This window comes from Mycobacterium gordonae (assembly GCF_017086405.1).
Lineage (GTDB): Bacteria > Actinomycetota > Actinomycetes > Mycobacteriales > Mycobacteriaceae > Mycobacterium > Mycobacterium gordonae_D.
Genome location: NZ_CP070973.1, coordinates 3684577 through 3742247, shown reverse-complemented (window position 1 = coordinate 3742247; position 57671 = coordinate 3684577). Strand labels below are relative to the sequence as shown.

General features: G+C 67.1%; 51 protein-coding genes, 1 pseudogene and 2 riboswitches (2 of these 54 only partly in view). Of the genes and pseudogenes, 28 read left to right on the top strand and 24 right to left on the bottom strand.

From position 1 onward, the window contains the following. From lon to JX552_RS15785, 8 genes are all read left to right on the top strand, one after another. Window positions 1–336 carry the final stretch of an endopeptidase La gene (gene lon / locus JX552_RS15820; RefSeq protein WP_205873015.1) on the top strand. Its footprint begins 2019 nt before the window's first position, so only the last 336 of its 2355 coding nucleotides appear in the window; its start codon lies off the left edge, out of view; the stop codon is at window positions 334–336. A 185-nt stretch (window positions 337–521) separates the two neighbouring features. Then, complete coding sequence (locus JX552_RS32380; protein ID WP_241010576.1) at window positions 522–971, top strand: hypothetical protein; 450 nt, start codon at window positions 522–524, stop codon at window positions 969–971. 103 nt (window positions 972–1074) lie between these two features. Continuing rightward, window positions 1075–1566: a hypothetical protein gene (locus JX552_RS15810; RefSeq protein WP_205873014.1), complete on the top strand. Its 492-nt coding sequence runs from the start codon at window positions 1075–1077 to the stop codon at window positions 1564–1566. Further along, on the top strand, window positions 1563–1940 hold the full coding sequence (locus tag JX552_RS15805; protein WP_431195862.1) for a nitroreductase family deazaflavin-dependent oxidoreductase: 378 nt from the start codon (window positions 1563–1565) through the stop codon (window positions 1938–1940). The genes JX552_RS15810 and JX552_RS15805 overlap by 4 nt, the downstream gene beginning before the upstream one ends. Window positions 1941–1945: 5 nt before the next feature. Then, the gene (locus JX552_RS15800; protein ID WP_205873012.1) at window positions 1946–2275 is read left to right on the top strand and encodes a TfoX/Sxy family protein; all 330 of its coding nucleotides are present in this window, start codon (window positions 1946–1948) and stop codon (window positions 2273–2275) included. A gap of 42 nt (window positions 2276–2317) precedes the next feature. Continuing rightward, window positions 2318–2953, top strand: coding sequence for an HhH-GDP family DNA glycosylase (locus tag JX552_RS15795; protein ID WP_205873011.1), 636 nt, complete (start codon window positions 2318–2320; stop codon window positions 2951–2953). A gap of 7 nt (window positions 2954–2960) precedes the next feature. After that, entirely contained in the window at window positions 2961–3695 is a 735-nt protein-coding gene (locus tag JX552_RS15790) for a DUF72 domain-containing protein (RefSeq protein WP_205873010.1), read from the top strand. Between the two features lie 9 nt (window positions 3696–3704). Continuing rightward, window positions 3705–4925: an NAD(P)/FAD-dependent oxidoreductase gene (locus tag JX552_RS15785; RefSeq protein WP_205878474.1), complete on the top strand. Its 1221-nt coding sequence runs from the start codon at window positions 3705–3707 to the stop codon at window positions 4923–4925. Window positions 4926–4928: 3 nt separating this feature from the next. On the opposite strand, the gene JX552_RS15780 is transcribed toward JX552_RS15785, so the two are convergent. The 5 genes and pseudogenes from JX552_RS15780 to JX552_RS15760 form a co-directional block, all read right to left on the bottom strand. Next, window positions 4929–7022 carry a Rossmann-fold NAD(P)-binding domain-containing protein gene (locus JX552_RS15780; RefSeq protein ID WP_205873009.1) on the bottom strand — a complete coding sequence of 698 codons (2094 nt, stop codon included), beginning with the start codon at window positions 7020–7022 and terminating at the stop codon, window positions 4929–4931. A gap of 90 nt (window positions 7023–7112) precedes the next feature. After that, a complete protein-coding gene (locus JX552_RS15775; RefSeq protein WP_205873008.1) occupies window positions 7113–8600 on the bottom strand; it encodes an acetyl-CoA acetyltransferase in 1488 nt (495 codons plus the stop codon). A gap of 23 nt (window positions 8601–8623) precedes the next feature. Further along, window positions 8624–10057: an aldehyde dehydrogenase gene (locus tag JX552_RS15770; protein ID WP_205873007.1), complete on the bottom strand. Its 1434-nt coding sequence runs from the start codon at window positions 10055–10057 to the stop codon at window positions 8624–8626. Then, a pseudogene (locus JX552_RS15765) lies at window positions 10054–12466 on the bottom strand (CaiB/BaiF CoA transferase family protein). Before JX552_RS15765 ends, JX552_RS15770 begins: the two are co-directional and overlap by 4 nt. Before the next feature lie 4 nt (window positions 12467–12470). Beyond that, a complete protein-coding gene (locus JX552_RS15760) occupies window positions 12471–12989 on the bottom strand; it encodes a GNAT family N-acetyltransferase (RefSeq protein WP_205873006.1) in 519 nt (172 codons plus the stop codon). A 33-nt stretch (window positions 12990–13022) separates the two neighbouring features. Between JX552_RS15760 and JX552_RS15755 the strand changes: the two genes are divergently transcribed. The 7 genes from JX552_RS15755 (at window position 13023) to JX552_RS15725 (ending at window position 23042) form a co-directional block, all read left to right on the top strand. Continuing rightward, the gene (locus JX552_RS15755; RefSeq protein ID WP_205873005.1) at window positions 13023–13883 is read left to right on the top strand and encodes an SDR family oxidoreductase; all 861 of its coding nucleotides are present in this window, start codon (window positions 13023–13025) and stop codon (window positions 13881–13883) included. A 43-nt stretch (window positions 13884–13926) separates the two neighbouring features. Continuing rightward, window positions 13927–16281, top strand: coding sequence for a phosphoketolase family protein (locus tag JX552_RS15750; RefSeq protein WP_205873004.1), 2355 nt, complete (start codon window positions 13927–13929; stop codon window positions 16279–16281). Window positions 16282–16440: 159 nt separating this feature from the next. Beyond that, window positions 16441–19419 (top strand): MMPL/RND family transporter, encoded by a 2979-nt coding sequence (locus tag JX552_RS15745; RefSeq protein WP_205878473.1) that lies wholly within the window; start codon window positions 16441–16443, stop codon window positions 19417–19419. Then, window positions 19416–20780: a hypothetical protein gene (locus JX552_RS15740; protein WP_205873003.1), complete on the top strand. Its 1365-nt coding sequence runs from the start codon at window positions 19416–19418 to the stop codon at window positions 20778–20780. Before JX552_RS15745 ends, JX552_RS15740 begins: the two co-directional genes overlap by 4 nt. A gap of 384 nt (window positions 20781–21164) precedes the next feature. After that, window positions 21165–21311 carry a hypothetical protein gene (locus tag JX552_RS15735; RefSeq protein ID WP_241010574.1) on the top strand — a complete coding sequence of 49 codons (147 nt, stop codon included), beginning with the start codon at window positions 21165–21167 and terminating at the stop codon, window positions 21309–21311. Between the two features lie 341 nt (window positions 21312–21652). Then, window positions 21653–22306: an MOSC domain-containing protein gene (locus JX552_RS15730; protein ID WP_205873002.1), complete on the top strand. Its 654-nt coding sequence runs from the start codon at window positions 21653–21655 to the stop codon at window positions 22304–22306. 10 nt (window positions 22307–22316) lie between these two features. Next, window positions 22317–23042, top strand: a complete 726-nt coding sequence (locus JX552_RS15725) for a CPBP family intramembrane glutamic endopeptidase (protein ID WP_205873001.1) — start codon at window positions 22317–22319, stop codon at window positions 23040–23042. Window positions 23043–23049: 7 nt separating this feature from the next. Here the strand turns inward: JX552_RS15725 and JX552_RS15720 are convergent, their stop codons facing one another. From JX552_RS15720 to modA, 7 genes are all read right to left on the bottom strand, one after another. After that, the gene (locus tag JX552_RS15720) at window positions 23050–24078 is read right to left on the bottom strand and encodes a zinc-binding alcohol dehydrogenase family protein (protein ID WP_205873000.1); all 1029 of its coding nucleotides are present in this window, start codon (window positions 24076–24078) and stop codon (window positions 23050–23052) included. Between the two features lie 30 nt (window positions 24079–24108). Continuing rightward, window positions 24109–24387: a GlsB/YeaQ/YmgE family stress response membrane protein gene (locus JX552_RS15715; RefSeq protein WP_205872999.1), complete on the bottom strand. Its 279-nt coding sequence runs from the start codon at window positions 24385–24387 to the stop codon at window positions 24109–24111. Window positions 24388–24476: 89 nt separating this feature from the next. After that, entirely contained in the window at window positions 24477–24776 is a 300-nt protein-coding gene (locus tag JX552_RS15710; RefSeq protein WP_205872998.1) for a GlsB/YeaQ/YmgE family stress response membrane protein, read from the bottom strand. A gap of 125 nt (window positions 24777–24901) precedes the next feature. After that, window positions 24902–25921 carry an alanine and proline-rich secreted protein Apa gene (locus tag JX552_RS15705; protein ID WP_205872997.1) on the bottom strand — a complete coding sequence of 340 codons (1020 nt, stop codon included), beginning with the start codon at window positions 25919–25921 and terminating at the stop codon, window positions 24902–24904. Between the two features lie 75 nt (window positions 25922–25996). Then, entirely contained in the window at window positions 25997–27097 is a 1101-nt protein-coding gene (locus JX552_RS15700; RefSeq protein WP_205872996.1) for a sulfate/molybdate ABC transporter ATP-binding protein, read from the bottom strand. Then, entirely contained in the window at window positions 27094–27888 is a 795-nt protein-coding gene (locus JX552_RS15695; protein WP_205872995.1) for an ABC transporter permease, read from the bottom strand. The genes JX552_RS15700 and JX552_RS15695 overlap by 4 nt, the downstream gene beginning before the upstream one ends. Before the next feature lie 5 nt (window positions 27889–27893). Then, window positions 27894–28661, bottom strand: coding sequence for a molybdate ABC transporter substrate-binding protein (gene modA, locus JX552_RS15690; RefSeq protein WP_205872994.1), 768 nt, complete (start codon window positions 28659–28661; stop codon window positions 27894–27896). A gap of 135 nt (window positions 28662–28796) precedes the next feature. On the opposite strand from modA, the gene JX552_RS15685 reads away from it, so the two are divergent. The 4 genes from JX552_RS15685 to JX552_RS15670 all read left to right on the top strand — a co-directional run bounded on the left by JX552_RS15685 (window position 28797) and on the right by JX552_RS15670 (window position 33515). Then, on the top strand, window positions 28797–29474 hold the full coding sequence (locus tag JX552_RS15685) for an SDR family oxidoreductase (protein ID WP_205872993.1): 678 nt from the start codon (window positions 28797–28799) through the stop codon (window positions 29472–29474). Window positions 29475–29507: 33 nt separating this feature from the next. Next, complete coding sequence (locus JX552_RS15680) at window positions 29508–30428, top strand: LLM class F420-dependent oxidoreductase (RefSeq protein ID WP_205872992.1); 921 nt, start codon at window positions 29508–29510, stop codon at window positions 30426–30428. A gap of 147 nt (window positions 30429–30575) precedes the next feature. Beyond that, window positions 30576–31967 (top strand): NAD(P)/FAD-dependent oxidoreductase, encoded by a 1392-nt coding sequence (locus JX552_RS15675; RefSeq protein WP_205872991.1) that lies wholly within the window; start codon window positions 30576–30578, stop codon window positions 31965–31967. A gap of 423 nt (window positions 31968–32390) precedes the next feature. Continuing rightward, window positions 32391–33515, top strand: a complete 1125-nt coding sequence (locus tag JX552_RS15670) for an IS110 family transposase (protein WP_431195861.1) — start codon at window positions 32391–32393, stop codon at window positions 33513–33515. 7 nt (window positions 33516–33522) lie between these two features. Here JX552_RS15670 and JX552_RS15665 read toward each other — a convergent pair whose 3' ends face one another. Beyond that, window positions 33523–33924: a PaaI family thioesterase gene (locus JX552_RS15665; protein WP_205872990.1), complete on the bottom strand. Its 402-nt coding sequence runs from the start codon at window positions 33922–33924 to the stop codon at window positions 33523–33525. A 269-nt stretch (window positions 33925–34193) separates the two neighbouring features. Between JX552_RS15665 and JX552_RS15660 the strand changes: the two genes are divergently transcribed. The 9 genes from JX552_RS15660 (at window position 34194) to JX552_RS15620 (ending at window position 46475) form a co-directional block, all read left to right on the top strand. Then, window positions 34194–34610: a BlaI/MecI/CopY family transcriptional regulator gene (locus JX552_RS15660; protein WP_065133185.1), complete on the top strand. Its 417-nt coding sequence runs from the start codon at window positions 34194–34196 to the stop codon at window positions 34608–34610. 14 nt (window positions 34611–34624) lie between these two features. Then, on the top strand, window positions 34625–35575 hold the full coding sequence (locus JX552_RS15655) for a M56 family metallopeptidase (protein ID WP_205872989.1): 951 nt from the start codon (window positions 34625–34627) through the stop codon (window positions 35573–35575). Between the two features lie 122 nt (window positions 35576–35697). Beyond that, window positions 35698–37155: an NADP-dependent phosphogluconate dehydrogenase gene (gene gndA, locus JX552_RS15650; RefSeq protein WP_205872988.1), complete on the top strand. Its 1458-nt coding sequence runs from the start codon at window positions 35698–35700 to the stop codon at window positions 37153–37155. A 9-nt stretch (window positions 37156–37164) separates the two neighbouring features. Next, on the top strand, window positions 37165–38601 hold the full coding sequence (locus JX552_RS15645; RefSeq protein ID WP_205872987.1) for a GuaB1 family IMP dehydrogenase-related protein: 1437 nt from the start codon (window positions 37165–37167) through the stop codon (window positions 38599–38601). 7 nt (window positions 38602–38608) lie between these two features. Continuing rightward, window positions 38609–39964 (top strand): hemolysin family protein, encoded by a 1356-nt coding sequence (locus tag JX552_RS15640; RefSeq protein WP_205872986.1) that lies wholly within the window; start codon window positions 38609–38611, stop codon window positions 39962–39964. Next, window positions 39961–41013, top strand: a complete 1053-nt coding sequence (locus JX552_RS15635; RefSeq protein WP_205872985.1) for a hemolysin family protein — start codon at window positions 39961–39963, stop codon at window positions 41011–41013. Before JX552_RS15640 ends, JX552_RS15635 begins: the two co-directional genes overlap by 4 nt. Window positions 41014–41286: 273 nt before the next feature. Continuing rightward, a complete protein-coding gene (locus JX552_RS15630; RefSeq protein WP_205872984.1) occupies window positions 41287–43473 on the top strand; it encodes a malate synthase G in 2187 nt (728 codons plus the stop codon). Window positions 43474–43532: 59 nt separating this feature from the next. Continuing rightward, on the top strand, window positions 43533–45599 hold the full coding sequence (locus JX552_RS15625) for a substrate-binding domain-containing protein (RefSeq protein ID WP_205872983.1): 2067 nt from the start codon (window positions 43533–43535) through the stop codon (window positions 45597–45599). 15 nt (window positions 45600–45614) lie between these two features. Continuing rightward, on the top strand, window positions 45615–46475 hold the full coding sequence (locus JX552_RS15620) for a haloalkane dehalogenase (RefSeq protein WP_205872982.1): 861 nt from the start codon (window positions 45615–45617) through the stop codon (window positions 46473–46475). Window position 46476: 1 nt separating this feature from the next. Here JX552_RS15620 and gcvP read toward each other — a convergent pair whose 3' ends face one another. The 11 genes from gcvP to secA2 form a co-directional block, all read right to left on the bottom strand. Further along, entirely contained in the window at window positions 46477–49317 is a 2841-nt protein-coding gene (gcvP, locus tag JX552_RS15615; protein ID WP_205872981.1) for an aminomethyl-transferring glycine dehydrogenase, read from the bottom strand. A 40-nt stretch (window positions 49318–49357) separates the two neighbouring features. Then, a riboswitch (glycine riboswitch) is annotated at window positions 49358–49481 on the bottom strand. Further along, window positions 49482–49579, bottom strand: a riboswitch (glycine riboswitch). Window positions 49580–49609: 30 nt separating this feature from the next. Next, a complete protein-coding gene (locus tag JX552_RS15610; protein ID WP_205872980.1) occupies window positions 49610–50233 on the bottom strand; it encodes a MerR family transcriptional regulator in 624 nt (207 codons plus the stop codon). Between the two features lie 252 nt (window positions 50234–50485). After that, window positions 50486–50980: a bifunctional nuclease family protein gene (locus JX552_RS15605; protein ID WP_205872979.1), complete on the bottom strand. Its 495-nt coding sequence runs from the start codon at window positions 50978–50980 to the stop codon at window positions 50486–50488. A gap of 72 nt (window positions 50981–51052) precedes the next feature. Continuing rightward, the gene (gene ftsR, locus JX552_RS15600; protein WP_205872978.1) at window positions 51053–51799 is read right to left on the bottom strand and encodes a transcriptional regulator FtsR; all 747 of its coding nucleotides are present in this window, start codon (window positions 51797–51799) and stop codon (window positions 51053–51055) included. After that, on the bottom strand, window positions 51796–52257 hold the full coding sequence (gene garA, locus JX552_RS15595; protein WP_205878472.1) for a glycogen accumulation regulator GarA: 462 nt from the start codon (window positions 52255–52257) through the stop codon (window positions 51796–51798). Before garA ends, ftsR begins: the two co-directional genes overlap by 4 nt. A gap of 267 nt (window positions 52258–52524) precedes the next feature. Then, the gene (gene gcvH, locus JX552_RS15590) at window positions 52525–52929 is read right to left on the bottom strand and encodes a glycine cleavage system protein GcvH (RefSeq protein ID WP_205872977.1); all 405 of its coding nucleotides are present in this window, start codon (window positions 52927–52929) and stop codon (window positions 52525–52527) included. A gap of 25 nt (window positions 52930–52954) precedes the next feature. Beyond that, complete coding sequence (locus JX552_RS15585; RefSeq protein ID WP_205872976.1) at window positions 52955–53770, bottom strand: DUF881 domain-containing protein; 816 nt, start codon at window positions 53768–53770, stop codon at window positions 52955–52957. Window positions 53771–53775: 5 nt separating this feature from the next. Further along, on the bottom strand, window positions 53776–54108 hold the full coding sequence (locus JX552_RS15580) for a small basic family protein (protein ID WP_055579108.1): 333 nt from the start codon (window positions 54106–54108) through the stop codon (window positions 53776–53778). Further along, entirely contained in the window at window positions 54105–55028 is a 924-nt protein-coding gene (locus tag JX552_RS15575; RefSeq protein WP_205872975.1) for a DUF881 domain-containing protein, read from the bottom strand. The genes JX552_RS15580 and JX552_RS15575 overlap by 4 nt, the downstream gene beginning before the upstream one ends. Next, window positions 55021–55611 carry a CDP-alcohol phosphatidyltransferase family protein gene (locus JX552_RS15570; RefSeq protein ID WP_205872974.1) on the bottom strand — a complete coding sequence of 197 codons (591 nt, stop codon included), beginning with the start codon at window positions 55609–55611 and terminating at the stop codon, window positions 55021–55023. Before JX552_RS15570 ends, JX552_RS15575 begins: the two co-directional genes overlap by 8 nt. Before the next feature lie 52 nt (window positions 55612–55663). After that, a protein-coding gene (secA2, locus tag JX552_RS15565) for an accessory Sec system translocase SecA2 (RefSeq protein WP_205872973.1) crosses the window boundary here: on the bottom strand, window positions 55664–57671 show its 3' portion. 329 nt of this gene lie beyond the right edge of the window; only the last 2008 of its 2337 coding nucleotides appear in the window; the start codon falls outside the window, past its right edge — the gene reads right to left on this strand; the stop codon is at window positions 55664–55666.

The following is a 57671-nucleotide window of genomic DNA, read 5'->3' as shown; positions in this document are numbered from 1 at the left end:
GCGGTGCCCAAGGACGGCCCGTCGGCCGGCGTGACCATGGTGACCGCGCTGGTCTCGATGGCCACCGGACGGCAGGTCCGCTCGGATGTCGGCATGACCGGTGAGGTCACGCTGAACGGCCGGGTGCTGCCTATCGGTGGTGTCAAGCAGAAGCTGCTTGCCGCCCAACGTGCCGGGCTGTCAACGGTTTTCATTCCGGCACGCAACGAGCCCGATCTCGATGACGTGCCCGCCGAAGTCCTCGGGGCGCTCGACGTGAGGCCGATGACGGATGTCGCCGACATCGTTGCCCAGGCCCTGGAACCCGTGGGGCAGGTGGCGACGGTTGCGGCCTGAAGCTGTCAGGTAGCTGAAAGCTAGCTGGAAAAACATGTTTCCGTGACTTCGCGGTGGGTAACTCACGTTCAGGGGGCGATCCCCTCCCGGCGTCCCGATTCTCGGGGCCGGGCAACAACAGAACAACGCGTCACTGCTGTTGCGCTGCCCGCGTGGCAGGCTCACCCGCTCGACAAGGAGTTCACATGAAGCTCAGCAAGATTGCCGCTACCGCCGTGATGACCGGCGCACTCGGATCGGCCGCCCTCGGAATCGGAGCCGGCTTCGCGCAGGCAGACCCGTCCGGCCCGGGTGGTCCCGGCCCGAACGTGCCCGGCCCGAACGTGCCCGGCCCGAACGGACCTGGCCGGAACGGGCCTGGGCCGGATGCGCCGGGCCAGGGTCCCTACATTCCGGGGCAGCCGATCTGCACCGGCGGACCGGGTGTCAACTGCAACGGGCCGGGCACTCCGCTTCCGCCGGGACAGAACGGCTTCCCGCCGCCGGGGCAGTACAACGACCCAGGTCGATACGGCCTCCCCGCCGTATGGTCACCGGACCTCAACGGGCCCCAGTATCCGGTGGTGTTCAACCCGGCCGTCAACCAATGGGGCGTCTTCGTCAACGGTCAGTTCGTCGTCTACGCCGGGACCTGACACCCGCCAACGAGACAGCCGCCTCCCCGGAGGCGGCTGTTTTCGCATCACGCCCCTGAAACAGGTGCGAAATATCTTCCGTGCGCAGCCTTAAGGTCCACCCATGGCAGTGTTCATCCGCAAATTGCTCGGAATCGGCAAGCTGCCCGCGGACCTGCGGGCCGAGATCGAGACCGAGAACCTGGTCCACCTGGTCGAGTTCGTTCCCGTCACCTTCCGATTCACCGGCTCGGTGCCCGGCAAGGCATCCCAGGGCAACATCCGCAGCTACGTCGGGGCGCTGGCGATCACCTCCCAGCGAGTGGTGGGCACCTTGTCAACGGTGCCTGGCCGCGCAGGGCGCGCAATCGATCTGCGCTGGGATACGGCTGTCGAGGGTCCGGTCCATGCCGAACTCTCCGCGGATGGCCTGCGGTTGGACGCCGACATCAGCCAGATCGATCCCACATTCTCCGGCAGCTTGACACTCACCTATAAGACCGCCGTTCCGGAAGCGGTGTTGACCACCATCCCGCGGCGGACGCTGTCGTTCGAAGTACCCCGCGAATGGGTGCTGCGCGCATTGGGGGTCCCGGTGGCAAAATCACCGGCGTGAGCCTCAAACGCCAATTCGTGCACCGGGTACAACGGCTGGTCGTCAATCCGCTGGGCCGCAAGCTACCGGTCACCATGCTGGAGACGACCGGACGTAAGTCGGGTCAGCCGCGGCTCACCGCGGTGGGCGGCGCTGTAGTCGACAATCAGTTCTGGATGGTCTCCGAACACGGCGAGCATTCGGACTACGTCCACAACATCAAGGCCGATCCCAGGGTCCGGGTCCGTATCGGGGGTCAATGGCGCACCGGTACCGCGCATCTGCTACCCGATGACGATCCGCGGCAGCGGCTGCGGAAACTGCCGCGGCTCAACGGGGTCGGCGTCCGAACCATGGGCACCGAGTTGCTGACCATTCGAGTGGACCTGGACTGAGGGCCATGGCCTTCGACGCCGACCTCGCCAACCGGGTCCGTGAGCTGTTGGCCAACGAGCCGACCGACGAGATGCAGATGTTTGGTGGACTGGCGTTCTTGATCGGCGGAAATATGGCGGTGGCGGTCAGCAGCCAGGGGGGGCTGCTGGTCCGGGTCCCTCGGGAAGACACCGACAAACTGGTCGGGCAAGCGCACGTCAGCCCCATGGTGATGGCCGGGCGGGAAACCCGCGGCTGGATCCGAGTTGCCGCCGAAGGCGTGAAAACCAAGCGCCAGCTTGACCGTTGGGTGACCCGCGGCGCCGATCATGCGCGCAGCCTGCCACCCAAGTGAGGGCACGCGTTTGCGCCGTGATCACGCGGGTACGCCGCCGGGATGGACGCTTCCGAGCGGCGGGTGGGACGGCTGCTCAAGCTGGCCGGCACCACCTTCGCGGAGCAGGCCGGCATCCGGCTGACCGACAAGCCGATGCCGCTGTTTGAGCTGCTGGTGCTGAGCATGCTGGCCAGCAAACCGATCGACGCCGAAATCGCAACGCGCGCCGCAGAAGAGCTCTTCAGGGCGGGCCTGCGCACTCCGACCGCCGTGCTGTCCGCCGACCGGCACACCGTGACCAAGGCTTTCGGCCGCGCCCACTACGTGCGATTCGACGAAAGCTCGGCGACCCGGCTCACCGACATCGCCCGCCAGGTGCGCGACGACTTCGGCGGTGACCTCCGCGACATCGCTCGCTGCAGTGACCACAATCCGCAACAGGCGGCCCGCATCCTCAAGGAATTCACGGGTATCGGCGACACCGGCGCAGACATTTTCCTGCGCGAGGTGCAGGACACGTGGACCTGGGTGCGCCCCTACTTCGACGACCGGGCCACCGCCGCCGCCAAAGCGCTCCGGCTCCCTACCGAACCGGCCAAGCTCGCGGCGTTTGCGCCGCGCACCAACGCGCGACTGGCGGCGGCATTGGTACGTGCATCGCTGGATCACGAGGTGCGCCTGCAGGTCACCGGTTGACGGGTCGATGACCGTGCGGATCGGAACCTCCGGGTGGTCCTACGACCACTGGGCGGACGTGCTCTATCCGGCGGGCCTGCCGTCCACGCGCCGACTGGCGCGCTACGCGGAGGTCTTCGACACGGTGGAATTGAACGCCAGCTTCTACCGCTGGCCCAAAGATTCGACATTCGCCGGCTGGGGTGATCAGCTGCCGGCCGGGTTCACCATGTCGGTGAAGGCACACCGGGGCCTCACCCACTACCGTCGGCTCGGATCGCCGGAAGCGTGGATCGAGCGGTTTGAGCGTTGCTGGCAGTTGCTGAGCGACCGGCACGGGGTGCTGCTGGTGCAATTGCACCCGGCCCAGCAGCGCGACGACGCCCGGCTCGACTCGTTCCTGAGCGCTGTGCCGCCGTCCATCCGCACCGCGGTCGAGTTGCGGCACCCGTCGTGGAACGACCCGGCGGTGTTCGCATTGCTGGAGCGGCGCCGCGCCGCATACGTCGTGATGAGCGGAGCCGGGCTGGCGTGCATCCCCCGCGCCGCCACCGACCTGGTGTACATCCGGATGCACGGCCCCGGGCCGGATGCCCTGTACACCGGCTCCTACCCAGACGACGAATTGCGTTGCTGGGCAGATCGAATCGCCGAATGGACCGGCGAAGGTCACGACGTGTGGATGTACTTCAACAATGACCTGGGCGGACATGCGGTGCGAAACGCGTTGTCACTGCGGGAGACACTGACCCGAACGAGGTGAGGAGCGATCATAACCAGCTCGACAATATTCGTCGTCGTCGGCGGTGGGCTGGCAGCGGCCAAGGCGGTGGAAGCCCTGCGTGACAGCGGTTTTGACGGCCAGGTCGTGTTATTCGCGGACGAGGAGTATTTGCCGTATGAGCGGCCGCCACTGTCGAAAGACTTTCTGGCAGGCTCGAAGACGCTGGCCGATTTCACCGTGCAGACCTCGGACTGGTACCGGGATCGTCACGTCGATCTGAGGCTGAACACCCGGGTCACCGCGCTGGATCTATCCGCACACACTGTCGCCCTGGCCGACGGTGCGATCATGCCCTACGACAAGCTGCTGCTGGCAACCGGATCGGCGCCGCGGCGACCCCCGATACCGGGATGCGATGCGAACGGGTTGTACTACCTGCGCAACTACCGGGAGGCGGTCGCGCTGAATGCCGTTCTTGCCGAAGGGTCTTCGCTCACCGTGGTGGGCGCCGGCTGGATCGGGCTGGAGGTGGCGGCCGGCGCTCGGCGGCGGGGAGTGGACGTCACCGTCGTCGAATCCGCGAAACAACCACTGCTGAGCGCACTCGGTGAGCAAGTCGGCGCGTTGTTCGCCGACCTGCACCGCGAACACGGGGTGCAGCTGCGGCTGGAAACCCAGGTGCAACGGATCACCGTCGAAGGTGGGCGCGCCACCGGCTTGGCACTGGCCGACGGGACCACCGTCAACGCCGACGCGGTGCTGGTCGCGGTGGGCGCCCAGCCCCACGTCGAACTGGCCGAGCAGGCCGGGCTGGAGATGGCCGACGGTGGCGTGCGGGTGGACGCCTCGCTGCGCACCAGCGATCCGGATGTCTTCGCTGTCGGCGACATCGCCGCCGCGTGGCATCCCCTCTTCGGGGTGCGGATCCGCACCGAGCACTGGGCCAACGCACTCAAGCAACCTGCGGTGGCGGTGGCCGGAATGCTGGGTCAAACAGCGCAATACGACGAACTGCCGTACTTCTTCACCGACCAGTACGACCTGGGGATGGAGTACGCCGGCCATTCGTCCGGCTCAAAACGAGTGGTGTTCCGCGGGGATGTCGCCGGCCGCGCATTCGTCGCGTTCTGGCTCGATGACGACAACCGGGTGCTGGCCGGTATGAACGTCAACGTGTGGGATGTGCTGGATGACGTCAAGGGGCTGATCCGGTCCAAGAATCCGGTCGATGTCGACCGCCTGACCGATGCCAATGCGCCGTTGCGCTGAAGCTCAGGGATTCCAGGTGTGGTCGATGATGTCCGGTGGATGCTGGGCCTGCAAGCGTTCCCGCTCGGCTCGCCGGCGCTTGATCCGAAGCCGGGCGTCGACGGGCATGACGACCAGCTCGTCGCACAGCAGGTAGTGCATATCGTCGACGCTGTCGACAAGGTCCGCCGCCACTCGGCGAGCGCCCAACTCCCGCAACGTCATTCGCAACTCGTGGGTAAACCGGAGGGTGGTGTCGTGGGCCAGCTCCCGGGAGTTGCGGGCAGAGTCGGCCAACCGCTGTGCCAGTGAGCCCGGGGGCGGCGGCGCCTCGGGTTCCGCAGCGGCCTCGGCGGCCACCGCCAGCAGCAGGCCGGGGTCGTCGCCGAACGTCGGATTCGCCAGCTCGGCCTCGCCTCGTCCCCGGTGCCGGAGGGCGGTGACGGCAGCGTCCAGCGCGGCCGCAGCGGCCGGGGATAAGGCGCGGATGCTGCCGACGTTCCCGTCGGCGGCCAGGGCGCACAACGTCGGGTCGGCCCGCAGCATCGCCGCCAGCTCGCGGGTCTCGGAGGCGATTCGGTCGCTTTCCATGATTACGCCGACACCCGAGATTCTCGATACCGCGCGGCTCCGTTCCAGTGTCGCGGCCGTGATCCCGGAGTCGATCACCCACAGGCCGGTCAGTATCCAACCCTGGTGAATGCGGTCGCGCAACAGCCGAATTCGGACTTCCAGGGCCGCGTCGGGCAAGGCGGCCAGGGCCTCGGTATCGAGATGCTCCTGCGTCGCTGCGGTGACGTAGGACTGTGTGTCGGTGCGCAAGTGACGCAGCAATGCCAGCGACCGCGCTGTGACGACCGCCTTGGCGACCGATCCTCGTGGGCCGCCGGCAGCTTCCGGCCGCCCGAACGGCAGCAAGTCCGTGGCCGGCGGCTCGGCGCCTAGGGTGCGCCGCGCCACTGCGTGTTCGTCCCACCCAGGCAGCTGGGCGGCCGCAACGATGTTCGCCGACACCCCGACATAGGGGCGGTGACCGAATACCGCGATGGCCCGGCTTGCCCACTCCTGCGCCACCACCTCGCCCAGCGCCAGCACTCGTCCCATCGCCTGCCCGGCAGCCCGCAAGCCGCTGCACTGGACATCCAGGGTGATCGGAGTCAGCGGCCCCGGCAACGCGCTAGTGAGGCTGGCGGTGCTGAAGACCGGAAATCGAGGGTCGACGCGATCGTCGAACTCCCCTTCCAACCCCTCGGGAGCCACGCTGCGTAGCGGCGTGTCGTCGGCCGGGGCCAGCCGCGGCAAGGGTTCCACCGGTAGGGGGAATTGGCCCGACCCGGTCGTCGCGCCTCTGGGACCAAGCTTGCGGCCGACCAGCCCCCGGCCGGTGTCCACCACCGCATCCAGTGCCAGCCATCCGTACTGAAACTTCCAATCTTCTTGTGCGGCACTGATATTAAGGTCAGGGACGAGGTTCTCCCAGCCCCGGACCCCGTGCAGGCGCAATCTGGGGTCGACGGATCGCAGCACCCGCCAGGCGGTGATCAGGTTGGTGGTGTCCGGAGTGGCCAGGTCGACGGCACCGCAGCGGTCGGTGCTCAGTGCTCCGACGAGGAAGCGGACCAGGTCCTCAATGTGCAGCACCCGGATGGGGCGCGCGGAGACCTTGGCGCGCATCAGCGTGGCCACCGTGCGACAGGTCATCCAGTCGAGCTGGCGGCCGAGCAGTGGTGCGATGCGAACGACCAGGCTCGGCGCCCACCCGGTGGATACCAGCGTCTCGGCGGGGCGGTAGAGCTCGGCACGCCCGGCAGCCTGCGAGACGAACACCAGCCGGGCACCCGCCCGCGCCGCCGCGTTCGCCACGTGCGCGACGCCGGTGATGCCCGCCCCGCCGGGGGCGCTGGTATCCACCGGCGCCAGATGGATGACGGCGTCGGCGTCCGCGGCCAACTGAGTCAACACGGGGTCGTCGAGCGGGGCGCAAACGAAATCGACCTGGGGGTCGAGGTGGTCGTGGTGGTAGGGGCCGATGCCGCTGACCGTGTGACCGGCCGCGATCAGCTGGCGCGCGACCAACCGTCCGACGGTGCCTGCGGCGTCGGTCAGCAGTACGTGCACGTAGCGTCACCTCCCCGGGGGTATGCACACGACAATAAGCACGCCGCCCCGACTTACGCACCTTTGAGTCTGTACCGTGACCAGGCCGGTTTACTGCAGTTTCGCGGTGCCGTCCGCTGCGACGGCAACCTTGGCCCCGGCGAGGTCGTCGCGCACCGTGTCCGCCGCGGCGGCGGGATCGGTGATCACCGCAAGGACGCGGGCGTCGTCGGGGGTGCGGACCGCCAGGAACGCCTTCTCCGGCTGTCCGTCTCGATCGAACGGCGTCGTCCACGATTCGACGGTGCCGGTGCCTTCCCACTCCACCAGACCGACGGTGGTGGGTTCCCGATCGACCGCGGATTGAACGTCCTCCCAGCGAAACTCGCGGGTGCCGGGTGCGGTGCCGTAGACGCCGAAGCTGTGCTTGGTCAGGTAGCCGCCGTTGGCGGTGATCAGGCCGCGCCGTCCCGGGTTGGCGGTGAGCAGCTCGGCCATCGTGGCGATGGAGTGCGTGACGTAGTTGCTCCACGGCCCGCCGGCGAAGGTCAGGCCCCCGGTGACGGTGAGCGGGCGGGCCGGATCGTCGGTGGCCAGGCCAAGTTCGGCGGCCGCGACCTGGACGGCTGAGGGAAAGCACGAATACAGGTCCACATAGTCGACGTCGTCGATACCCAGGCCGGCCAGTTCCAGTGCCATATGACCACCGATCCGGATGGCCGGCGACCGGTGTAGTTCGCCCCGCTCGGCGATCGCCGATGTGTCGTGGGCATCGGTGCCGGCGTGCGGGTACACCCAGCGTTCCTCGGGGACCTGCAGCCGCCGGGCTTGCTCGACCGACGTCAGGACGAGCGAAGCGCCCTGGTCGACCATGTTGTTGGAGTTCATCAGCTTGGTGTACGGCCAGCTGATCATCCGGTTCTGCGGGCCCGGTTGCCGGATTTCCTCCGCGGAGTGCGACCGGCGGATCCAGGCGTGCGGATTGTCGACTGCGACAGCGCTGAACCGAGCCCACAGTTCGCTGACGCGCTTGGCGTGCGCTGCCACGGACTCGCCGGCGGCGATGCGCAGCGACTGCTCGAACATCGGATACACGAAGGCGGGCCGGTCCAGCTTAATCCGTATCTCGGCGTCACCGGCCATGGGCACGTCGTTGCCGGCCACCACGGGCATCGGTACGGAACTGTCCTGCTCGGTCCATACCAGCCGGCGGCCCTGCTTCTTCAGTGCGTTGCGGGTGCGCCACGTTTCGGCCGCCGAGATCAGCACGACTCCGGCGCGGCCCTGCTGGATGTCTAGGCAGGCCTGGTTGACCAGGGACTGCGGAGTGTTGCCGCCGACGCTGCTATAGCCCGCGGTAAACGCGGCCAGGCCCAGACGTTCGCCCAGCAGCAGTCCCGGGTTGCGGTAGTGCGCCGACAGCATGTGGACCACACGGATGGAGTCGACGGATTCGATGACCGCGGCGTCGGCAGCGTCCCGGGTCGCGGTGACCATCAGGTCCACCGGCTCGATGGACGGTCCGTCGGGGTCGGGGTCGTCGCGGTGGTTGACCTGGCCGTAGCCGATCAGCACCGGAGTCCTGGGATCCACGGGCATGGGTCGAACCTATCGCGACGGGGTCACGCGGGCCCGGTCCGGTAGATCGATTTCAGCGTCCGGTAGGCATCCAGGCCCTCGGGGCCAAGTTCGCGGCCCATCCCGCTGGCCTTGACTCCGCCGAACGGGGCGCGCACGTCCAGGGCATAGTCGTTGACCCCGATGGTGCCGGTCTGCACGGCGCGCGCGACGGTGGTCGCCCGGTCGACGTCGGTCGACCACACGGTGCCGGCCAGGCCGAACTCGGTGTCGTTGGCCAGCGCGATCGCCTCGTCGTCGCTGTGGTAGGCGCTGATGGTCAGCACCGGGCCGAATACCTCCTCGCGGGCCAGCCGGTCGGAGTTGTCGACATCGGCGAACACCGTCGGTGCCACGAACCAGCCCCGCGGTTGATCGTCGGGAACTGAGCCGCCGGCGACCAGTCGGGCGGCGCTGTTCTTGCCGACGTCGATGTAGCCGAGCACCCGGTCGCGCTGCCGCGAGCTGACCATGGGGCCGATCTCGGTGCCCGGATCCAGCGGATCGCCGACCGCCATGCTCTCGGCCAGCGCCGCCACGGCGTCGACGATCTCGTCGTAGCGGGATTTCGGGGCCAGGATGCGCGAGCTGAGGTGGCAGGTTTGGCCGTTGTTGACGAAGGAGGCGTTGCGCAGTCCGCGCATCGTCGCGTCCAGGTCGGCGTCGTCGAGGATGATCGCGGCGGACTTTCCGCCCAATTCCAGGGTGACCGGCCGCATCAGTCGCCCGCAGGTCTCCGCGACCAATCGGCCGGTCGCCGTCGAACCGGTGAACGCCACCTTGTCGACGCCGGGATGCGACACCAGCCGGGCCCCGACGGCCGGGCCGCCCGACACCACGTTCAGTACCCCGGGCGGCAGCCCAGCCGCCATCGCGGCTTCTGCGAAAACCAGTGCATCCAAAGCGGTTTCGGGTGAAGCCTTGAGGACCATGGTGCAACCCGCGGCCAGCGCAGGCGCCACTTTCATCGCGGCCAGCGCCTGCGGGTAGTTCCACGGCACGATGGCTCCGACGACCCCGACGGCCTCGCGCCGCACGATGGTGTGGCCGGTGACGCTGGGGCGGATCTCCTCGACCGGTACCTCCGTAACCAGTTGCGCGTAGTAGCGCAGCAGCAGCGCCGGGAATGCGCCGTTCGCGCCGCGCGACAGCCTGATGGGCATGCCGTTCTCCCGCGTCACCAGCTCACTGGTTTCCCGGGCGCGCGCTTTGAGCGCGTCTGCCATCGCGTTCAGGATTCCGGCGCGGTGCTCGGGCGAGCTGGCCCGCCAGTCCGGCAGGGCCCCGCGAGCGGCGGCGACGGCAGCGTCGATGTCGGATTCGCTGACGACGGCGCCGTCGCCGAGCGGCTCGCCGGTCGCCGCTTCCACCACCGGTTCGGCGGCCTCCGCGGTGCGGAACCGGCCATCCACGAAAAACTGTGCGGGCGACGATGTCACGGGCGTGCCTCCTGAGCCTTCGGTGCCTCCGGTGCCTCCGGTGCCTGCGGTGCCTGCGGTGCCTCCGTTGCGAACAGTACGCCCCGGTCGATCAGCGCCTCGACGTCGTCAGCGCTCATGCCCAGCAGCTGCTCGCAGATCGCCCGGGTGTCTTGGCCGGGTTGTGGCGCCGGACGTTGGGGCGCGGGTGGAATATGCCGAAACGGGGCGGGGCCGGTTTCGGCGGGCAGCGCGCGCGCGATCAGCGGATGTGTCATGTCGCTGAACAGGTTTCGCTCGGCCAGCTGAGGATCCTCGAGGATGTCGGGCGGCCGGTTCATCGGCCCCGCCGCCACCCCGGCCTGCTGCAGCGACTGGGCCGCCTGCACCGGTGCGCGGGCGGTGGTCCACCGCTTGAGCTCGGCCACCAGCGCCTCTCGATCGGCGGTCCCAACACCCAAAAGTGATGCGAGGCAATCCCATTCGGTGTCGGTACCGATCGAGACGACGCACCATTCGTCGTCGCCGGCGCACGGGCAGACCGCGTGCACGCTGGCGTCGGTGCGGACTTCCGCGACGCCCGCGGCCAGGGCGGCCTCGGTGACGAACAACGTGTCGAGTTGGTTGACGACGACCTCGGCCTGCGAGATGTGCACGTGGGCGCCTTGGCCCTCGCGGTCGCGGCGGATCAGCGCGGCCAGGGCCAGGGTGGCGGCGATACGGCCCACTACGTGGTCGGGGTAGATCGTCGTGGCGTCGTAGAACGCGTGCCGGGCGCCCTGGGCGGGGCCGTCGTCGGCGGGGGTGTGGGAGGTCCATGCCCGGGTGGCGCCTGTCGTGGCGCGCACCAACGGTCCGTAACCCAGCCGGGTGCTCCACGGACCCGTGTTGCCGAACGCGCTGCTGCCTGCGAGCACGATCCGCGGGTTGAGTGCAGCGAGGGTGTCGTAGTCGAACCCGAGGGCTGCCAGGGTTCCCGGCTTGAAGTTCGCGAACACCGCGTCGGCTTCGGCGACCAACCGGGCGAAGATCTCCTTGCCCTGCGCGCTGCGCAGATCGATGCCCAGCGCGCGGTGATTGCGGTGGGTCCAGGCGAACGACTCGCTCATCGCGTCGCCGGCGCGGGCCTGCCGCAGACCGTCCGGGTATTCGGCGGATTCCACCTTGATGACGTCGGCGCCCAGGTCGCCGAACAGCCGGCCGAGTTCGCCGCCGGCAACGATGATGCCGAGGTCCAGGATCTTCAGGTTTCGAAGGGGGTAATCCCCGACCTCGCCCGAGGGCGGCGGTACCGGCGCGGGATCGGCCGGCCAGCGCGGTTCGTCGTGGCCGACGGCAGGCGCGGGTGTGCGGAAGCCGCAGTGCTCACCGTCGACGACGAAATAGCCGGTGGGAACCTGGGCGTGCACGCCCGGCGCCAATTCGGCTTCGGTGATCGCCCCCACCTCGTGAAAATGCTCCGACGCCAGGATTCTGGCGGGGGTGAGCACCGCGGCGATGGGCACCCCGTGCGCCTGCCCGGCGGCCACCAGCTCCTTCATCGTCCTTCCGGCGAACAACGCCTGCACCAGCACGCTGATCTGCGGCCACGCCGCGAACCGCGCGCCGATCGCCTCGTACCTGGGGTCCTGGAAGTCCTCCGGCTCCCCCAGCCAGCGGCGCAGTCCGCGCCACTGGCGCGGTGCCATCACACACAGCCGGACGTAGCCGTCCTGACACGGATAGATCGGGTAGGCGTCCTGGTTCTTGGGACGACCCCGCCACCGGCTGCCGCTGCGGACACCCGCGGCGGCCTGCCCGTGCGCGCCGAATGCTGGATCGAGCGCCATGACCACCGCGTCGAATCGGGAGAAGTCGATGTAATCGCCCGCGCCACAGCGCAGTCGGTTGTAGTAAGCGGCCAGTGCCGCCCAGGCGGCCTGCGCCGCCGCGGTCGCCGAGGCGATCCCGGTCGGCGGTAACACCGGGGTACCGACGGTAGGACCGGTGCGCGACAGCGCTCCCGACATCGCATACAGCACCGCGTCGGTGGCCCGCCAGGACGAGCGGGGGCCGGTCGCGCCGAAGTCGCTGATCGACAGCACCACCAGATGCGGATAGCGGTCGGCCAGTTCGGCCCCGGACGTGCCGTAGCCGACGGCCTGCCCGGTGTCGACCAGGATGTCGGCCGAGCCGGCCAAGTCGTGCAATCGCCGACGTCCGTCCGCGTCGTGCGGATCCAGCACCGTGCCGCGTTTGTTGGCGTTGTGCACCGCGAACGGGATGCCGGTACCCGCCAGCGTCGGCAAGGTCGTGCGCGCCGGGCTGCCGCCGGGAGGCTCCACCTTGAGAACATCCGCCCCCAGATCGGCCAGCAGGCGGGTGACCGCGTCGGCGTCACCCTACCGCCAAGTCCACGACACGGACTCCGTCGAGGAGCTTCTCCGGCATGGCATCACCGTAGCCAACCCAGCCTGCGGCGATACCGCACCTCCTGCACCGGCCTGCCGCCGTAGACGCGGGTGCGTCGTGTCCCGTCCAGGAGCCAACCGTCACGCTCGTAGAACCGGCGCGCCCGGTCGTTGCCTCGCAACGCCCACAGGGCTGCGTCGGCGAAGCCGCGGGCAGCCAACCGCTCCCGGGCGGCACCGATCAGCAAACATCCGGTACCGGTGTTCAAATAGGTCGGGTCGACATAGATCGCCATCAGCTCGCCGTGATCCGCCAGATCGTCGTCCCGGCACAACCCCAGGCTGGCAAATCCACGCACGGTTTCGCCGGCGACGGCGACCAGGGTGGTGGGCACCCGCAGGCCCACCCGTCCGAAGTCGTAGTTATGCGCCCACAACTCGGGCGTCAGGCTGTCCAGATAGTCCTGGGCAATCAGGCCCCGGTAGGCCGACCGCCACGATCGCACGTGTACCCCGGCCACCTGGAGAGCGTCGGCCGGCACGGCGTCGCGCACCTCCGTCATGGTTGCAGTATCCAGCCGCCTAACGTGTCTGGCATGACAGATTCGAGATCGGTCGGGTTGGTGCGTGCGGCAAAGGTTCGCGGCAAAGTCATTGTGATCACCGGCGGAGCGCGGGGCATCGGATTGGCGACGGCGACCGCGCTGCACAAGTTGGGCGCCAAAGTCGCCATCGGTGACATCGACGAAGCGACGGTCAAAGAATCGGGTGCCGACCTCGGTCTCGAGGTGTACGGCAAACTCGATGTGACGGATGCGAATTCGTTCTCCGATTTCCTGGATCAGGTCGAACGTCAGCTCGGACCCATCGACGTGCTGGTCAACAATGCCGGCATCATGCCGGTGGGGCGGATCATCGATGAGCCCGACGCAGTGACCCGGCGCATCCTCGACATCAACGTCTACGGCGTCATTCTGGGCAGCAAGCTGGCGGCTCAGCGCATGGTTCCGCGCGGCCAGGGTCACGTCATCAACATCGCCTCGCTGGCCGGGGAGATGCACATCGTCGGGCTGGCCACCTACGTTGCCAGCAAGCACGCGGTGCTCGGGTTCACCGACTCGGCGCGGCTGGAGTACCGCTCGGCCGGCGTGCATTTCTCGTCGGTGCTGCCGACCTTCGTCAATACCGAGCTCGTGGCGGGCACCCCCGGGATGAAGGGCTTCCGCAACGCGGAGCCGGCCGAGATCGCCGATGCGATCGTCTCGTTGGTGGCCCAGCCCAAGCCGCGGGTGCGGATCACGAGAATCGCCGGTGCCATGGTGACGTCGCAGAAGTTCTGGCCACGCCGCGCCGCAGAAGCGCTGAACCGCTTGATCGGCGGCGACCACGTCTTCACCGACCAGATCGACGTCGAGAAGCGGCGCGCCTACGAGGCCCGCGCCCGCGGCGAGGAGTGAGCTCGTAAGGCGCAGTTCATTTGAGGGCTCGACAATCGGGTAGATGAGCCCTATGAGTCTTTCCGACGGCGAGTTCGCCCTCATCGATGCCTACTGGCGAGCCGCGAACTACCTGTCGGTCGGTCAGATCTATCTGCTGGACAATCCCCTGCTCGCCGAGTCCCTGGCCGCTGAGCACGTCAAGCCCCGGCTGCTCGGCCATTGGGGAACCACGCCGGGGCTCAATCTCATCTACGCCCATCTGAACCGCATCATCCGCAACCGTGACGCCAACGTCATCTACATCACCGGGCCCGGTCATGGCGGGCCCGGACTGGTGGCCAACGCCTACCTCGAAGGCACCTACAGCGAGGTGTACACCGGCATCGAGGAAGACACCGACGGGTTGCGCAAGCTGTTCCGTCAGTTCTCGTTCCCCGGCGGCATTCCCAGCCACGTCGCTGCCCAGACTCCCGGATCCATCCACGAGGGCGGCGAACTCGGATATGCGCTGGTGCACGCGTACGGCGCGGCGTTCGACAACCCCGATCTGGTGGTTGCCTGCGTGGTCGGGGACGGTGAAGCGGAGACCGGGCCGCTGGCCACGAGTTGGCATTCCAACAAATTCTTGAACCCCACCGTCGACGGCGCGGTGCTGCCGATCCTGCACCTCAACGGCTACAAGATCGCCAACCCGACGGTGTTGGCGCGCATCCCGGAGGCCGAACTCGAGTCGCTGATGCGCGGCTACGGCTACCGGCCGATCACGGTGGCCGGGGAAGACCCGGAGAGTGTGCACCGGCAGCTGGCCGCCGCCCTGGACGACGCGTTCGACGACATTGCGGCGATCCAGCGTGCCGCGCGCTCGGGCGGTTCGGCCGAGCGGCCGGTATGGCCGATGATCGTGCTGCGCACCCCCAAAGGCTGGACCGGTCCCAAGGTGGTCGACGGCCGGCCGGTGGAGGGCACCTGGCGTTCGCATCAGGTCCCGCTGGCCGCCACGCATGACAACCCCGAGTATCGCGCGCAGCTGGAAGAGTGGCTGCGCAGTTACCACCCCGAGGAGCTGTTCGACGCCGGCGGCAGGTTGCGGCCTGAGCTGAAAGCCATTGCGCCGCAGGGTGATCGGCGGATGAGTGCGAATCCGCACGCCAACGGCGGGCTGCTGCTGCATGATCTGGACCTGCCGGACTTCCGCGACTACGCGGTGGCGGTGGAGCGGCCGGCGGCCGCGACGCACGAGGCCACCCGGGTGTTGGGGGTGTTTCTGCGTGACGTGATCAAGCGGAACCCGGATCGGTTCCGGCTGATGGGGCCCGACGAGACCGCCTCCAACCGCCTGGATGCGGTGTTCGGGGCCACCGACCGGGTGTGGGTCTCGCGCACCGAGCCTGATGACGATCATCTCGCGCCCGACGGCCGGGTGATGGAGGTGCTGTCTGAGCATCTGTGCCAGGGCTGGCTGGAGGGTTACCTGTTGACCGGCCGGCATGGGCTGTTCAACTGCTACGAGGCATTCGTGCACATCGTCGACTCGATGCTCAATCAGCATGCGAAATGGTTGGCGACCACGCTCGACCTACCGTGGCGTCGGCCGATCGCCTCATTGAATTACCTGCTCAGTTCCCATGTGTGGCGGCAGGACCACAACGGCGCGTCTCACCAAGACCCCGGCTTCATCGACCTGGTCGCCAACAAGCGGGCCGAGCTGACCCGGGTGTACCTGCCGCCGGACGGCAACACGCTGCTGTCGGTGACCGATCACTGCCTGCGCAGTCGCAACTACATCAACGTCATCGTGGCGGGCAAGCAGCCGGCGCTGTCTTATCTGTCCATGGACGAGGCGGTGCTGCACTGCACCCGGGGCCTGGGGATCTGGCCGTGGGCCAGTACCGCCGACGGTGAGCCCGATGTGGTGTTGGCCTGCGCCGGTGACATACCGACGCTGGAGACGCTGGCGGCGGCGGACATCCTGCGCCGCGAGGTGCCCGACCTGGCCGTGCGAGTGGTGAACGTGGTGGACCTGATGCGTCTGCAGCCCGACACCGAACACCCACATGGCCTGCCGGACAAGGAATTCGACGCGTTGTTCACGACGGATAGGCCGGTGATCTTCGCTTATCACGGCTACCCCTGGTTGATCCACCGGCTGACCTATCGCCGCGCTGGCCACCACCACCTGCATGTGCGTGGGTTCAAGGAGCGCGGCACCACCACGACACCTTTCGACATGGTGATGCTCAATGACCTGGACCGCTTCCATTTGGTGATGGATGTGATCGACCGGGTGGACGGTCTGGCCAGCAGCGCGGCCGGCCTGCGCCAGCGGATGGTCGACGCGCGCCTGTCGGCGCGCCAGTACACCCGTCAGCACGGTGCGGACGACCCGCAGATCTCGGGGTGGACCTGGTCCGATTAGGCGATGGTGGCCATCAACCTCTCACTCGAGGATCAGCTGCCGTTGGTGTGATAAAGCATACTAATTCACTATGCAACTATTGCTATAGGCTAATCCTTGGGTGGTCGACCATGGCTCCCACGGCCATTCGTGCCCGACCTAATTGAGAAGAGCTTCTCCATGCGCCAGCAATCCACCGGACGGACCTGGGCGCGCATCGACGTGTTCTCGGTCTTGGGTCGATTTGTCGTGCGCGCGCCGTGGCTGATGATCGCCACCTGGTTGGCCGCAGTTGCTGTGCTGGCCGTGGCCTTCCCCCCGTTGGCCAAAGTGGTGGAGTGCAAACCGCTTCAACCGCTCCCGCCCCAAGCCATGGCGGCGGCCGAGCAGATGGCCAAGGATTTCGGCGAATCGGCCCAGAACGCGCTGGTCGTGGTTCTCACCGATAACCGGGGTCTGCAACCCGGCGATGAGGCGGTCTACCGCAAGCTGGCCGACGCGTTACGCCGCGAGACCCACGATGTAGCCGGCGTGCAGGACTTCGCGACCACACCCGCACTACGGCCACTGATGGTTAGCTCCGACAACAAAGCCGTCTATATGGTGGTGATGCTGCGTCCCGCCGTCGGCTCGCAGGAGTCCACCGCGGCCTACCAACGGATCAGCGAAATCGCCAAACGTGTCACGGCGGGCTCTTCGCTCACAGCCGGGGTGACCGGGCAGGCCGCCATGGTCGCAGACCTGTCGATCGTCATCAAGCACGACATGCACCTGATCGAGATTGCTACCGCCCTGTTGGTGCTGATCATCCTGGCGGTGATCTACCGGCGGCCGGTGACCATGGTGGTGCCGTTGATCACCATCGGGGCATCGGTGGTGGCGGCGCAGGGCACCGTGTCCGCGCTGGCCCAGGCCGGGTTAGGGGTATCCGCGCTGACGGTGGTGTTGATGACGGCGATGGTCGTCGGCGCCGGCACAGACTATGCAGTCTTCCTGATCAGCCGCTACCACGAATCGCTGCGGGCGGGCATCGATTCCGACCGGGCGGTGCGCGAGGCATTGAGCTCGATCGGCAAGGTCATCGCGGGCTCGGCTGCCACCGTTGTCATCACCTTCCTGTGCATGATGTTCACCCGGCTGCCCGCGTTCACGACTGTTGGTCCCGCGCTTGCGATTTCGATCACGATTGCGTTTCTTGCGGCCATCACGCTGCTGCCTGCCATCCTGGTGCTCGCCGGGCGGCGTGGATGGGTGAGCCCACGACAGGGCTCCGCTGGCCGGATATGGCGGCGGTCCGCGGTCAATATCGTCCGTCGGCCCAAGTCCCATCTGATGATCAGTCTGGCCCTGCTGATCGCGCTGGCCGGCTGCGCGGCCTTCCTGCACCCCTCTTATAACGATCGCCTGCAATTGCCGTCGTCGGCGGCAAGTAACGTCGGCTTCACCACGATGGCTGCTCACTTTGCTACGAGTGCGCTTTTGCCGCAGTACATTTACCTGCGCTCACCCCACGATCTACGGACTCCGCAAGCCTTGAGCGACTTGGACCAGATGGCGCAACGCGTTTCCCAGTTGCCCAATATCGTTGCGGTCCGAGGCATTACGCGGCCGAACGGCCAACCGCTCGACCAAACCAAGCTCAGCTCCCAGGCCGGAGCGGTCGGCGGAAAGCTTTCAGACGCCTCGACGCAGATCGGCGCAAGAACCAACGACCTCGACACGCTGGCCAACGGGGCCGACCAACTGGCTGCCGCCCTTGCCCAGGTTCGCGACCAAATCCACGATGCCAGTGGGCCGATGGCTCAGCTCACCGCGACCATGAGGCAGGTGCGGCAAAAACTTGCCGGAGCCGCCGATCAATTGGACAACCTCCGTGCACTTGCGGATGGTCCTGCTTCGGAGTTCGCCAATGGCATAGCGGCATCAGAGAACTCGATGCTCGATGCGTTGAGCAAGAATCCGGCGTGCATCTCGGATCCCGCGTGCCAGTCCCGGGTTGCGCAGCTGGTCGCGGCGCGAAGCAACGGGACGTTGAGTGCTACCCCGGGGCTACAAGACCTGCAGGCGGTCGTAAAGAGTTTGACCGCATTGTTGGCGACGGTGGGCAATGGTCTACGGGCAGCGGCCCCCGACAACGCCGGCGCGTTGCTGAAGATCGCGGATCTGCAGCGGGTTGCCGACCAACTGGCCGACGGTAGCCGGCGGCTGGCGCAGGGCGTGCGCGCACTCGTCGATCAGACCAAGCAGATGGGTCTGGGCCTGACCCAGGCGGCCGACGTTCTGCTGTCGATGAAGCGGGACGCCTCGTCAAACTCCATGGGAGGCATGTACATCCCGCTCCAGGTGCTCAACTCGGACGATTTCAGGAACGCCGCGAAGCTGTTCATCTCACCCGACGGGCACTCGGTCCGCTACGTCGTTGAAACGAAGTTCGATCCGTTCAGCACGGCTGCGATGGACCAGGTGTCGTCGATTCTCGAAACGGCGCGCGGCGCCCAACCAAATACCTCGCTGTCGGATGCATCGATATCGGTGCTGGGCACCACCGCGATCTACAGCGCGGTGCGCAGCTATTACAACCAGGATCTTCGACTGATCGTCATCATCACCCTGCTGGTGGTCCTGGTGATTCTCATCCTTCTGCTCCGGGCGATCGTGGCTCCGCTGTATCTCATTGCCTCCGTCGCGATCTCGTACCTGTCGGCTTTGGGCGTGGGAGTGCTCTTCTTCCAGTTGATACTGCACCAAGCCATCTCGTTCAACGTGCCGGCGACGGCATTCATCGTGTTGGTGGCAGTTGGAGCCGACTACAATCTGTTGCTGGTTACGCGAATTCGCGAAGAGTCAACCTCCGGTATCCGCACCGGCATCGTCCGTGCGGTAGGTCTGACCGGCGGGGTGATCACCTCGGCCGGTGTCATCTTCGCCGCCTCGATGTTCGGCCTGTTGTTCGGCAGTGTCTCAACCATGATCCAAACCGGGTTCATCATCGGCATGGGCCTGCTCATAGACACCTTCGTGGTGCGCACCATCACCGTGCCGGCGCTGGCGGCACTGATCGGGCGGGCGAATTGGTGGCCTTCCAAAGATGTTCGGACAGAAGCGAACTCGCGGCCAAGCGGCACGACTTTCGACAATGAGGGAGCCATAGCAAGATGAACAACCTACTCGATCTGGTCGACCAGTCCATGTTCCTTGGCGAACGGGCGACCGGAGCCAACGGGCTGCTGCAGTATGTGTGGGTCTACGACCGCGCAGTCGACATCGAGGGTCTGCGTCGGTTTAACCACCATCTTCAGCGGGGATGGCTGTCCCGCCGCATCGAGCGATCTCCATTGCCGTTCGGCCGGGCGCACTGGGTGACATCCGGCGGCGCGGCCGACTTCGAGATCGCCCGGCCTCGATCGCGCGCGGAGTTCCAGCCCTGGCTGAACGAACAGACCCATGCTCCGGTGAATTCAGAGCACGGGCCGGGTTTGCACCTTGCGGTGCTGCCGTTCACCGACGGCGGCACTGGGGTAAGCCTGCTCACCTCGCACGCCCTCGTCGACGGCCTCGGGTTGTGCGAGGCGGTGGCCAACGCGGTCGCCGGGCGCGACGATGCGATCGCTTGGCCCGCCGCCGGGTCACTTCGGCGGCGCCGGGCGCTGCGCGAAGACGCCCGCCAGACCGCACGTGACATCAGGGGTCTCGGCGCCGCCATCGCCGCCGGAGCGCGTCTAGCCGGCGGAGGCGGCGCCGGTGCCGGCTCGGGCGTCCCGCCGGCGACCAAGCTGCCCAAAGAGCTCGCTGCAGCGGCAGCCGAACGCGTCTTATTGCCGACCGCGACGATCTTCGTCGACGCCCAAGAGTGGGAGGCCCGCGCACAGGCACTTGGGGGGACCAGCAACGCGCTGTTCTCGGGATTGGCGGTCCACCTGGCCGAACGGATGGGGCGGGTTGCCGCGGACGGCACGCTCACCTTGGCGATGCAAATCAATGAGCGGGTCTCCGGCGACACCCGCGCCAACGCGGTGTCAAGTATCGACATCACGATCGACCCCAAACCCGTGACCAGCGACCTGCGTGGAATCCGGTCCGCGATCAAGCAGGCGCTGATCCGCCACCAGGAGGCGCCCGACGATCGGTGGAAGCTACTGGCGCTCGTTCCCTTCGTGCCGCGACGGATACTGCGGCGGTTGGTCAGTGTGGCCGCTGGCGGCCCGACCACCGTCATCGCGTCCAACCTCGGAGCAGTGGATCCGGCCGTCACAAGGATAGACGGCAGCGATGCCGCCTACTTCTCGGCAATATCTACCTTCCCGGGTGTGACGAAGGAGATCGCCTACCGCGCCGGCGGACGACTGGCATTGGGTGCGGGCACGGCACTGGGAAAGGTCTTCGTCACGGTCGTCGCCTATCAGCCCGATGGCGAGAATTCGAATGAAGTCTTGGCGCAGGAACTTTTGCGCGCGCTGAGCGACTTCCACCTTACCGCCACGAGGGGCTGGGGCCACTCCGAGTTGGTGGTCGGGGCCTGATGGGATTCATCGGCGTCGCGGCGAAACCTAAAAGCGGTCCAGGAGGTCTTACCGACATCGAAAGTGGCGTCACTGGCTGACCGCGCCGAAGACTGCACGTCGCCCGATCAGGGGTGCGCCCCAGCAGCTGGTCGACGCGCGCCTGTCAGCCCGCTAGGACACCCGTGAGCACGGAGAGGACGAGCCGCAGATTTCGGGGTGGAGCTGGCGGGCTGAATAGGTGCGAGCCGTGGGGCGACTTACCTACCCAGAACACATGAAAGGGAACCCACACCACAGCCGCTCAAGTGCCTCCGGCGGCGGTGTATCCGGGCCCGCCGAAGTGCGCCCAAGGACCTGCCCGCCGGCACCAGCGTCAGGACGCTGACCACCGCCGGAACTTTCATGCTCGCCGGGGTCCGGTACAAGGATGATGGACGACGCGGCTTTGACCAGGTCCTGGCCGTCACCAATGGCGACAAGATCATCGTCGCCGATCTGGACGGCGAAGTCCTCATCGAGCACACAAGACCCGCATCCGCGGTGACCTAAGTCGGCAACGCACGACCCCGCGGCCCACGCCCAAAAGCGACGAAACGTCACCGAAGTGCTGACACGCCAACTGTCACCGATGTCCTGACACGCACTCTGGTCGACCCGATCGCCGAGCTGAAGTCGTAAACCGCATGAAGTTCGCAAGCGGCCGTCTTTACGATCAAGCCCACCAAACGGAAGGACCCGTTCGCGCGCATTTCCGACGTACGCGACGTGTCGGCCCAGCGGGTATCATCGAATATATGTTCGATAGATTGCCGTTCGCGCGGGATGGGTCGTGTGATGTCTCAAGACATCGGTGACAGTTGGCGTCATCAACTCCGCGTTACCCTGACCAAATGTCGATGGTGCTCTCGGTCAACGTCGCTCAGGCGCGACCGAACCCCGATCCTCGCGCGCTGTCCGCAACGACCGGCATCTACAAGGTCCCCACCGGCGAAGCCGTGATGGTTCAGACCCCGGGCAATACGGGCAGCGGCCTGGCCGGTGACGCCATCGGCAACCCCAAGTTTCACGGCGGCGACGACCAGGCCGTCTACGTCTACGCGCGAGAAGACCTTGACGACTGGGAAGCCCAGCTGAACCGCACCCTCACTGGCGGCATCTTCGGCGAGAACCTGACCACCAAGGGCATCGACGTCACGGGGGCGCTGATCGGTGAACGATGGAGCATCGGGGCCGACGGCCTGCTGCTCGAGGTTTCCGCGTGCCGGACGCCGTGCCGCACGTTCTCGGCAATGCTCCAAGAACGCGGCTGGATCAAGACGTTCACCAAGGCCGGCAATCCCGGCGCGTACCTGCGGGTGCTCTCCCCCGGAACCGTCCGTGCCGGCGACGCCATCACCGTCGAGCATCGGCCCGACCATGACGTGACGGTCGGACTGGTCTTCCGGGCCCGCATGACCGAACCGGAGCTGTTGCCCCGGCTGGCGGTGGCGGCTGCGCTGTCAGCGGAAATCAAAGCTGAGGTTGCGCAACGGGCCCGCAGGTAGACTCGCGGAAATGCGCGACCAAACCTCCGCCGTGGACCGGGTCCGCGTGCATCTCGACATCGCTGTGGTCGTCGCGGTCCTGGTGCTGACCAATCTGGTTGCGCACTTCACCACGGCGTGGGCGAGCATCGCGACGGTCCCGCTGGCCGCGGTCGGCCTCGTGGTGCTGGTCCGGTGGCGCGGTCTGGACTGGGCCGAACTCGGACTCGGCCGCGAGCACTGGCGATCCGGCATGGGCTACGCGTTGGCCGCCGTGGCGCTGGTCGTGTCGGTGATCGCGGTCGGCGTGGCGCTGCCCGTCACGCGCCCGATGTTTCTGAACAACCACTACGCCACCATTTCCGGGGCGCTGATCGCGTCGATGGTGATCATCCCGCTGCAGACCGTCATTCCCGAGGAACTTGTTTTCCGCGGCGTGCTGCACGGCGCCCTGCACCGGGCCTGGGGTTTCCGGGGAGTCGCTCTGGCCGGGTCACTGCTGTTCGGACTGTGGCACATCGCGACATCACTGGGCCTGACCAGCAACAACGTCGGCTTCACCCACCTGTTCGGCGGCGGCGTCTTCGGCATGCTGGCCGGTGTGACGATGGCCGTGCTCGCTACCGGTGCGGCCGGGTTCGTGTTCAGTTGGCTGCGCCGACGCAGCGGTAGCCTGATCGCGCCGATAGCGCTGCACTGGTCGCTGAACGGCGTCGGCGCCTTGGCGGCCGCCGTGGTCTGGCATCTGTCGACCTAGCCCACAGCTAGACCAGGAGCACGGCGGCGCCCGCGATTTCGCCCGAACTTAGGGCGGTCAACGCGCGATCGGCCTCGGCCAAAGAGTATTCCGGCGTAGTCACCTCGATGTGGTGGCGGCCGGCGAACTCCAGGAATGCACGGGCGTCGGCCCGAGTGTTGGAGGTGACCGACCGGACCTGGCGCTCCTGGAATAGGTGCCGCTGATAGTTCAGCGGCGGAATGTCGCTCAGGTGAATCCCCGCCACTGCCAGCGTGCCGCCCCGGTCGAGGCCCGCCAACGCGGGCAGGACCAGGTCACCGACCGGAGCGAACAGGATCGCCGCGTCCAGCGGCACTGGAGGCGGATCCGCGGCTCCCTGCGCAGACGCCGCCCCCAACTCGAGCGCCAGCTCACGAGCCCGGGCGCCGCGGGTCATCACGTGGACCTCCGCGCCCTGGGCCAACGCGACCTGCGCGGTGATGTGGGCGCTGCCGCCGAATCCGTACAGACCCAACCGACCGCCGGCGGGTAGCTCAGCGCGTAACAGCGACCGGTAGCCGATGATTCCGGCGCACAGCAGCGGCGCCAGTTCGCTGTCGCTGTAGCCGCTCGGCAGGGGATGCGCGAAGGCGGCCGGCACCGTTGCGAATTCGGCGTAACCGCCGTCGGCATCCCACCCGGTGTAGCGGGACTGCGGACACAGGTTCTCGTCGCCCCGGCGGCAGTACTTGCATACCCCGCAGGTGCGGCGCAGCCAAGCGATGCCCACCCGGTCCCCGACGCGGAATTCGCCACCGGCATCGGCTCCGACCTCGACAACCTCCCCGACCACCTCGTGTCCGGGAGTGACCCGGTCCCGGTGGACAGGCAGGTCGCCTTCGGTGACGTGCAAGTCGGTGCGGCAGACCCCGCAGGCCGACACTGCGACCAGCAGGTCCGCCGGCCCTGGCCGCGGGACTGCGGTAGTGACGCATTCCAGCGGCCCGGTGTGCATCGGCCCAGGCTGACGCACCTGCCACGCGGTCATGGTGGTGCTGGTCGGTCGGGCGGCCATCAACCCATCATGCCGCGAAGGGTCGGCCGACTACAGAGTCCGGGTGCGCGACGTGGCGAACTTGTAGATCAGCAGCAGCAGCACCGCACCGACCAGCGCCCCGAGGAACGAATGGTTGATGGGCGGAGTGATGGTGAACTGGTGTGGGGGGAAGACGACGCTGCCCAGGGTGCCGCCGACGTAGGCGCCCACGATGCCGAGCAACGCGGTGGCAATCCAGCCCATCGGCTGCCTGCCCGGCACGATGAGTCGCGCAATCAGCCCGACAATCAGGCCAAGAACGATCATTCCGATGATGTGCAGGACCATGACCAGCTCCTTCGGGTATTAACTTGTCGAGAGGACCTTCGAGTAATACCCGGTGCGGGTTGCGTCAACCGCTCAAAACAGGCGAACAACTAACGACGACGCACCAAACCCACAACCCACAACAGGATTACTGCCCCCAGCAGCGAGACGAAGAATGTGAACCACTTGCGCCCGTGTTCGACGTCAACATGCAACCAGCTCAACAACATCCCGCCGATGAAACCGCCGACGACGCCAATGACGATGTTCAGCAGGATGCCGGCGCCGCCGCCTTTCACGATCTTGCCCGCAATCCAACCGGCAAAGCCGCCGATGATGATGTACGCGAGCCAACTCACCGCCGTCGGTGGCGCGAAGGCCAAGAATCGGGCAGCTGCACTGACATTCATCGAGGGCCTCCCTAGCGCCTGTCAACCACTTCGTTTAATGGACTGTGGTATCGGTATACGCCATCTGGCCGGTCACGCAATAGCTGTGAGACGACTTTGAAACAACGCCTTTGTGGCAGCGCCGGTCAGGCCGGCTGGCTGCTGCGCGGCTGTGTCGATGACGGAGTCCCAGCCGCCGGCGCCTGGGCGGGCGCGGGAGCCGGAGCGCCGGGTTCGGCAGGAGCCGGGGCGGGAGCCGGAGCACCAGGCACAGCTTCCGAAGGCGGAGCGGCTGGAGCACTCCAAGGCCGGATCGACTCGGCCAGCGCCTTGGCCGCATTCTTGTCCACCGGGTTGTTCGACGTGCCCAACCACACCACGAACCAGCGCTGCGGAGGCCCGGCAGTGGGCGTCGCCCCCGCTGGGGTGCCGACCACGCCGGTCCAGATCTGGCCGTTGGGCTTGCTGGTGTCGCTGAACTTCACTTCGTAGTAGGACGCGCTGCCCGAAACGCCGTTGGCGTTGAGCGGGACGGTCTCCTGGTTGACCCTGGTGCCCGGGTAGGGCATGAAGAACTCGCCCATGTCCGACCCCAGCCGGACCGCGGCCTTGGGGTTGGTGGCCTCGGCGCTGGCGTAGAGCTTCTGATCCAGCCGGCCCAGCACGATGCGCGTGTCGTTGGCAACCGGCTGCGGCTGTCCGGGCATCGGAGCCTCACCGGCGGCCTTGCTCAGCAGCGCCGAACCGTAGTCCAGGTGGGATGCGTCGGACTCGACCCAGCCGGGCGGCACGATGAAGCTGAATCCGCCGACGGCATTGGTCACCCGTCCGGCTTCCACTGCATTCGGGTCCGGCGGCGGCGCGTTGGGGTCGGCCGGCGGCGGTACGGCGTTGGGGTCGGCAGGCTGAGCCGCAGGCGTCGGGCTGGCTCCCGGCGACGGGGTGGCCGTCGGGCTGGGGGTGGCCGCAGGAGCGCCCGCAGCCGGCGCTGGGGACGCCGTAGTGGGCGATGCAGGCGGTGCGACCGTAGGAGTCGGAGAGGGCGCCGGCTCGGGGTCGGCGCTGGAAGTTGCCGGCAACGCAATGGTGACGACGGTCGCCGCCGCAATGGCCAGCGACGCCAATAATCCCTTGCGGCGTGACGGGTTCGGGTCCACCTGGTACATGGCGACGAACCTACCGTGTCAGCGCCGCGAAGCAAGGAAGGCCCGGCTTTCGAGAAGGCATGTCTGGAAAGAAGGTCAGGGCTGCGGGGTCCGGCCAGGCACGGGATGCAACGAAACTTCGGCGGCTTTGACGCTGAAGAAAACCCGCACGCCCGGCGCCAGCTCCAGCTCCGCCGCTGCGTCCGGGGTGATGCTGGCGGCCAGCCCGGGTGCTCCGTCGGCTTGCTCCGCCCCGCGCACGAGTACCCCCGGGCCGCGAACATCCAGCTCGGCCACCGTCACCTCGACGGTGTTGCGTGGACTGCCGTGCGGTGGCTCCGGGTAGACGGCCACACTGGCCGGCGCGAACACCGCAACAGCTTGCTGGCCTACCGCGAACTCCGCACCGGCGGTGCCGTGCCAGTGCAGCCCGGACCGGCTGTGCAGCGCCCCGTCGGCTCCGATGGTGCCGCTGACCAGGTTCACGCCCGCGATTCGGGCTCCGAAATGACTCGTCGGTGCGGCCAGTATCTCGGCCACCCGCCCGATCTCGGCAATATTCCCGGATTCGAGGACCATCACCCGATCGGCCAGGGCGAACACATCCAGCAGGTCATGCGTGATCAGGACGACCGCGCAACCCGTGCGCCCGACCACGTCGCGCAACACCGCTCGTATCGACGCCGCCGCTGCCACATCGAGCCCGGTCAGCGGTTCGTCGAGCAGCAACAGCTCGGGTTCGGCGGCCAGAGCCCGGGCGATGGCGACGCGCTGGGCCTGCCCGCCGGAGAGCTGGCGTGGCCTGCGGTCGGCCAGGTCCTCGGCGCCGACTTCCCGCAGCCAGCGCAGTGCGGCCTCCCGCGCCGGGCGGGCGGAGAACGTGCGACGGCTGCGCGGCCCGAAAGCCACGTTGGCGACCACCGGCAGGTGCGGGAACAGCAACGGGTCCTGCAGCAGCAGACCCACCCGCCGGTCATGAGTGGGCACCTGTACCCCGGCCGCGGTGTCGGTCAGCACGCGATCACCCAGCCGCACCACGCCAGCGTCGGGACGCACCAGTCCGGCGATGACGTGCAGTGTCGTCGACTTGCCGGCGCCATTGGGGCCGAGCAGGGCCAACACCTCCCCGGCGGCCATCGAGAACTCCAGGTCCAGGCCCCGATCGGCCACGACCGCGCTCAGGTGCAGTTCGCTCATCGTGTGTCGGTCCCGGTCAGCCGGCGCGCGCCCAGGCCGAGCACCACCACTGCGGCCACCGCCACCAGGACCAGCGACAGCGCCACAGCCGCGTCCGGATCAGCAACCCGCTGCAGATAGATCTCCAGCGGCAGGGTGCGGGTCACGCCCTGCAGCGAGCCGGCGAACGTCAGAGTCGCGCCGAACTCCCCCAGCGACCGCGCGAAAGCCAGTACTGCGCCGGAGGCCAGACCCGGCAACAGCAGTGGCAGGGTGACCCGCCACCAGATCGTGGTCGGGCGCGCCCCGAGCGTCGCTGCCACCACCTCGTAATCACCGCCGGCGCTGCGGGCCGCACCTTCCAGCGAGATCACCAGAAACGGCAGCGAGACGAACGTTTGCGCCAGCACCACGGCGGTGGTGGTGAACGCGATGCTGATGCCGGCGCCCTCCAGATAGCGCCCGATCAGGCCGAGCCGGCCGAACGCATAGAGCAGCGCGATGCCGCCGACCACCGGGGGTAACACCAGGGGCAGCAGAATCACCGGTCGCAGCGCCCGGACCAGCCGCAACCCGCTCCGGGCCAGCACCAGCGCCATCGGCACCCCCAGTAGCACGCACAGCAGCGTGCTGGCCGCCGCCGTTCTCAGGCTCAGCAGCAGCGCAGTGGTCGAGGAAGCGCTGGTGATCAGCGTCCAAAAGCGCGGCCAATCGACCTTGAGCCCGACCGCCAGCAGCGGGATGCCCACAAAGAGCGTCCCTATCGCCGCCGGCAGATAGACCCAGCGAGGGAGATGGGAGGGCGTGCGCATCGGGGTCAGGGCCTTGCGAAGCCGGCCCGGTCCAGGATCTCCCGTCCGGCTGGACCGGTCACGACCGCCTGGAACTTCTCGGCGAGCGCGGCCTGCGGCGCATTCTTGAGCACCGCGATCGGGTAGACGTTCACCGCCTGAACGGCCTCCGGGAACGTCACCGCCGCCACCTTGCTTCCGGCGCTCGTCGCGTCGGTGACGTAGACCAGCGCCGCGTCGGCCTGCCCCGTCGTCACCTTGTTCAGCGCATCGCTGACGCTAGGTTCCTCGCTGACCGGATGTAGTTGGACCGCGGTGGCATCCTCGATGCGGTGGGTCGCCGAACCGCAGGGCACCGGTCGCTGGCACACCACCACGCTCAGGCCGGGCCGGGTGAGGTCCGCAAAGGAGCCGATGTGCTTGGGGTTGCCCGGCGCGGTGACGATGACCAGTGTGTTGGCGGCGAAGTTGGTCGCGACACCGGCCAGCATGCCCGCCTGCGTCACCCGGTCCAGCTGTGCGGTATCCGCTGAGGCGAAGACGTCGGCGGTGGCGCCCTGAGTCAGCTGCGTCGCCAACTCTGCCGAACCCGCGAAATTGAACGTCACCGCTGAACCCGGGTTGTCCGCGCTGAACCGCTCGCCGATTGAGGTGAAGACCTGTTTCAGCGAGGCCGCCGCGAACACCACGACCGACCGCGGCCCGCGGCCCGCCCGGCCACCTGCAGTACATGCGGTCAAGATGACGACCAGCGATATCGCCACGACACCGGCGAGCACCCGACTGCGACGCATCGGTCAAACCTAGCCCCGCCGCAACTCGGTCGAATAGTTACGCAATTGATCAGCGCGTCGCCGCGGCGCGTGGTTTCGTCGAATAGCTACTGTCCAGTAACATGGACCGTGCTGACGCCATAGCACGAGGAGGTCGTGGCAGTGGAGGTTGTGGTCACCGGTGCAGACACCGATCTGGGACGTGCAGTAGCCGAGAGTTTTCGTGACGACGGGCACAAGGTCACTCTGGTGGGTGTCCGCGCCGGCGACTTGGAGGTGGTCGCCAAGGAACTCGATGTCGATGCGATCGTCTGCGACACCACCGACCCGGCCAGCCTGCAAGAGGCGCGGGCGCTGTTCCCCCACCACCTCGACACCATCGTCAACATCCCCGCTCCCACCTGGGATGCCGGCGATCCGCGTACCTACTCGCTGTCCGACACAGCCACCGCATGGCGTCGGTCGCTGGATGCGACCCTGCTGTCCGCTGTTTTGACGGTGCAATGCGTCGGTGACCACCTGCGCTCCGGCGGCCACATCATCACCGTGCTGACCGAGAACCCGCCGGTCGGCAGCGTCGACGCGTCGATCAAGGCCGCCGTATCGAGTTGGGTCAGCGGGCAGGCCGAGGTCTACGGCACCCGCGGCATCACGGTCAACGCCGTCGCAACCGGTCGCAGCGTGCAGGCCGGGTACGAAGGACTCTCGCGCACGCCGGCACCCGTCGCGGCGGAAATCGCGCGGTTGTCGCTGTTCCTGACCACGCCGGCGGCCCGGCACATCACCGGGCAGACGTTGCACGTCAGCCACGGCGCGCTCGCCCAGTTCGCCTGAACCGGCCCCCAAGCCGGAGGCTACGGTAGAACCGTGGCTATACGGCTTGGATTCCAGATCCCCAATTTCTCCTACGGCACCGGCGTAGAGAACCTGTTCCCCACTGTCATCGCCCAAGCCCGGGAAGCCGAAGCTGCCGGCTACGACTCGCTTTTCGTGATGGACCACTTCTACCAACTGCCAATGATCGGCTCCCCGGATCAGCCGATGCTCGAGGCGTACACGGCGCTGGGTGCGTTGGCGACCGCCACCGAGCGGCTGCAACTCGGCACGCTGGTGACCGGCAACACCTACCGCAACCCGACCCTGCTGGCCAAGGTGATCACCACGCTGGACGTGGTCAGCGGCGGCCGCGCGGTGCTGGGCATCGGCGCCGGCTGGTTCGAACTCGAACACCGGCAACTGGGCTTCGAGTTCGGCACCTTCACCGACCGGTTCAACCGACTCGAAGAGGCCATGCAGATCATCGATCCGATGATCAAGGGCGAGCATCCGACGTTCAACGGTCAGTGGTACACCACCGAGTCCGCGATGGCCGAACCCCGTTACCGCGAACGCATTCCGGTGCTCGTCGGCGGCGGCGGGGAGAAGAAGACGTTCGGCATCGCCGCCCGCTACGCCGACCATCTCAACATCGTCGCCGCGTTCGAGGAGCTGCCGCGCAAGATGGAAGCCGTCAGGGCTCGCTGCGCGGAAGTGGGTCGGGACCCGGCCACGCTGGAGACCAGCATGATGCTCACGGTGCTGGTCGACGAGAACGCCAAACCCGAACAACTTCCCGAGAGTGTGGCGGCGCGCATGGCGGTCGGGAGCCCCGCACAGATTGCTGAACAGTTTCAGGCCAAAGTGCTGGACGCCGGCCTGGACGGCGCGGTCATCAACATCCCCGGCGGACATATCCCGGGGGTCATCACCAGCGTCGCCGAGGCGCTGCGCCCACTGCTTGGCGCGTAGCGAAAGTCCGGCCCCCGAACGCAATTCGCTGAGTGTGGTTAATTACACAGGCTCGTGGTTGGGTTTGTGCGGGTGGGTTGACTAGGCTTTGGGTATTAGCTAACTGCAGTCGCCCGCCCAAGGAGACCCCGTCAGGAGCAGCAGGACATGAGCCCCCAACACGAACCCACAGCTGAACCGCGTCAACGGCATCGCGTCGTGATCATCGGTTCGGGTTTCGGCGGACTCACGGCGGCAAAGAAGCTCAAGCACGCGGACGTCGACATCAAGCTGATTGCCCGTACCACGCACCACCTTTTCCAGCCTTTGCTGTATCAGGTTGCGACCGGGATCATCTCGGAGGGCGAGATCGCGCCGACGACCCGCGTCATCCTGCGTAAGCAGCGCAACGTGCAGGTGCTGCTGGGCAACGTCACGCACATCGACCTGGCTCGCAAGGTCGTCGTCTCTGAATTGCTCGGCCACACCTACGAAAACCCTTACGACAGCTTGATCGTCGCGGCCGGCGCCGGCCAGTCCTACTTCGGCAACGACCAGTTCGCCGAGTTCGCCCCCGGCATGAAGACCATCGACGACGCCCTGGAGTTGCGGGGCCGCATTCTGAGCGCTTTCGAGCAGGCCGAGCGGTCGAGTGACCCGGAGCGCCGCGCCAAGCTGCTCACCTTCACCGTTGTCGGGGCGGGTCCGACCGGTGTGGAGATGGCCGGGCAGATCGCCGAATTGGCCGAGCACACCCTGAAAGGCGCCTTCCGGCATATCGATTCGACCAGGGCGCGGGTGATCCTGCTCGACGCCGCGCCCGCGGTGCTCCCGCCGTTCGGCGAGAAGCTGGGCGAGCGGGCCGCCGCGCGGTTGGAGAAGCTGGGCGTGGAGATCCAGTTGGGTGCGATGGTCACCGACGTGGACCGCAACGGCATCACGGTCAAGGATGCCGACGGCACCGAGCGCCGCATCGAGTCCGCCTGCAAGGTGTGGTCGGCCGGGGTGTCCGCCAGCCGGCTGGGCCGCGACCTCGCCGAGCAGTCCGACGTCGAACTCGACCGGGCCGGCCGGGTGCAGGTGCTGCCCGACCTGTCCATCCCCGGGCATCCCAACGTCTTCGTCGTCGGTGACATGGCGGCCGTCGAGGGTGTTCCCGGCGTGGCGCAGGGTGCGATCCAGGGTGGCAAGTACGTCGCCAACAACATCAAAGCTGAGCTCAGGGGTGCTGACCCGGCCGAGCGGGAGCCGTTCCAGTACTTCGACAAAGGCTCGATGGCGACGGTGTCGCGGTTCTCCGCGGTCGCCAAGATCGGTCCGCTCGAGTTCAGCGGGTTCATCGCCTGGCTGATGTGGCTGGTGTTGCACTTGGTCTACTTGGTCGGGTTCAAGACCAAGGTCGCCACGCTGCTGTCGTGGATGGTCACGTTCCTGAGCACCCGGCGTGGTCAGCTGACCATCACCGACCAGCAGGCCTTCGCGCGAACGCGCCTGGAACAATTGGCGGAGGCGGCGGCCGAGGCGCAGAGTTCCGCCGCCGTCACCCGAAAAGCCAGTTAGCCGACCAATCCATCGGTCGGCCCGGCGGTCAGCACTGCGACGTCGGCCTCGGCGAATGCCACCGACCCTACCGAAGCTGGATTACGATCGAAATCGTTTGCGGGACAGCATAATTCGCTGATCAGCTGACGCGGTGCGGTCGACTCCGGGCCCCTAATGGGAGTCGATCAGCGTGTCCTTGACGGGATCTTGTTTTCTTAGCGGGAGGCTGGTTACCGAGCCGCCGACCGGTGAGCACTGTTCGGCCCCTGGCGTGATAGTTGATGCCTAGAGCTAGATCGTGCCCCGGCTGGTTGGTGAGGTCATCTGTAGCGCTCATGGGATGTCGTGCCGCTTTCGAGCACTGATCCATTAGGTCGCTGCCGGGTGTCCTTCGGCTCGAACAGGATTCCTTGGCACTGATCTCCAAAGGAGGCCCTATTGATGCTGTTCGTCGGGGACGACTGGGCAGAAGATCATCACGACGTATACGTGATGAATGATGCCGGCGACAGGCTGGTGAGCCGGCGGATGCCCGAGGGCTTGGCTGGTATACGGGCGTTTCATGAGCTGGTCGCCGCCCACGGCGAGGATCCTGCCCAGGTCGTGATCGGTATAGAAACTATCGGGGCCTGTGGGTGGGTGCACTGGCTGGGGCCGGATACCGAGGCGATCAAGGTGCTGGCCCGGGCACATCAGAGTCTGATCTGGACCCGCAACCGGCACACCAACACACTGCGCTCGGCGCTACGTGAGTACTACCCCGCCGCGCTTGAGGCGTTCGACGATCTCCATGACCGGGATGCTCTGGCGACCTTGGGTCGTGCCCCTAGTCCCGTGCAGGCGGCCACCCCGAGTCTGTCGAAGATCCGTTCTGCACTCAAAACCGCCGGGCGACAACGCAACCTCGACACCCGCGCCCAAGACATTCAGACCGCATTGCGCACCGAGCAACTCGCCGCCCCCGCGGCCGTCACCGCTGCGTTCGCCGCGACCACCCGCGCCACAGTCGGCGTCATCGCCGAACTCAACCGCCAGATCGATGACCTCGAGGTCGAAGTGGCGACACATTTTGAGACACACCCGGACGCCGACATCTACCGCTCCCTACCAGGACTTGGTGTCATCCTCGGCGCCCGGGTGCTCGGTGAATTCGGGGACGACCCGAACCGCTACACCACCGCTAAGTGTCGCAAGAACTACGCCGGAACATCACCCTTAACTATCGCGTCGGGCAAGAAACGCGCCGTGCTCGCCCGCCACGTCCGCAACCGGCGACTCTACGATGCCGTCGACCAATGGGCCTTCTGCGCCCTGCAGCAAAGCCCCGGCGCCCGGATGTTCTACGACCAACGCCGCGACGCCGGCGACCTGCACCACCAAGCCCTACGCGCTTTGGGCAACCGCCTCGTCGGCATCCTGCACGGTTGCCTACGCCACCGAAGTCGCTACGACGAACACAAAGCCTGGGCACCGCCAAGCCGCCACGGCCGCTTGACAACTTACGCACCTGGGATGTCTAGCGCAGGCCGACGGACTTCACCGACCGCGGAACCTCGGCGTGTGTGAATGCCGGTCAGGCATCGAGGTTCTGCAGGCGCACCTGACCCCGCGCCACCACCCGCTCGTCGTCGTCGGTGATGGTGACCAGCCACAGCTGCTGACGACGGCCGCGATGTATGGGCTCCGCCTTGCCGTACACCGTGCCCGACTTGATGGCCCGCAGAAAATCGGTGTTGTTGTTGACTCCCACCACGTTGCCGCCACCTTTGGAGGCCAGCCAGGTGTAGGCGGCCACGCTGGCCATGCTCTCAATGATCGAGCAGTAGACGCCCCCGTGGACCAAGCCCATCGGCTGCAACAATTTGGGCTTGACCTCGAGTTGAGCGCGGGCGCCGTCGGGGGTCAGCTCGGTGAACTGCAGACCCAGCTCACTGTCGAACGGTGCAACGAATTCTTGCTCAGGCGCTGACGACACGTCTTGTGTTTACACCATGCGCGACGCGGACTCTGGAGACAGGCGAGCCCCGTGCGCCAGGCACGGGGCTCGCCGATCGAGGAGGCGCGGGATCGCTGCAGCCCTCAGGACCCTCCACTGCCGTCATCGCTCGACCGACCTAGCATAGGCAAGGCTGCCCTAATTTTGCAAGGACTGTTTGCGTAGTGTGGTGGAAATGTTCGTTCCGCGGGTACGACACTCGGTAGTAAGCCGGAGTAAGCTGCTTTCAACGCTCAGGGAGATGAACTATGGCCAAGCTGACGCGGCTGGGGGATCTGGAACGCGCCGTCATGGACCACTTGTGGTCGATGCCGGAACCTCAGACTGTTCGTCAGGTCCACGAAGCGTTGTCAGCGCGACGCGATCTTGCCTACACGACCGTCATGACTGTGCTGCAACGGCTGGCGAAAAAGAATCTGGTGTCCCAACTCAGGGACGACAGGGCGCACCGCTACGCGCCGGTGCATGGCCGCGACGAGCTGGTGGCCGGGCTGATGGTCGACGCGCTGGCCCAAGCCGAAGACTCCGGCGGCCGTCAAGCCGCGCTCGTGCACTTCGTCGAGCGGGTCGGCGCGGATGAAGCCGACGCACTGCGCCGCGCGCTCGCCGAATTAGAAGCAAACCAACGCAATTCGCTATCCGCTGGACCTCCGGCCGACGACTGAGGGAGACTGACAGCGTGTCCGCGCTGGCCTTCACCATCCTTGCGGTGCTGCTGGCTGGCCCGACACCGGCAGTCCTGGCACGCGCCCGGTGGCCGCTGCGCGCTCCCCGGGCCGCGATGGTGCTCTGGCAGGCAATCGCGCTGGCCGCGGTCCTGTCCACCTTCAGCGCGGGTCTCGCCATTGCCAGCCGGCTCTTGATGCCCGGCCCGGACGGTCGGCCCACCGCCGGCATCCTCGACGCCGAGAGCCGCCTCGGCTGGCCGCTATGGGTGGCCTACCTCACCGTCTTCGCACTGACCGTCTTGGTCGGGATACGTCTGATGGTGGCCGTGGTGCGGGTGGCCATCGCGAACCGGCGGCGCCGGGCGCATCACCGCATGGTCGTCGACCTGGTCGGGGTGGGACACGGTGCTGCGTTAAGTCCGCCGTGTACCCGCACCCGTGACCTGCGGGTGCTGGACGTCGAGCAACCCCTCGCCTACTGCCTGCCCGGAGTGCGTAGCCGGGTGGTGGTCAGTGAAGGGGCACTCAGCACGCTTGCCGATGCCGAAGTCGCGGCCATCCTGTCCCACGAGCGCGCTCACCTACGCGCCCGCCACGATCTCGTCCTGGAGGCGTTCACGGCCGTCCACGCCGCATTCCCCCGGCTGGTGCGCAGCGCCAACGCCCTGGGTGCGGTGCAGTTGCTGGTGGAACTGCTGGCCGATGATGCCGCGGTTCGTACCGCGGGACGCACTCCCCTGGCCCGCGCCCTGGTGGCGTGTGCGTCCGGTCGCGCCCCGTCAGGCGCTTTGGCCGCCGGAGGACCCAGCACCGTGGTGCGGGTCCGGCGTCTCTCGGGGCTTGGCAACAGCCCGCTGCTGTCGGCGGCGGCCTATCTGACCGCGGCGGCAGTGCTGGTGGTACCCACCATCGCGCTGGCCGTACCGTGGCTGACGGAGCTGCACCGGCTGGTCACCGCGTAGGCACCGAGCCCAGCGCCTTGGAATGCCGCCGAATGCCGGCGCGGCCGTTGTGCGACAGTATTTCCCAGGTTTCCTAGGTTTCCCGGTTCTCCCCACTGCTGGGCCCGACTGAGAGGCAGGATATGAGTTCGTCGGATTCGAAGACCGCGACCGCGCAGATCGGGGTGACCGGGCTGGCCGTGATGGGGTCGAACCTGGCCCGCAACTTCGCCCGGCACGGCTACACGGTGGCGCTACACAACCGGTCGGTGGCCAAGACCGACGCGCTGCTGGACGAGCACGGTTCCGAGGGCAACTTCGTGCGCAGCGAGACGATCCCGGAATTCCTTGCCGCGCTCGAGAAGCCGCGCCGGGTCATCATCATGGTCAAGGCCGGCGACCCCACCGATGCCGTCATCAACGAGCTCGCCGACGCCATGGAAGAGGGCGACATCATCATCGACGGCGGCAATGCGCTCTACACCGACACCATCCGCCGGGAGAAGGCGATCCGCGAGCGCGGCCTGCACTTCGTCGGCGCCGGCATCTCCGGTGGTGAGGAGGGCGCGCTGAACGGGCCGTCGATCATGCCCGGCGGGCCCGCCGAATCCTACGAGTCGCTCGGACCCCTGCTCGAGGAGATCTCCGCGCACGTCGACGGTGTGCCGTGCTGCACGCACATCGGGCCCGACGGTGCCGGACACTTTGTCAAGATGGTGCACAACGGCATCGAATACTCCGACATGCAGCTGATCGGCGAGGCCTACCAGCTGCTGCGCGACGGGCTGGGCAAGTCGGCGGGTGAGATCGCCGAGGTGTTCGACGAATGGAACTCCGGTGACCTGGACAGCTTCCTGGTCGAGATCACGGCGCAGGTGCTGCGCCAGACCGACGCCAAGACCGGCAAGCCGCTGGTCGATGTCATCGTCGACGAGGCCGAACAGAAGGGCACCGGCCGGTGGACGGTGAAGTCGGCGCTGGATCTGGGCGTACCGGTCACCGGCATCGCCGAGGCCGTGTTCGCGCGCGCGTTGTCAGGGTCGGTGGCTCAGCGCAGGGCGACGACGGGATTGGCGTCCGGTGAGCTCGGTGACAAACCGGCCGACGCATCGCAATTCACCGAAGATGTTCGGCAGGCGCTCTACGCGTCCAAGATCATCGCCTACGCCCAGGGCTTCAACCAGATCCAGGCCGGCAGCGCCGAGTACGACTGGGACATCACCCCGGGCGACTTGGCGACCATCTGGCGCGGTGGTTGCATCATCCGGGCCAAGTTCCTCAACCGGATCAAAGAGGCGTTCGACGAGGATCCCGAGCTGCCCACGCTGATCGTCGCCCCCTACTTCCGCAGCGCGATCGAAGCGGCCATCGACAGCTGGCGGCGGGTAGTGGTGACTGCCACGCAGTTGGGTATACCGATTCCAGGGTTCTCCTCGGCGTTGTCGTACTACGACGGGTTGCGCACCGAACGGCTTCCAGCCGCGCTGACCCAGGGCCTGCGCGACTTCTTCGGCGCACACACCTACGGGCGCACGGACGAGGAGCCCGGCAAGAAGTTCCACACCTTGTGGAGCGGAGACCGCAGCGAAGTTCCTGCTTAGCGAGAGACGATGAAGTTCCTGGACGGGCACCGCCCCGGGTTCGACCTGACCTACAACGACGTGTTCATCGTGCCCAACCAGTCCGATGTCGCGTCGCGGTTCGACGTCGACCTGTCCACCGTCGACGGCTCCGGGACCACCATTCCGGTCGTCGTCGCCAACATGACGGCAGTAGCGGGAAAGCGGATGGCCGAGACGGTGGCCCGCCGCGGGGGGATCGTGATCATCCCGCAGGATGTGCCGATCCCGGCCGTCAAGCAGACGGTGGAGTTCGTCAAGAGCCGCGACCTGGTGCTCGACACCCCGGTGACACTGGCGCCCGACGACTCGGTGTCGGATGCGATCGCGCTGATCCACAAACGCGCCCACGGCGTGGCGGTGGTGGTCTTCGAGGGCCGCCCGATCGGATTGGTGCGGGAATCGGCCTGTGTGGGTGTGGACCGGTTCACCCGGGTCCGCGACATCGCCGCCACGGATATCGTGACGGCACCGGCGGGCACCGAGCCGCGCAAGATCTTCGACCTGCTCGAACATGCGCCGATCGACGTGGCGGTGCTGACCCACCCCGATGGCACCCTGGCCGGGGTGCTGACTCGCACCGCCGCCGTCCGCACCGGGATCTACAGCCCTGCGGTCGACCGTGCGAACCGGCTGCGGATCGGTGCGGCCGTAGGCATCAACGGCGACGTCGCGTCCAAGGCCCAGGCGCTTGCCGAGGCCGGCGTCGACGTGCTGGTCATCGACACCGCACACGGGCATCAGGTCAAGACACTGGACGCCATCAAGATGGTCGCCGCACTGGATCTGGGCCTGCCACTGGTTGCCGGAAACGTCGTGTCTGCACAGGGAACTCGCGATTTGATCGAGGCCGGTGCGGGCATCGTCAAGGTAGGCGTGGGCCCAGGCGCGATGTGCACCACCCGGATGATGACCGGCGTGGGCCGCCCGCAATTCTCCGCGGTGATCGAATGTGCTTCCGCCGCAAGAGAATTGGGCGGTCACGTGTGGGCGGACGGCGGCATCCGGCACCCGCGCGACGTGGCGCTGGCGTTGACCGCGGGAGCCTCGAACGTGATGATCGGATCGTGGTTCGCCGGCACTTACGAGTCGCCCGGCGACCTGATGCGCGATCGTGACAATCAGCCGTACAAAGAGAGCTACGGTATGGCATCCAAGCGGGCGGTGGTCGCCCGCTCGGGTGCGGAGAGCCTGTTCGAGCGGGCCCGCAAAGCCCTGTTCGAGGAGGGCATCTCGACGTCGCGGATGGGGCTGGACCCCGATCGCGGCGGCGTCGAGGACCTGATCGATCACATCACCTCCGGCGTGCGCAGCACCTGCACCTATGTGGGCGCCGCAAACCTCGAAGAGCTGCACGAGCGGGCGGTGGTGGGTGTGCAGTCCGCCGCCGGCTTCGCCGAAGGGCATCCGTTGCCCACTGGCTGGTGAAGCCCTCATGAACCACTCCGGCACCGTGCTCAGCGTGCTGGCCATCCTGGCGCTGACGTTGAGCACCGGAGTCTTCGTCGCATCCGAGTTCTCCCTGACCGCCCTGGACCGCAGCACCGTGGAAGCCAACGCGCGCACCGGAAGGGGCCGGGACCGGTTGATCCGCCGGGCCCACCGCAGGCTGTCGTTCCAGCTCTCGGGTGCGCAGCTGGGCATCTCGATCACCACGCTGGCCACCGGTTACCTGACCGAACCGTTGGTGGCGGCGCTGCCGCATCCGTGGCTGGATGCGCTGGGTATCTCCGACAAGGTGGCCGACACCATCACCACGGTGCTGGCGTTGGTCGTCGTGACGTCGGTATCGATGGTCTTCGGTGAGCTGGTGCCCAAATACCTTGGTGTCGCCCGGCCCCTGCGGACCGCACGTGCGGTGGTGCTGCCGCAGTGGCTGTTCTCGGTGCTGTTCACACCTGCGATCCGGATGACCAACGGGGCGGCGAACTGGATCGTGCGGCGCCTCGGCATCGAACCGGCCGAGGAACTGCGGTCGGCACGCACACCCCAGGAACTGGTCTCCCTGGTGCGCACCTCGGCCCGCCGCGGTTCGCTGGACGACGTCACCGCGTCGTTGATGCACCGTTCACTGCAATTCGGCACACGAACCGCCGAGGAGCTGATGACGCCGCGGTCCAAGATCGTCGCCCTGCAGACCGACGACACCGTCACCGATCTGGTGGCCGCGGTCGCCGCCACCGGCTTCTCGCGGTTTCCGGTCGTGCAGGGCGATCTGGACGAGACCGTCGGCATCGTGCACGTCAAACAGGCCTTCCAGGTACCGGCGGCGCAGCGGGCGCACACTTTGCTCCGCACGGTGGTCAAGCCGGTCGCGGTGGTGCCGTCGACGCTAGACGGCGATGCCGTGATGGCTCAGATCCGCGCCAACTCACTGCAGACGGCCATGGTGGTCGATGAATACGGCGGCACCGCCGGCATGGTGACCGTCGAGGACTTGATCGAGGAGATCGTCGGCGACGTCCGCGACGAGCACGACGACGCCACGCCGGATGTAGTGGCCCACGGCAGCGGCTGGCGGATATCGGGTCTGTTGCGCATCGACGAAGTGGAGACGGCGATCGGTTACCGGGCGCCGGAAGGTCCCTACGAGACGATCGGCGGCCTGGTACTGCGCGAGCTCGGTCACATCCCGGTGGCCGGCGAGACCGTCGAGCTGCCCGCCCTGAACCGGGACGGTCTGCCCGACGAGACGATGCGCTGGGAGGCCAAGGTCGTGCAGTTGGACGGGCGCCGGCTGGACCTGCTCGAGCTCAAGGAACTGCCCCGAGTGGACCGGGGTGACCGGTGAACCCCGTCGTCGCAATTCTGTTAGCGATCCTGCTGATCGCGCTGAACGCCTTCTTCGTCGGCGCGGAGTTCGCCATGATCTCCGCGCGCCGCGACCGCCTGGAGGCCCTTGCCGAGCAGGGCAGGGCCAGCGCGGTCACCGTCATCCGCGCCGGCGAACAACTGCCGGCGATGCTGGCCGGGGCCCAACTGGGCGTCACGGTGGCATCACTACTGCTGGGCCGGATCGCCGAGCCGGCCGTCGCATCGCTGTTGGAGTCATCGTTCGAGCTGACCGGCATGCATGCCGCGGTACTGCACACGCTGGCCTTCATCCTGGCGTTGGCGCTGGTGGTGACGCTGCACGTATTACTCGGTGAAATGGTGCCCAAGAACATCGCACTGGCCGGGCCGGAACGCACCGCGATGCTTTTGGTTCCTGCCTATCTTCCCTATGTGCGCGCCGCGCGCCCGGTCATCGGCTTCTACAACAGGTGTGCGAACGGGATACTGCGCCTGATTGGGGTGCAACCCAAGGACGAACTCGACATCACGGTGTCCACCGCAGAGTTGTCGGAACTAATCGCCGAATCGCTGTCGGAGGGCCTGCTCGACCAGGAGGAGCACGTGCGGCTGACCCGCGCATTGCGGGTGCGGACTCGCGTGGTCGGAGACGTCGCGGTCCCGCTTGCGAAGGTGCACGCGGTCTCGGTCGCCTCGGTGGGTTCCGGCCCAACCATCGGTGCGGTCGAGCAGGCCCTGGCGCAGACCGGCTATTCCCGTTTCCCGGTGGTGGACCGCGACGGCAACTACGTCGGCTATCTGCACATCAAGGATGTGCTCGCCCTCGGTGATAATCCGCACACGGTGATCGGTCGGGCGCTGGTCCGTCCGCTGCCGACGATTCCGCAGGCGCTGGGGTTGCCCGACGCGCTGTCGCGGATGCGCCGCAGCAACAGCCATCTGGCGCTGGTGACAGCCGATGACGGCGCGGTAGTCGCGCTGGTGGCGTTGGAGGATCTGGTGGAGGACCTGGTCGGCAGCATGCGCGACCGGGCACCCCGGGAGTGATCGACAAGCCCGTATGATCTGAGCGGCCGCGGGTACCAGACAAGTGCTGGCGGGAAGGAAATCCCATGTGTCCGCGTTGCCAGAAAGCGATTCACCGGGCCCGCTGCGGTGCTGCGGGCGAAGCTGTCAGCGCGCCGTGACCTGGCACTGCGGGTCGGCCGGGCTAGGCTCGTCGAGCTACCCATCGGTAGTCTGACGGTAGCTAGTCGGCGGGTCTGGCGATGGTTCGGCGACGCTGGTGAGGGGCCGGTAAGGCCATTACGGAGGAGAACGATGACTGATCGGGTGACCGAAGGCAACCTGCGCGTGGCTCGCGTGCTCTATGACTTCGTGAACAACGAGGCACTGCCCGGCACCGGTATCGACCCGGACAGCTTCTGGGCGGGCGTCGACAAAGTCGTCACCGACCTCACCCCCCGCAACCAGGACCTGCTGGCGACGCGCGACGAGCTGCAGGCCCAGATCGACAAGTGGCACAAGCAGCGGGTGATCGCACCGGTCGACCAGGACGCCTACCGGGAATTCCTGACCGAGATCGGCTACCTGCGACCCGAACCCGAAGACTTCACCATCACCACCTCGGGCGTTGACGACGAGATCACCACCACCGCAGGCCCGCAGCTGGTGGTGCCGGTGCTCAACGCGCGGTTCGCGCTCAACGCCGCTAACGCGCGGTGGGGCTCGCTGTATGACGCGCTGTACGGCACCGACGTCATCGCCGAAGACGACGGGGCCGAGAAGGGCTCGGGTTACAACAAGGTGCGCGGCGACAAGGTCATCGCCTACGCCCGCAAGTTCCTGGACGGCGCCGTGCCGCTGGCGTCCGGCTCCTGGGCACAGGCCACCGGCGTCAGCATCGAGGACGGCCGACTGCAGGTTGCCCTCGGCTCCGACTCGACCGGTCTGGCCAGTCCGGAGAAGTTCGTCGGCTACTCCGGCGAGCTGGGCTCCCCCAGCTGGTCGGTGCTGCTGGTCAACAACGGTCTGCACCTGGAAATCCTGATCGACCCGCAATCGCCCATCGGCAAGACCGACGCGGCGGGCATCAAGGACGTGATCCTGGAGTCCGCGATCACCACGATCATGGACTTCGAAGACTCGGTGACCGCCGTCGACGCCGACGACAAGGTGCTCGGTTACCGCAACTGGCTCGGCCTGAACCGGGGCGACCTGGCCGAAGAGGTCAGCAAGGACGGCAAGTCGTTCACCCGCGTGCTCAACCCGGACCGCACCTACGCCACTCCGGACGGCGGCGAACTGACGCTGCCCGGCCGCAGCCTGCTGTTCGTGCGCAATGTCGGCCACCTGATGACCAACGACGCCATTGTCGACTCCGACGGCAACGAGGTGCCCGAAGGCATCCAGGACGCGCTGTTCACCGGGCTGATCGCCATCCACGGCCTGCGCACCGGTGACCAGAACGGCCCGCTGCAGAACAGCCGTACCGGTTCGGTGTACATCGTGAAGCCCAAGATGCACGGGCCGGATGAGGTCGCGTTCACCTGCGAGTTGTTCAGCCGCGTGGAGGACGTGCTCGGGCTGCCGCAGGCCACCCTCAAGGTGGGCATCATGGACGAGGAGCGGCGCACCACCGTCAACCTCAAGGCCTGCATCAAGGCCGCGGCAGACCGGGTGGTGTTCATCAACACCGGCTTCCTCGACCGCACCGGCGACGAGATCCACACCTCGATGGAAGCGGGCCCCATGATCCGCAAAGGCGCGATGAAGAACAGCACCTGGATCAAGGCATACGAGGACGCCAACGTCGACACCGGCCTGGCCGCCGGCTTCAAGGGCAGGGCGCAGATCGGCAAGGGCATGTGGGCGATGACCGAGTTGATGGCCGACATGGTCGAGCAGAAGATCGGCCAGCCCAAGGCCGGCGCCACCACCGCGTGGGTGCCTTCGCCGACGGCCGCGACCCTGCATGCGATGCACTACCACCAGGTGGACGTGGCGGTCGTCCAGGACGAACTGGCCGGCAAGAAGCGGACCACCCTCGACGAGTTGTTGACGATTCCACTGGCCAAGGAACTGGCTTGGGCGCCGGAGGAGATCCGCGAAGAGGTGGACAACAACTGTCAGTCGATCCTCGGTTACGTGGTGCGCTGGGTGGAGCAGGGCGTCGGGTGTTCGAAGGTGCCCGACATCCACAACGTCGCGCTGATGGAGGACCGCGCTACCTTGCGCATCTCCAGCCAGCTGCTGGCCAACTGGCTGCGCCACGGCGTCATCACCAGCGAGGACGTCCGGGCCAGCCTGGAGCGGATGGCGCCGCTGGTGGACAAGCAGAACGAGGGCGACCCGGCCTACCGGCCCATGGCGCCTGACTTCGACGACAGCATCGCCTTCCTGGCCGCCCAGGAGCTGATTCTGTCCGGTGGCCAGCAGCCCAACGGCTACACCGAGCCGATCCTGCACCGCCGCCGTCGGGAGTTCAAAGCACGCGCGCGTGGCTGATCTGCATCGAACGGGCGGCAACCCGCAGATGATTCAAGGGAGAGGACGCAGACACCGGCATGGGTAGGCACAGCAAGCCCGACCCCGGGGATTCCCTGCCCGGGGGCGAACCCGCGCCGTACGACGAGGAGCCTTTCGGCGAGCCCGATGACGAGGCTTTCGGTGCACCGCACCAGCCGGAGCCGGAGCCGGAGCCTGGGCCGCTTGCCGACACCTGGGGTCAGGGTCGGTTCGGCGGGGAGTACGCGCAGCCGGTGGCCGATGACTACCCCGACTTCGGGTTCCGTCCGTCCGCCCCGGAGCCTGCGGCCGACGTCGAGCCGCCGGAGGCAGAGCCGTCGGCTGCGACTCCCCCGCCGTCACCGTTTCGGGCGAGTCACCGCGGGCTTCGCGACTGGCAGGGTGGCCACCGCAGCGCCGGTGGCCGGCGCGGGGTCAGCATCGGGGTGATAGTGGCGCTGGTCACCGTCGTCGTCGTGGTCGCCGGGGTGATCTTGTGGCAGTTCTTCGGTGACGCGTTGTCGCACCGTTCGCACACGGCCGCCGCTAATTGCGTGGGGGGCAAGGACTCCGTCGCCGTGCTGGCCGACCCTTCGATCGCTGACCAGGTGAAGCAGCTTGCCGAGGGCTACAACAAACAGGCGGGCCCCATCGGCGACCGGTGCGTCGAAGTCACCGTCAAGCCGGCCAACTCCGACGCCGTCATCAGCGGCTTCATCGGAAAGTGGCCGGCCGAGCTGGGCAACCAGCCGGGCCTGTGGATTCCGGGTAGTTCGGTCTCCGCGGCCCGACTGTCCGGCGCGGCAGGGCAGAAGATCATTAGCGACAGCCGGTCGCTGGTGAGTTCGCCGGTCCTGCTGGCCATCCGGCCGGAGTTCAGCCAGACGCTGTCCAAGCAGAACTGGGCCGCACTGCCCGGGCTGCAATCGAACCCGACGTCGTTGGGCAACTGGGGATCGCTGCGGCTCGCGCTGCCGGTCGGCGGCAACGGCGACGCGTCCTTCCTAGCCGGCGAGGCCATTGCCGCGGCGTCGGCACCCGCCGGCGCACCCCCGACGTCCGGCAGCGCCGCCGTTCGCACGCTGGTGAGCACGCAACCCAAGCTGCCTGACGACTCTCTGAGCGAGGCGATGAATGCCCTACTCAAGCCGGGCACCAAGGCCGATGAGCTGGCCGCGGCGCCGGTGCACGCCGTCATCACCACCGAGCAGCAGCTGTTCGTGCGCGGCCAGTCGATTCCGGATGCCAAGAGCAAGCTGGGATCCTGGATTCCCCCCGGCCCGGTCGCGGTGGCCGACTACCCGACCGTGCTGCTGAGTGGCTCCTGGCTCAAGCAGGAGCAGACCACCGCCGCCAGTGCCTTCGCCCGCTACATGCACACCCCGGAGCAATTGGCGAAGCTGGCCAAGGCGGGGTTCCGGGTCAACGGTGTGAAACCGCCGAGCAGTGAGGTGACCAGCTTCGCGTCGCTGCCCGGCACGCTGTCAGTCGGCGACGACGCCACGCGCGCCACCTTGGCCGACACCATGGCCACTCCGTCGACCGGGGTCGCCGCCACGATCATGCTCGACCAGTCCTTGCCCAACGATGACGGCGGCGGCAAGACCCGACTCGCCAACGTGATCGCGGCACTCGACAGCAGGATCAAGGCATTGCCTCCCACCGCGGTCATCGGACTGTGGACGTTCGACGGCCGCGAGGGGCGGGCCGAGGTGCCGGCCGGGCCGTTGACCGACCAGGTCAATGGTCAACCTCGGTCGGCGGCGCTCGCAGCTGCCTTGGACAAGCAGTATTCGTCCGGCGGCGGGGCGGTCTCGTTCACGACGCTGCGCATGATCTACCAGGACATGCAGGCCAATTTCCGCGCCGGTCAAGAGAATTCCATATTGGTGATCACTGCTGGGCCACACACCGACCAAAGTCTGGATGGTCCGGGGTTGCAGGACTTCATCAAGAACAGCGCCGACCCAGCCAGGCCGGTCGCGGTCAACGTGATCGACTTCGGCGCGGATCCGGACCGGGCCACCTGGGAAGCGGTTGCCCGGCTCAGTGGCGGGAGTTACCAGAACCTGGCGACCTCGACCGGGCCCGATCTGCCCACCGCGGTCACCAATTTCCTGAGTTGATCGCCGAGGTAGTCGATGCGCGTCGAATTCACCCCGGACCCCCAGTTGTACCCGTTCGAGTCGCGGTGGTTCGACAGCTCGCGGGGCCGCGTCCACTACATCGACGAGGGCGACGGGCCACCCATCCTGTTCTGCCACGGTAATCCCACGTGGAGCTTTCTCTATCGCGACATCATCGTCGCGCTGCGGCACCGATTCCGCTGCATCGCACCGGATTATCTCGGTTTCGGTCTCTCCGAACGACCGCCGGGTTTCGGCTACAAGGTCGATGAACACGCCCGCGTCGTCGGTGAGTTCGTCGATCACCTGGGGCTCGAGGGGTTTGTGACCATGGGGCAGGACTGGGGAGGTCCGGTCAGTATGGCCGTTGCGGTCGAGCGTGCCGACCGGGTCCGCGGAGCGGTGCTCGGCAACACCTGGTTCTGGCCGACGGACGTGTTGACCACGAAGATCTTCAGTCACGTGATGTCCAGCCCACCCATGCAATATGCGATCCTGCACCGCAATTTCTTTGTGAAACAGATGATTCCGATCGGGACGACGCGCCGGCTCAGTCCGGCGGTGATGGAGCACTACCGGGCGGTGCAGCCCGACGCCGAAGCTCGCCGGGGCGTGGCCGAGATGCCGAAGCAGATTCTTGCCGCTCATCCCCTGCTCGAGCGACTCAGCCGGGACGTCCCGGCCAAGCTTGGTGCCAAACCCGCACTCTTCGTCTGGGGTATGAGGGATTTCGCGTTCCGTCCGGGGCCCTCGCTGCCGCACATGCGCGCGGCATTCCCCGATCACGTATTGGTCGAATTGCCGACCGCCAATCACTTCATCCAGGAGGATGCCCCCGACGAGATCGCCGCGGCGATCCTCGACCGGTTCGGCTGAGCTAGGCGAAGGCCTCGACCGGCGGACACGAGCAGACGAGGTTGCGGTCGCCGTAGGCGCCGTCGATGCGCCGGACCGGCGGCCACACCTTGGGCCGGAACGTCTTTCCCAGCGGATAAGCGGCTTCCTCCCGCGTGTACGGGTGATTCCACTCGGCTGTCACCAGGCACTCGGCCGTGTGCGGCGCGCCGCGCAGCGGGTTGTCGTCCACCGGCCATTGCCCCGAGCCGACCCGGTCGATCTCGCGGCGGATGCCGATCATCGCCTCGCAGAACGCGTCCACCTCGGCCAGGCTTTCGCTCTCGGTGGGCTCCACCATCAGCGTCCCGGCCACCGGGAAGCTCATGGTCGGTGCGTGAAAACCGTAGTCCGCCAACCGCTTCGCAACATCGTCGACCGTCACGCCGGTCGACTTGGTGATGCCGCGCAGATCCAGGATGCACTCGTGGGCCACCATGCCGTTCTCACCGGTGTACAGCACCGGGAAGTACTCGTCGAGGCGGCGCGCGATGTAGTTGGCCGACGCGATCGCCGTCAGCGAGGCCGCCCGCAGACCGTCACCGCCCATCATCCTGATGTAGGCCCAGCTGATCGGCAGAATCGACGCTGACCCGTAGGGTGCGGCGGAGACCGGGTGTCCCTGCGGTAACTCGGATGCGTAGGGGTGGCCGGGCAGGAATTTCGCCAGGTGCGACCGCACCGCCACCGGTCCGACGCCGGGGCCGCCGCCGCCGTGCGGGATGCAGAACGTCTTGTGCAGATTCAGGTGACTGACGTCGCCCCCGAATTTACCCGGTCGGGCCAGGCCCACCAGCGCATTCAGGTTGGCGCCGTCCACGTAGACCTGGCCGCCGGCGTCGTGCACGGCGGCGCAGATGTCGGCGATGTCGTGTTCGTAGACCCCGTGTGTGGACGGATAGGTGATCATCAGCGCCGAGAGCCGGTCCGCGTGTTCGCCGACCTTGGCCCGCAGATCATCGAGGTCGACGTCGCCGTTCTCGTGGCAGCCCACCACCACTACCCGCATGCCGGCGAGCGCGGCCGAGGCCGCGTTGGTGCCGTGCGCGCTCGACGGGATCAGGCAGATGTCGCGGTGCGGTTCGCCGCGGGCGGCGTGATAGTCGTGGATGGCCAGCAACCCCGCGTACTCGCCTTGCGAACCCGCGTTGGGCTGCAGCGAGACGGCGTCGTAGCCGGTGATAGCAACCAGCCAGCTCTCCAAGTCGGAGATCAATCGGCGCAGGCCCGGAGTGTCGGAGACCGGGGCGAACGGGTGCTGGCGACCGAACTCCGGCCAGGTGATCGCCTCCATCTCCGCGGCCGCGTTCAGCTTCATGGTGCACGAGCCGAGCGGAATCATGCTGCGGTCCAGGGCGATGTCCTTGTCCGCCAAGGTGCGCAGGTACCGCATCATCGACGTCTCGGTGCGGTACCGGTGAAAGGCCGGATGAGTCAGGAATTCTGATGTGCGGGTAGCGATATCGCTCCCCGCGGGCTCGCTGGCCGACACCCCGAACGCCTCGAGCACCGCGGCGACGTGAGCGTCGGTGGTCGCTTCGTCGCACGCCACCGACACGTGGTCGGCGTCGACCCGCCAGAGGTTGACGCCGCTGGCCTTCGCCGCGGCCACCACTTCGTCCGCGCGACCCGGCACATGCGCCAGCACGGTGTCGAAAAAGCGGTCGTGCACCAGCGCCTCGCCCAGCGCTCCGGCGATGCTCTCGGCATGCGAATGCACCCTGCGTGCGATGGCGGTCAGTCCATCAGGACCGTGATAGCTGGCGTACATGGCGGCCATCACCGCCAGCAGCACCTGCGCCGTACAGATATTGCTGGTCGCCTTGTCGCGGCGGATGTGTTGTTCACGGGTCTGCAGCGCCAGGCGGTAGGCGTCGGCGCCATCTGAGTCTCTGGAAACCCCGACCAGCCGGCCCGGCAACTGCCGGGCATGCTTAGTGTGCACCGCCAGGTAACCGGCGTGTGGGCCGCCGAATCCCATTGGCACGCCAAACCGTTGGGTGCTACCGAACGTGACGTCGGCACCGATCTCACCCGGTGGCGTCACCAAGGTCAGGGCGAGTAAGTCGGCACCGATGGCCACCAGCGCGCCACGGTCGTGAGCCTGCTGCACCAGAGCCGTCCAGTCGGTGATCCGGCCGCTGGCCCCGGGCAGTTGGGCGATGACGCCAAAGAATTCACCCTCGGGCAGGCCGTCACGCAGGTCGGCGGTGACGATCTCGATATTCAGTGGCCTGGCCCGGGTGGCCAGGATCGCGGCAGTCTGCGGGAACACGTCCACGTCGACCGCCAGCCGGTTCGCCGGGCCCCGGTATGCGCGGTGCATCATTGTCATCGCCTCGGCGGCCGCGGTGCCCTCGTCCAGCATCGAGGCGTTGGCGATCTCGAGGCCGGTGAGGTCGGTGACCATGGTCTGGAAGTTCAGGAGTGCTTCCAGCCGGCCCTGGCTGATTTCGGGCTGGTACGGCGTGTAAGCGGTGTACCAGGCCGGGTTCTCCATGATGTTGCGCAGCAGCACCGGCGGCGTGAGCGTGTCGTAGTAACCCTGCCCGATCATGGACACCGCGACGGTGTTGCTGTCGGCCAGCGCCCGCAGTTCGGCCAGCGCTTCGGCTTCGGTGGCCGCCGGCGGTAATTGATCCAGGCCAGGGGCGAGGCCGCCGGGGGTCAGCGTGTCGAGTATGCCGCTAGGCACCGCCTTGGCGGCCAGTTCATCCAGCGAGCCGACGCCGATGACATCGAGCATTGTCGCAACGGCAGAGTCGTCCAAACCGATGTGCCGGTCTGCGAACGTGGAAGGGTCGGGCGTCGATTTTCCAGACACGAGGCGAATCTCCTGACATAGGGCACCACTGGACACGGGGCCCTCTCCCTCTGTCTTTACCCGTGCGCCGGGCGCCTGAGAGATTCGGCGCGTGTGGCGCCTTTCCCCATCGGCGGGCTGTGCTTGATGACCGTGTCCGGTCAAGCCGCTTTCCAGAGGCATCGTTATCTCGGGCGGTCCGGGTGCCTGAGAGGTTGACGGAGAGGTATTGCTCCTTCGGCGTCTGTGGCTGGCGGCCACAGAACTCTCCCGCGCGAGAGCGATGCGGCTACCAGTTTACGCCGCCGATCGACTAGCCGATCTTGCGGTCGCGGTGCTTGCGACGTGAGGCCAGCTCGTCCTCCGGCGCGGCGATCGACTCGCCGCCGTCGGCCCGCTCGCCGGGAAAATCGGCGATGACGCCGGTCAGCTCGCGCATTGCGCCGGACACGGCGATGCCGAAGACGCCCTGACCACCCTGCAACAGGTCGACGACCTCTTCGGCCGAAGTGCACTCGTAGACACTCGTGCCGTCGGAGAACAGGGTGATGTTGGCCAGGTCCTGCACGCCGCGTTGGCGCAGGTGATCGACTGCGACCCGGATGTTGTGCAGGGAGATGCCGGTGTCCAGGAGCCGCTTGACGATCTTGAGGACCAGAATGTCCTTAAACGAATAGAGGCGCTGGCTACCCGATCCGGCCGCGCTGCGGATCGACGGCACCACCAACGAGGTACGGGCCCAGTAGTCCAGCTGGCGGTAGGTGATCCCGGCGATCTGACATGCGCTCGGTCCGCGGTAGCCCACCAGTTCATCCGGCACCGAATCGTCGGGGAACAGGCCGGGCTGTACGGGGCCGGCGGCGCTGTTGGTGGCTTTCGCCGCGGTGGCCGGGTGGTCGGCAAGATCCAGCTGTCCTTGACGTGGCTGCTCGCTCACGGTGCGTCCTCTCGCCGATCGCGCTGTTGTCACTAGCTGCGGCACTGGCTGCCCCAACAGCCACGTTCTCTCAGGTTCGAGTGTTAGAAAGCATACGCTGTCCGGTGGCTGCTGTGCTGTGGTCGATCATCAACTCGTCACCAAAGTATGGCTGCAGTCCGGATGAGTCAGCGATATCTCCCAGGCGTGTCGACATTCCGTTGTGTGATATGAGATGCATCCGTGACGTTCGGTGGGTACCGGGTGTGCCGGTCAGGTCGCCTTGAAGTCGTCCGGGGAGACGCTGTCGAGAAACTCCTTGAACTTCTCCACCTCGTCCTCGCGGACGGCGCTGCCGGCCTCCTCGTCGCCCTCGTCGGGAATTAACAGACCGGCCTGGGCGAGGACTGCCTCCTCGACGTAAATAGGCACACCGACGCGCAGGGCGATCGCCACCGAGTCCGACGGCCGGGCCGACACCTTGATGTCGCGGTCGAAGATCAGGTCGGCGTAGAAGGTGCCTTCCTGCAAATCCACAATACGCACCTCTTTGAGCGAATGGCCAAGCGCCGCAATGAGATCCCTGATCAGGTCATGGGTGAGCGGGCGGGGTGGCTCCACCCCCTGTTGCTCCAGCGCGATCGCCGCAGCCTCCGACTGCCCGATCCAGATCGGCAGGTAGCGGTCACCATTTGCCTCGCGCAGCAGCAGCACCGGCTGGTTCTGGGGCTGCTCGACACGAATGCCGACAACACGAACTTCACCCATCTGTGTCTGCCCTCCGCGCGCGCTGCTTGGACTCGATTCGCCGAATACCCGCTGTCGAGGAAAGTCTAGTCCTCAGCGGTGCAGTACGTCGCGAACGGCGGACTTGATCAGTGAGGTGTGCAATGTGATTGCCAGCGCGGCGACCTCCCGAGCCAGGTCGTCGGCACGGTCACGTGCGCCGGCTTTGTCAGCCTTGACCAGTGGCCCGGCGATCTGGGCGATCAGATCCGATTGCCGATCGGCCGCAGACCGGAATGCCCGCAGATGTCTGGGCTCGACCCCGTAATCGGCCAGCGCCCGCGCACACTGAAGAATCACCACGGCGTGTTCGTCGAAAAAGCCGCCCGGCCCGGTGGTGATGACGCCGGCTTTCAGCAGGGCGGTCAGCAGCCCGTCGTCCACTCCGGAACGCTCGAGCAGGTCTTCGCGGCTGAGGCGGATGCGAGTGGGTGCCACAGCGGCGGGGTCGGCCGGGCCCGCCTCGGGTCCGGCGCTGTCGGCCACCGACACCAATCGCGGTACGCCGTAAGGCGATCCGATGGCCGGCAGTTCTCCATCGGGCAAGGCGTCCAGCTGAGCCCTGATCACCTTCAGAGGCAGATAGTGGTCCCGCTGGGCGGTGAGGATGAACCGCAAGCGCGCGCAGTCGTATGCGGTGAACCTCCGATAACCCGACGCCGCGCGCTGTGGCGTCACCAGCCCTTCGGCCTCCAGGAAACGGATCTTGGAGATCGTGACGTCGGGAAAGTCGGGTCGCAGCAAGTCCAGGACCGCCCCGATCGACATCCCGGCGAGCGCAGGGCTATCGGGCGCGGTCACTGGCCCCCGGATCCCCCGTCGTCGTCACCCTTGGGGCCGGTCAGAAATACCAGGCGGAACTTCCCGATCTGGACCTCGTCCCCGTTGGCCAGCACGGCGGAATCCACCGGCTCGCGATTGACGTACGTGCCGTTTAGGCTGCCGACGTCGACGACGTTGAACTCGCCGCCTTCCAAACGGAATTCGGCGTGCCGGCGGCTCACCGTGACGTCGTCGAGGAAGATGTCGCTGTCGGGGTGCCGACCGGCGGACGTGATGGCCTGGTCCAGCAAGAAGCGTGAACCGGCGTTGGGTCCGCGTTTGACGACCAGCAACGCCGAGCCCGCCGGGAGTCCCTCCACCCCGGACACCGAACTCTCGCTACCCGACTGCGCGGGCGCGTCCAGTTCGTTGAGGAAGTCGGCGCGGAAGACCGAGGTCGTCTCCACGGTGACTTCGTCACTCTGGTCGTTATCCATGTCCGTCACCCGCTGCTCCTCACTGGCCGCTGTGGCGTTATCTGACCGGGCCGTTTGGCCGGTCGCCCACTCGGATCTACCGCCTGCACTGCGCTGCTGTTCACTGCTTGAAATAACCGATGTCTTGACCGTACCGCGCACGAGTCGGCAGTGTGCCGACCCCTGCAGGATCCTAAGCCCGACATCCCGGCTTCTCCTAGATCTGTACCGAATCCCCCGACCGGTCCCGCATCCTGCCACGCAACGCTTTCGGGACCTTAGCAACTGTCATTCGGTGAGCGTGCCGCGGTACGCCTCCGCGTCGAGCAGTTCGGCGATCGCGGCATCGAGTGCGCCGACGTCGGCGCCGTCGACCTGGAGTTCCACCAGCCAGCCTTCGCCGTAGGGGTCGGAATTCAACAACTGCGGCGTGCTCTCCAGGTCGCCGTTGACCGCCGACACCTTGCCCGATATCGGCGCGTAGAGGTCCGAGACCGATTTCGTCGATTCCACCTCGCCGAACGAATCGCCGGCCCTGAGCTCGGCGCCCACGTCGGGCAACTGGACGAAGACGACGTCACCAAGCGCCGACTGAGCGAAATCGGTGATCCCTACCCGGATGGTGTCTTCTGCGCTGCGGCGAACCCATTCGTGCTCGGTGGTGTAGTGCAGATCGGACGGGATATCGGTCACGGTGATCCTGTTCTGGTCGGGTGGTTCACTTGCCGGGCTGAGCGTATTGGTGCGGTTTTGGTTGTCGCAAGGTGGCCACTTCAACGCGGTCGGCCTGCTGCACCGACATGCGTCCGCCCACTCGCTTGACGCTGTCCTCTGCCCCACCTGGAATGTTCATGGCCGCCGCCAGGGTGGGCGGATCGCCAATCGCCAGAAGGGAATACGGCGGGGAGAACGCCTTACTGTCGATGGTGAGGGCACCCGCCGAACCGGTGACCCAGGTGTCGACGCCGACTCGCACGGACTGGCGGGTGTCGTTGATCTGGATCGCTTCGGCGCCCGCCGCCCGCAACTCGTTGATGATGTCGAGCATCACTTCGGGTGCCACTCCGGGCCCGGGGTCGTCGATCTTCACCGTGACACCCGGGCCGGTCGCGCCCACGGCGCCGGCCAAGATGGACAACGCGGCCAATCTTGCCTGCGCGCTTTCGATGGCGGCCTGATCGGTGTTTCCCGAGGCCTGCAATGTGTTGAGGGTGTTCTGCAGGTCGGCCACCTCGGTGCTCAGCGTCGCCTCACGCTGACGCAACGAGTCCAGCAAGACCAGCAAGTCCGCGGGACGGGCGTTATCCAGCGAATCGCCGGACTCGTTCTGCCGGACCTGAGTAACGATCGCGATACCCAAGACCAGGCACAACAGCACCGCCAGAGTGCCGAACACCAACCGGGATCTCCCGCCGGTCACCATGGCCCGCAGCCCGGTTCGGCGCACGATCTCGGCGCGCGGACGGTCGCCCGGCAGCTCATGACGGCCGTGCTGGGTGGGCTTGTCGTTGGGGCCGTTCGGCGTCTCGGACATGTCCGTCACGCTCCGAACAGCCGGCGTCGCAGTGCGGCCGCATTGCCGAAGATCCGGATACCGAGTACGACGATGATCGCCGTCGACAGCTGGGTCCCGACGCCCAGTTGGTCGCCGACGTAGACGATCAAAGCCGCTACCAGAACGTTGAAGACAAACGACACGACGAACACCTTCGGGTCGAAGATGCGTTCCAGATAGGCGCGCAGCCCGCCGAATACCGCGTCCAGCGCGGCGACCACCGCGATCGGCAGATACGGCTGGATGACCTCCGGCACGCTCGGATGGAACACCAGCCCCAGCACGATGCCGATGACGAGCGCGGCGATACCGATCACTTGGGCCCAATCTCTTTGGCGAACTTGATGTCCCGGATCGCTCCGGCGGGCAGAGCCAGACCGTCGCCGAGGTCCACGTTGACCCCTACCCCGTAGGAGCTTTCCAGCAGCCTAAGCCGACGCAAGCCGGGACTGCGGTCAAAGGTGTCTCGCATTGCGTTCGGCGGACCGACCGCCAGGATGGTGTAGGGACTGGTGGTCGGGTTGTTGTCGACCAGAATCGCGCCACCCGCCTGCCGGATCGTGACGTTGGGGCCGATCCGGGCGCCGTCGACCGAAATGGCCTCCGCCCCACTGGCCCACAGCGAATTCACGACCAGTTGCAGGTCGCGGTCGAGGATGATCTGCTGGCTGCCGCTGACCCGCTGCTTGGACGCATCGGAAAGGTTGGGCCCGGCACCGGGGTCGGTCACGGTCACGGTCAAGCCGGGGCCTGTCACCGGCGTGCTGGCCGCCGCCAGACTCAGCGCGTCCAAACCGTTGAGCAGCCGTTGGCCCTCGGCGTCGTCGGCCAGGGCGAGGCGCTGCACCTGGTTGACCTCCGCCGCCAGCGCACTGCGCTGCTTGGCCAACCGGGTGGCCGTTGCCTGCGTCAGGCGAACATTGGTGGCCAGCAGCTGCTGCGCCGAGCGCACTCCGGGCGCGACTGAGCGGGCCTGGGCGACCGCGGCTGCGAACACGGCTGCCACCAGGGTCGCGGCCAGCGCCTGCCACAGCCAGCCGAACGCGCGGTCGCGACGGCTGTCGGGTTCGCCGCGGCGGCGGCGTTCGGCGGCCGCCGCGGCGTAGCCGGGGTCGAGATGCTCGGACAGCAGCGCGCGCAACAGCGAGGGCAGCGGAATCCGTTGGGGCCGCGCGGCATGAGTGCCGTAGCCGGCGTTGGGGTCGTAACCTCCGAGCAGCCGATCCGGGTCAGGCATGCTTGACCTTCGGCATCCGGCGCATCACCAAGGCCATCTGGACGATGTAGAGCACGAATGCCCAGAGGTACATGTACAGGCCCCAGCCCAGAAACGCCCAGCCGCACGCCAGCACGACGCGGCTCCACAGCGCGTGCCACTGTCCCAGCAGGACCAACGGGAACCCGGACATCAGCGCGAACGTCGCGGCCTTACCCACATATGTGACAGGCAGCGCCGACAGGCCGCGGCTCCACAACAGCGGCAGCGTCCCGGCCAGCGCCGCGTCGCGAGCCAGCAGGGTCAGCACAAACCACCATGGGGCGATGCCGCTGATCGCGAACACGATCGGCACGGTCACCATGTAGAGCCGGTCGACGGCCGGATCGAGCAGCATGCCCAGCCGCGACTGCTGGTCGAGCAGCCGGGCGATCTTGCCGTCCGCCCAGTCCGAAACCCCACTGAACATCAGGATCGCCACCGCCCAGCTGTGGGTGTGCGTGACCAGCATCAGATAGACGAAGACGGGGATGAGCACGAGTCGGACGACGCTCAGCACATTGGGCACCGTCAGTACCCGGTTCTGCGCGAGCACTGGCTCCATGTGCCGTGACATTAGCCCGGTGACGATGCGGTCCGCACGGCGGACCGAGGACTCAGCGGAAGACGCCGGGCAGGCTCAGGGTGGAAAGCGTGTCGTCGGACAACGGGTTGTCGTTGACCATGTACGTCCACGTGGACGTGGGGCGGGCCAGCTTGGACAGATCCAGGCCCTGCTCGTCCTCGAGGATGTTCGCCGTCTCGAAGGTCTGTTGAGCGGCCTCGATGGCGTCGGCAGCCAGCGATGCGAACGCGTCCACCGCCATCCGGTGGAACTCGTCGAGCGGATTCTGCCGCCCTAGGGCGCGCAAATGGATGCTCTCGCGGATGTCGGCCAGGTAGGCCAGGTGGTCGGCCCAGCCGCGGTCGAGGTGGTAGAGCATGATCAGGCGGCAGATCTTCTCCAACCGTTCCTCGGAGACCTCTTCGCGCAGCTCCTTGTACCGCTTGGGCGCCAGTTCCTCCAGCTCCTCACGCGCAGTTGGCGTGCGCAGCAGAGTGTTTCGCCGATCGACGATGATGGCGCGCTGCTGGGCGATGAGCTGGTTGTAACGCCAGGTGTTCGCGTGCACGTCGAGCAGCCGGCCCTCGGCGACCCGTTGCGCATGGTCGAGCAGAGTATTGGTCTTCGGGCTGAGGATGCGGCCGTCCTCGTCGGTTTCGGTGGGCAGCTTGTTGCTGTCAAGATTGGCCGCCACCACGTCGTCTTCCCAACTTGAAAAGAACACCGACGAACCTGGGTCGCCCTGGCGTCCCGCTCGGCCGCGCAGCTGATTGTCCAGACGCTCGGTGTGGTGTCGGCCGGTGCCGACCACATGCAACCCACCCAGCTCGGCAACGCGGTCGTGGTCGGATTCGTCGGACCCGCCCAGGCGGATGTCGGTGCCGCGCCCGGCCATCTGGGTGGATACCGTGACCGAGCCATAGGTCCCGGCTTCGGCGATCACCTGGGCCTCTTCGGCGTCGTTCTTGGCGTTGAGCAGTACTGCGGGCACGCTGCGGCGGGTCAGCCGCTCGTAGAGATCCTCGGACTCTGCGACGTCGCGGGTCCCGACCAGGACCGGCTGGCCGGTCTCGTGCACGTCGGCGATGTGCTCGACGATCGCGTCGTTCTTGGCGGCGGCGGTGATGTAGACGCGGTCCGACTCGTCCTCACGGATGTTCGGGGTGTTCGGCGGAATCGGCGACACGCCGAGCTTGTAGAACTGGCGCAGCTGCTCACCGGCGGCCAGCGCGGTGCCGGTCATGCCGCAAACGGTGGTGTAGCGGTTGATCAGTGCCTGGACGGTGATGGTGTCGAGGACCTCGCCGGTCTCGGTGGTCTCGATGCCCTCCTTCGCCTCGACGGCGGCCTGCAGGCCGTCCGGCCAGCGCTGCAGCTGGGCGATGCGGCCACGGGAGGCGTTGATCAGGTGCACCGCGTCGTCGCGCACGATGTAGTGGACGTCGCGCTGCAGCAGTACGTGTGCGTGCAGGGCGACGTTGACCTCGGTGAGCGTGGTGCCGACGTGCTCCTCGGAGTACAGATCGATGCCGCCGAGCGCCTTCTCTAGCTTGCGGGCGCCCATTTCGGTCAGGTGGACGTTGCGGCTGTCGGCGTCGGTGGCGTAGTAGTCCTCGGCGTTCTTGTGGTGGACGAGCTGGCCGACCAGCTTGATGATCTCCAGCCGCGGAGTCTCCCGGTGGGTGGTGCCGGCGAGCACCAGCGGCACCAGCGCCTCGTCGACCAGCACCGAGTCCGCCTCGTCGATCAACGCGACATCGGGATTGGGCGACACCAGGTCGTCGACGTCGGTGACCAGCTGGTCGCGCAGCACGTCGAAGCCGATCTCGTTGACCGAGGCGTAGGTGACGTCGCAGTCGTAGGCCGCCCTGCGGTCGGCACTGGTCGACTCGGCGGTGATCCAGCCGACGGTCAGTCCCATCGCCTCGATCAACGGTCCCATCCATTCCGCGTCGCGGCGCGCCAGGTAGTCGTTGATGGTCACGACGTGCACGTGGCGACCGGCCAGCGCGTAGCCCGCCGCCGCGATCGCCCCGGCCAACGTCTTGCCCTCACCGGTC

Excerpts from the sequence above, each read along its gene's own strand:
- JX552_RS32380 (WP_241010576.1), top strand. The coding sequence starts at position 522 with ATGAAGCTCAGCAAGATTGCCGCTACCGCCGTGATGACCGGCGCACTC.
- JX552_RS15810 (WP_205873014.1), top strand. The coding sequence starts at position 1,075 with ATGGCAGTGTTCATCCGCAAATTGCTCGGAATCGGCAAGCTGCCCGCG.
- JX552_RS15800 (WP_205873012.1), top strand. The coding sequence starts at position 1,946 with ATGGCCTTCGACGCCGACCTCGCCAACCGGGTCCGTGAGCTGTTGGCC.
- JX552_RS15795 (WP_205873011.1), top strand. The coding sequence starts at position 2,318 with ATGGACGCTTCCGAGCGGCGGGTGGGACGGCTGCTCAAGCTGGCCGGC.
- JX552_RS15790 (WP_205873010.1), top strand. The coding sequence starts at position 2,961 with ATGACCGTGCGGATCGGAACCTCCGGGTGGTCCTACGACCACTGGGCG.
- JX552_RS15775 (WP_205873008.1), bottom strand. The coding sequence starts at position 8,600 with ATGCCCGTGGATCCCAGGACTCCGGTGCTGATCGGCTACGGCCAGGTC.
- JX552_RS15760 (WP_205873006.1), bottom strand. The coding sequence starts at position 12,989 with ATGACGGAGGTGCGCGACGCCGTGCCGGCCGACGCTCTCCAGGTGGCC.
- JX552_RS15755 (WP_205873005.1), top strand. The coding sequence starts at position 13,023 with ATGACAGATTCGAGATCGGTCGGGTTGGTGCGTGCGGCAAAGGTTCGC.
- JX552_RS15750 (WP_205873004.1), top strand. The coding sequence starts at position 13,927 with ATGAGCCCTATGAGTCTTTCCGACGGCGAGTTCGCCCTCATCGATGCC.
- JX552_RS15745 (WP_205878473.1), top strand. The coding sequence starts at position 16,441 with ATGCGCCAGCAATCCACCGGACGGACCTGGGCGCGCATCGACGTGTTC.
- JX552_RS15740 (WP_205873003.1), top strand. The coding sequence starts at position 19,416 with ATGAACAACCTACTCGATCTGGTCGACCAGTCCATGTTCCTTGGCGAA.
- JX552_RS15735 (WP_241010574.1), top strand. The coding sequence starts at position 21,165 with ATGCTCGCCGGGGTCCGGTACAAGGATGATGGACGACGCGGCTTTGAC.
- JX552_RS15730 (WP_205873002.1), top strand. The coding sequence starts at position 21,653 with ATGTCGATGGTGCTCTCGGTCAACGTCGCTCAGGCGCGACCGAACCCC.
- JX552_RS15725 (WP_205873001.1), top strand. The coding sequence starts at position 22,317 with ATGCGCGACCAAACCTCCGCCGTGGACCGGGTCCGCGTGCATCTCGAC.
- JX552_RS15720 (WP_205873000.1), bottom strand. The coding sequence starts at position 24,078 with ATGGCCGCCCGACCGACCAGCACCACCATGACCGCGTGGCAGGTGCGT.
- JX552_RS15715 (WP_205872999.1), bottom strand. The coding sequence starts at position 24,387 with ATGGTCCTGCACATCATCGGAATGATCGTTCTTGGCCTGATTGTCGGG.
- JX552_RS15710 (WP_205872998.1), bottom strand. The coding sequence starts at position 24,776 with ATGAATGTCAGTGCAGCTGCCCGATTCTTGGCCTTCGCGCCACCGACG.
- JX552_RS15705 (WP_205872997.1), bottom strand. The coding sequence starts at position 25,921 with ATGTACCAGGTGGACCCGAACCCGTCACGCCGCAAGGGATTATTGGCG.
- JX552_RS15700 (WP_205872996.1), bottom strand. The coding sequence starts at position 27,097 with ATGAGCGAACTGCACCTGAGCGCGGTCGTGGCCGATCGGGGCCTGGAC.
- JX552_RS15695 (WP_205872995.1), bottom strand. The coding sequence starts at position 27,888 with ATGCGCACGCCCTCCCATCTCCCTCGCTGGGTCTATCTGCCGGCGGCG.
- modA (WP_205872994.1), bottom strand. The coding sequence starts at position 28,661 with ATGCGTCGCAGTCGGGTGCTCGCCGGTGTCGTGGCGATATCGCTGGTC.
- JX552_RS15675 (WP_205872991.1), top strand. The coding sequence starts at position 30,576 with ATGAGCCCCCAACACGAACCCACAGCTGAACCGCGTCAACGGCATCGC.
- JX552_RS15670 (WP_431195861.1), top strand. The coding sequence starts at position 32,391 with ATGCTGTTCGTCGGGGACGACTGGGCAGAAGATCATCACGACGTATAC.
- JX552_RS15660 (WP_065133185.1), top strand. The coding sequence starts at position 34,194 with ATGGCCAAGCTGACGCGGCTGGGGGATCTGGAACGCGCCGTCATGGAC.
- gndA (WP_205872988.1), top strand. The coding sequence starts at position 35,698 with ATGAGTTCGTCGGATTCGAAGACCGCGACCGCGCAGATCGGGGTGACC.
- JX552_RS15645 (WP_205872987.1), top strand. The coding sequence starts at position 37,165 with ATGAAGTTCCTGGACGGGCACCGCCCCGGGTTCGACCTGACCTACAAC.
- JX552_RS15640 (WP_205872986.1), top strand. The coding sequence starts at position 38,609 with ATGAACCACTCCGGCACCGTGCTCAGCGTGCTGGCCATCCTGGCGCTG.
- JX552_RS15630 (WP_205872984.1), top strand. The coding sequence starts at position 41,287 with ATGACTGATCGGGTGACCGAAGGCAACCTGCGCGTGGCTCGCGTGCTC.
- JX552_RS15625 (WP_205872983.1), top strand. The coding sequence starts at position 43,533 with ATGGGTAGGCACAGCAAGCCCGACCCCGGGGATTCCCTGCCCGGGGGC.
- JX552_RS15620 (WP_205872982.1), top strand. The coding sequence starts at position 45,615 with ATGCGCGTCGAATTCACCCCGGACCCCCAGTTGTACCCGTTCGAGTCG.
- JX552_RS15605 (WP_205872979.1), bottom strand. The coding sequence starts at position 50,980 with ATGGGTGAAGTTCGTGTTGTCGGCATTCGTGTCGAGCAGCCCCAGAAC.
- garA (WP_205878472.1), bottom strand. The coding sequence starts at position 52,257 with ATGGATAACGACCAGAGTGACGAAGTCACCGTGGAGACGACCTCGGTC.
- JX552_RS15585 (WP_205872976.1), bottom strand. The coding sequence starts at position 53,770 with ATGTCCGAGACGCCGAACGGCCCCAACGACAAGCCCACCCAGCACGGC.
- JX552_RS15575 (WP_205872975.1), bottom strand. The coding sequence starts at position 55,028 with ATGCCTGACCCGGATCGGCTGCTCGGAGGTTACGACCCCAACGCCGGC.
- JX552_RS15570 (WP_205872974.1), bottom strand. The coding sequence starts at position 55,611 with ATGGAGCCAGTGCTCGCGCAGAACCGGGTACTGACGGTGCCCAATGTG.